Raw genomic sequence first — 57,671 nt, 5'->3', positions numbered from 1 at the left:
CTGATTCATTGGTGGAACGTTGGGCCTTACCACACCATCAAATGTTTAATACCTATGGACCGACCGAAACCACGGTTACTGCCAGTCTGGAACTGTTGCAGCGTGGCAAACCGGTCACCATCGGCAAGCCCTTACCCAACTATGGTATGTTGGTAATTAATGCGGAAAGAGAATTATTGGCACAAGGTGAAACAGGGGAACTGTGTATCTTTGGCCCCAGTGTAGCTCCAGGCTATCTTGGACGCCCTGATCTGACTGCAGATAAATTTATTGAGAATCCTTGGGCAAATAATGAGGATGAAATCAGCTTGTACCGCACAGGCGACTTGGCCAAAATTGATGAATTTGGTCAGGTGCATTGTTTAGGTCGTGCCGATGATCAGGTTAAAATCCGAGGCTTCCGAGTTGAACTCGGTGAAATTGAAGCAGCGCTATGCGATCTGGATGGAATTGGTACGGCGGCAGTCATCCTAAGGGCGGAAGATGGTATTGATCAGCTGATTGCCTTCATTGCACCTGAGTTGGAGGCAAAACAAAGCATAGAGGTTAAACAGCTTCGACATCATTTGAGCCAACGCTTACCGCCATATATGGTGCCTAATCGTTTTGAAATTATTGAGGAAGTACCACGACTATTATCTGGAAAAATTGATCGTAAAGCATTGAAGGCTCGCCCATTAACCAGTGTGATTGACCGAAGTGAATCTGACCAGCCACAGAATGAAGCTGAACAGATTTTATTTGAGATTCTAGGTCGTTTATTTCCGAATATCCCAATGAAGTTAGACTCAGATTTCTTTGATGATCTCGGAGGCCATTCCTTACTCGCTGCGGTATTGATCTCAAATTTACGTGAACACCCTCAATATAGCCATCTGACCATTCAAAGCTTATATCAGGCCAGAAAAGTAGGCGCGATTGCAGCTTTAATGTTAGAACAACCTGAACCCTCCTTATTTGATCGGCAGATTGGACAAGATAATCCACGTAATCAGGCTTATAAATGGCTGTGTGGGATTGCACAGGCGGTGAGGGACTGTTCTAAATTTTGTGTAAGTACTTAATTTTCATTTATCCTTCAGAGGATAATTACAAAAGGTACTTCACATGGATGAAGCAACAATCAAAAGTATGGCTGCCGAATTGGCTAAAGGTCTAAAAACACCAGAAGACTTAAACCAAATGACAGCAGTCTTTAAAAAATTCATGATTGAAACTGCACTCAATACTGAACTTTCAGACCATCTCGGTTATGAAAAGCATCAGTCCAGGAAAGGCTCAAATAGCCGTAATGGGTTTAGTTCTAAAACCATTACAACTCAAGATGGACAACTGGCTTTAGATATTCCCCGTGATCGAGAAGGTTCATTTGAGCCACAAATTATCAAAAAGCACCAAACACGCATCACCAGTATGGATGACCAAATCCTCTCACTGTATGCAAAAGGAATGACTAATAGGGAAATTGTAGCCTTCTTCAAAGAAATGTACGATGCCGATGTCTCAGCATCTCTCATCAGCAAAGTTACCGATGCTGTGATTGAGCAAGTGACTGAGTGGCAAAATAGAGCCTTAGATAGCCTTTATCCTGTTGTCTATCTTGACTGTATTGTTGTCAAAGTCCGTCAGCACTCCAATGTGATTAACAAGTCCGTATACCTTGCTTTAGGCATCAATATGGATGGACAAAAAGAATTACTGGGTATGTGGATTGCTCAGACAGAAGGTGCCAAATTCTGGCTGTCAGTCATGACAGAGCTAAAAAATCGAGGAGTACAGGACATTCTTGTTGCTTGTGTAGATGGATTAAAAGGCTTTCCTGACGCGATAGCCTCCGTTTACCCTCATACTGATATTCAACTGTGTATCGTGCATGTTGTACGCAATAGCCTGAGATTTGTAAGCTGGAAAGACTACAAGGCTGTTACCTCGGGTCTGAAAGCGATTTATCAGGCAAGTACAGAGGAAAATGCTTTAAAGTCCCTAGACATCTTCTGTGATCAATGGAATCACCAGTATCCCAAAATTGGAGAATCCTGGCGGGCCAATTGGGAAAATATCCGAACGATCTTTAGCTATCCAGCCGAAATACGTCATGCAATTTATACAACAAATGCGATTGAGTCGTTGAATAGCGTAATACGCCATTCAACGAAGAAGAGGAAAATCTTTTCATCTGATGACTCAGTAAAGAAGGTCATTTACTTAGCAACATCAAATGCTGCGAAGAAATGGACGATGCCAATTCAAAATTGGCGTTTAGCAATGAATTGGTTTACGATTCAGTTCGATGATCGATTAAAAGATCATTTATAAAAAATGGAACTTACACAAAATAATTTACAGGCTCGGCGGTGACGATCCCTGTATTGATCTCGATCAATATTCTGCAATGGTTGGCACCATTCTTTACTTATCACTATTTCACAGGCGGCACACGAGATAGTATTCCTTATGCGATCGCGTTGTCTTTGCTGGTGTATATCAGTGTGATTATTGCCAGTTTTGCAGTTTCAATTACAGTAAAACGGTTACTGATGTTAGGGGTTGGCGCAGGTCGTTATCCATTATGGGGAATGACCTATTTCCGTTGGTGGTTAGCTGATCGGATCAGCAGTATTTCACCTGTATATCTTTTATCTGGTTCAACCTTACTGAATTTATATCTCAAAGCACTTGGGGCAAAAATTGGGCATGATGTCACGATTAGTTCCGTGCATATCCGTATGCCATCGTTGTTAAAGATTGAAGATGGGGTCAGTATTGGTTCCAATGTAAATCTGGAAAATGCCAAGGTGGAACACGGACACCTCGTATTGGGTTCAATCCAACTCAAACAAGACAGCTATGTGGGATCTTATGCAGTATTGGAAGAAAATACCGTGCTAGAACCGCAAGCGCATGTCAATGCTTTAACCTCAATTGAATATGGCATGACGGTACCCGCAGGTGAAATTTGGGACGGAACACCAGCGAAAAAAATAGGCCATATTGATGAGTTGGAATCATTGGCAGCACGTCCAAAATTATCCTTAGTGCGTAAATTTGCTGAATATGGCTACTATAGTGTCAGTGCTTTAATCATTGCCTGTTTGTTCTTTATTCCGATTTTCCCAAGTTTCTTGTTAGTGGATTGGTTAGATGTCAATGTCTTTAATATCGACCCAAATAATCACGTTCAAACCGCACTGTATTATTTCGTCCTTGCCATTCCTGCCAGTGCCATGATGATGGTCATTACCGCATTAATTTCATCGGCTATACGTAAGATTGTATTACCACGTTTAGAGACAGGCACTTATGCCATACATGGTGGTGTTTACTATCGTAAATGGTTCGCAGCTCAGATTTTAGAAACCAGTTTACAGACTTTACATGGCTTGTTTGCAACCTTATATGCTCCGACATGGTTCCGTATGTTGGGCGCGAAGGTGGGTAAAAATACAGAAATTTCGACTGCCACAGGTGTAATTCCTGAAATGCTGACTCTAGGTGAAGAAAGTTTTATTGCAGATGCGGTGATGTTGGGTGATGAAGAGATTAAAGGCGGCTGGATGTCGTTGAAATCTACACAAATTGGCAATCGTAGCTTTGTTGGGAATAGTGCCTATATCGCGGATGGTACGGTATTACCGGATAATGTTTTGATTGGTGTGCAATCAAAAACGCCAGATAACCGAGAAATGTATTCAGGTCAGACATGGTTCGGTTCGCCACCTTTATTGTTGCCAGCGCGTGAAGCAGCAGCGCAATATCCAGATCATCTTACCTTTAAACCAAGTATCAAACGCCGTTTCATGCGAGGCTTGATTGAGGGTTTACGTATTGTATTACCGACAGCACTCGCCATTGGTGTAGGTTATATGATTGTTTTAGAAGTGATTGATGTCATTAATGACTATAGTATTGCGATAGGGTTATTGGCTTTAACTATGGCTGGACTGTTATATGGTGTCGGTTGTTTTGTCATCGTGACCGTATTGAAATGGGCTTTAATTGGACGTTATCAACCACTTTCAGCACCGATGTGGACCATGTTCGTTTGGCTCAGTGAAGGCATTACCAGTTTATACGAATCTGTTGCGATTCCGAACTTTTTGAATTACTTGAGAGGGACTCCGATGTTGCCATTCTTTTTACGCCTATTAGGAGTGAAAATTGGTAAAGATGTCTATCTGGATACGGCTGATATTACTGAATTTGACTGTGTGAAGATTGGAGACCGTGCAGAATTTAACAGCTTCTCTGGACCACAAACGCATTTATTTGAAGACCGCATCATGAAAATTGGTCAAGTCAATATCGGCAGTGATGTGGTAGTGAATTCGCGTAGTATCATTTTATACAATGCCAATGTGGCTGACCATGCGGTATTGGGTCCACTGACATTGGTAATGAAAGGAGAGAATATTCCTGCAAAATCAGCATGGATTGGCTCACCTGCAGTACCTTGGAAACATAGCTAATCATTTATAAGTGATCACTAAAAGGGATAAGAAAATAGTTTTTCTTATCCCTTTTCTATATGTGTAACGAAGAGGATTAGCGAAAGATTTAATGTGTTGTTGAAGCAGGTTTGGATTTAAACAACACTAAACAAACAAGGATAAAAGCCAATAATACAAAAGAAGCACCGAATCGGCTTAAATCCAATCCGCCGTGATCAAGGGGTTTATCTAAGAAGTCACCTAAGACCGCACCGAGAGGTCTGGTTAAAACAAAAGCTGACCAGAATAAAAATGTTCTAGAGATCTTGGTCCAATAATACAAGACAATCAAGATAAGCAGTAATGAACCAAAGATCAGGGCAGCCCCTGTATAACCTAGTCCTTGGGTATCTGCTGTCCAGTCACCAAGCGCTGTTCCTAGGGTTTGAGAGAACATAATGGTGACCCAGTAAAAGGCTTCGGTCTTTGCAGACTGCACACTGTTCACCGCAATATTGCCACAGCTCCAATACCAGATCGCAAGTGAGCTAAGCAGTAGGGTGAGTAAAATAATACTCCCTCCGAGATAGCCTATGCCTAGAGAGCGATCGACATAATCAGCAATGGTGGTTCCCAGTGTTGTGGTTGAGATAATGGTTGCCCAATATAAAAAGGGTTTGTACTCTTTGGCTTTCATTTGCAGTGAAACAAAGCCAATAAAAATAATAGAAAAAATACATGTACTTAAGATATAGCCCAGATTGAGCGACATTGATAAAGCATCACCAGCCGTTTCACCGAGTGTTGTTGCTGCAATTTTTATAATCCAGAACAGCAATGTCACTTCAGGCACTTTGCTTAATACTTCGGGTAGCCTATTTTTGTTATCCATAATTCATTCCAATTGAAGGGTAGATCAAATTTAGGATTTTTTTATTAATAGCGACTTAAAACTAAATTGTAATTTTGTTTGGTTTTTAAGCGTATTTAATTTTATTTTAAGCTGATATTTTTATATTCACATCGTCAAATAATCATGGAACGATTGACGATGTCAATTGAAACGATCGATATCAGCTTATTTAATTGGATTAACTCAGCTGCAACTCAAAATCCTATTTTAGATAAAGCTGCATTATTCGCATCTCATAATTTAATTGCAGTATTATTTGTATTTTTAATTGCTTCATTGTTTTTTAAGGATAAAAAATACCGAGTACAGTTTATCAAGATGCTTATCACCATCGTTGTTTCATTACTCGTGACTCAGATCATTCATTCGGTCTACTACCATCCACGTCCTTTTGACATGGGAATTGGACACATCCTGACAGGACATGGTTCATCTTCTTCATTTCCAAGCCAGCATACCTTGACAGTAGCAACGATTGCATTTGCATATCTACTGTCTGGTTATCGAAAAATTGGAAGTGCAGCATTGCTATTGGCTTTAATTGTAGGTTGGTCCAGAATTTATATTGGTGTCCATTTCCCTTTCGATGTACTTGGATCATTTGTGATTGCTTTTATGCTGGTATTAGGAATGAATATAATATTTAAGGAGTTTATTTTTAAAGTTAAAAAAACAGTTCCCATATCTGTTGTGGATTAAGATTTTTTTAATTTTAGTGTGAATTATATTTTATTGAAATATTCTAATTTGATATTAAAATAAAGCCTATCCATTTATAAAGATAGGCTTTATTTAATTTAATTGTACTTTAGATCTGTTTTTAAGACTCATCTGATCGGGCGGTTAATTGTCCTTCTGCAGTGAGTTGTTCAGCCATTTCTTTGGTTTTTCTTAAGCCTGGCATACGGTATTCGGTATGACCATAATCTTGAATAGATTTCCAACGACCACCCCAAGTTAAACCAACGGATTCAGCAACTTGCCCATAGAGTTGATAACCACGCATTGCCCAAGGGTCACGTTCTGAGATAACGACTTTACCGTTGCGTTTAAAAGCAACATCGGCAGCTAAACCAAATTGGTGATAGCTTTGATAACCTTTGGCACGGGTTGTATTTGGATTCCCTGCAAGCATATTTTGGCGGCTTGGGCTGCGGTAACCTTCAAGTAACACCAACTCATAACCGTGCTGTTCTTTCATGATTTTGAATACCATCAGTAGGCGTTGCTTATAGCGAGGATTAATTTTGTCCCATTTACGATCTACCATGGATACATCAAAACTACCATGTGAATGTGTAAGTGGAATCTCAATTTGAGATGCATTAATACTCGGATCTGTTGGATGCTGGGCTTGATAGGCCTGTTCAAGCCGAGTTGCTTCGACAATAGCATCTTCAATCAAGTTGGCATCGACTTCTGGTGGTGGACTCAGCATTTCACCATTAAGTAGCGTATAAATTTGCGGATCAGTTTCTTTTAAATATTCAGCTTCAATTCGTGTGGAATTGATTGGGCGAGTAAACGCAAAAATCAGGATGCTGGCGAATAAAAAGAAACCTGCAATTAAAATCCACCATTGTTGTAAGTGCCAATGCGATTGTAATTTTTCTGGCGAGGCCGCTTGATGCATATTCTCTGCAAACTGCATCGCATTGGCAATTTTCTTTTTGCCACTTGGAAGTAATGATTGCAACAACTGCTTGCATTTATAACGCAGCTCATATGACATGAGCAGGGTTAATCCGATCGCGACAGCGACAAAGCAGAAGAAGATGATAAAAATCATTGTTTACTTGAGTTCATTCACAGCAAAAGGTTTTTGTGTCACTTTAATTTGTACAGTTGCTTCGGGTGCTTCCGCTTCAACTTCTGCTGCTTTCGCTGGTACAGCCTTGGTCGCAGGAGGAGCAGGTTTAGCGACTATTTTATTCGTTGCCGGAGCAACGGTTTCATTTTTGCTATGTGGCCCTTTTACTGATGTTACTGTTGTTGGTTTTGTATTTGGTTCATTGGCAAATGGAGAAACATGCTGTCCATTCGGAGCGGGTGCAGCAGGCGGCGGTGTGCGTTGGAAAAATTTGTTTAAATCATTGCTTCCGGGTTGAGCAAAATTATTGTCTTCCACCGATTCGGTTGTTTCATGATGATTTGGAGTAGTCACTTCTACTTCATGACTTTGTGCTGTTGCTTTTGTGGCAGTTTGAACCGGCTCATTTTCTTCAACCGTTTGTGGCGCACTCGGTGCTGGGCTGTTGGCGTCGCTTGCAAAGATGAAAAAAAACAGTGCAGCAAAGATGATTCCTGAAACAAATCCAATCAGTAAATAAATGACAGGCGATAAGGTTTTTTTCTTATTGGTCTGTAATATGCGTAAAGAAGTTGTTCTTTCCTGAGTCATACGTTATCAACTAAGGCAAATGGATGGTGATATGTGCTTCTTCGGCAGGTGCTGAAATCACATTCTGATAAGGAGCTAAAGCACTCTGATTCTGTTTGGATAGCATGAACTTTAAGCCTGCAAAAGTGAGTGCAGCAAACATGAGCAAGAAGATTAGAATCCAGAAAAAGGGTAACTCGTGATGAATAATGTGTTTAATTTGATCTGGAATTGCTGCAAATGGAGAAAAAGCTGCTTTTTTCCCTTTGAGATAATCAATTTCATCTCCAACACGAGCCACGAGGTGATTTAGACTTTCTACAGATTCCAGACGGTATTTGCCCTGAAAACCGAGTAAGAGACAGTAGTGGAAAACCTCAAGTGATGCTAGGCGGTCTTTGCCACGACTGCGCAGTTGTTCCAAGATTTCAAAAAAACGATAACCCGCCAGTTGAGAGCCAAACAGGCTCAATTGCAATGGGCTGATAAGCCATGAATTCTGTAAGTTAAAATAGGCAGCATCCTGTTGCGTCGCAATGGTTTCATCAATCAAGGCACAAAATGCATATTTGGCGTCGTGAATATCATCAGCAGAAAATTGTAAGCGTTTGGCTTGTTGCTCAAATCGGTTCAATAAATCGACAATTTTTTCACGAAAATCAGTTGGATTTGCAGGTATATAGCGATTGCGAAGTAAAAAAACCAGATAGAACCCATCATGTAATAGATCAATCAAGTTAGTCGCTTGCACTTTATTTTGTGGTTGGTCAGACGTAGGGAAGCCTGAACCAATTTTTCCATCATCAAATAAAGAGGGGATGCCTGTTGGTTGAGTCATTGTGATTCTCTTAACTATTCATTACGGCAATGAGTTCAATACTGATATCTTGGAATCCAGCTGGTACATAGACACAGATAGATTCTGACTCAAGCATACGTTGATACAATTCGTGATGTGGTTCGATTTCAAAATAGCTGACACCAGAACGTACTGGAATTGCAGTTGGCACCTGCATTAAATGATGGAGTGGAACCGCTGGAAGAGCGGCAATAACACGTTGTTCTACATCAATTGTACTACCCACTTTAAAGCGCAATGGAACGATCTGGATCAATTCATGGGTTTGCATCATGCTGCTTGAAACCGCAATATAGAGACGAGTGTCACGGGTAATTTTGTCAGACTCAAGACTACCAACCCAATACGATGGTCGTGTTTCTTTTAAAGCAATGCTGAAATAACGGCTCGAAATAATGGTGTCTAATAAATCTCTTAGAATCAGATCAAGCTGTTGGAAACTGTCTTGTAATTGGTGATGCTTATACTGTGGCAAATGATCCACATCATACGCAGTCGAAAAGGTCAGTAAAGATCCAGTTAAACGCAATAATTCTGAAAATAAACGCTCAGGATGGATCAATGGATATTGCAACAGGTGATTCAAGCCTGCATAAGCCGTATTTAAAGCATTGATTAACCAGAACGAAACGATATCACCCGAACGGAATTCAATGAGTTTCTGTTCATTTTCACGATTGTTGCTTTGAATGGTTTTAATTTTTGCCTTAATAACGTTGAGCGTACGCTTTAAATTATTAATTAAAGATTCAGAAGCCGCGATATGTAAAATAGGTGGAATAAATTTATTATCCAGCTCAAAATGACCTGAGCTTTGACGCTTAATTTTAGCGACAGGGATATATAAGAAACCATCTAAATTTTGGCTCGGCTGAATATGTTGCTCTAATAACTTAAATTCTGCACGACGACGCAACAGATTCAGTTCAGCAGGGCTGGCATCGGTAAACAGATCATGGGTTTCTGTCAAATAGTTATGATAACGACTAGAAACTGAACGTGTTTCATCAGCAATGTTTTTCTTATTGGCCTGCAAAATTGGTAGTGCCAGATAAACCGTCATTTCACCTTGTAGATTAAGGTCATCTAATAACAATGGTTCTGGCAATAAGTCTTGTGCAGGCGCATGATAAATTTCACCATCTTGCCAAATGATTTCGACTTCTTGCAAAGCTAGAATATGAGTAGAAAGTTGAACTTCATCGAACTTTAATTTCTGCACACCGTAGGCATGTGGAATCATTGCTCGAATCGTATGATTCAAGCGTTGCTCATGGTAGGTGTCTTGAATCTGGAAATGCTGAGGACGTAAAAATAAGCCTTCACCCCAAAGAATCTTTTCTGCTTTAAACATATTTATTTACCAACAATTATTCGTATTCATTCTTTGGCTGAACACCAAGGGTGTCCTGTAGCATTTGTAAAGGATGTTCATCCTTAATCACTTGGGTTAGCCATTCATGCAACGGCATTTGACTCCACTTGATGGTTTTCTGCAGCATATAGCTGACAGGACTATGCGGCTCATTCTTTTGAAAATAAGTGGCAATTTCTTGCAATACCCGCATCGCCTGTTCACGGTTTTCAACATGCGATTGAACTTGCGGCTGAAAAGACAGCTGATTTTGAGGTGCAGCAGATTGAGTCGTCACGTGTTGTACCATCGGTGTTGTCGATGTTTCGATTTCTGTAATGACCGTCTGAGTACTTTGCTCAAACAGGTCGCTTTTATAAATCTTTTTCAGTGTGATATGAATGGTATCTAAACTTGAGTCGATTGCCGCAAAACTCGGCGAGTCTAAACCAAGCAGACCATCTAAAACCTGCTTCAATGTTGCCCATTGTTGTAGGATCTCATTAAAACTTTTATAGTTTTGACGCTGAAAATTTTTATCTGTATTTGATAAGGCTTGTTCGAATTGCTCTAATTCTGTCGAACCACTTGAACCCTCATAATCATCGCTTTGTTTACGACGGATATTCTCGTGATAAAGAAAGTTGTCGTAGTCGAGCAAATGGTAATAAGGCGCATGATTGATCAAAGAAACTTTTTTGATCAATAGCGGCAGTTGGTTAATCAAGCCCTGTAATAAGCCAATACGTTGATCTAGATCCTCATCTTCAACTTCAGGGTGTAGGGTTAACCAATATTGTTCTAATAAGCGATGGCTAAGCTCGAGACTTTTGGAAATCCCTTCAAAACCATAAAGGTTTGCCCAAGCTTCTGAGAGCCAAGTGAGTAAACGGATATCTTTACTTTTCGATTGGAGTAAATCTATAGATGTCATTGAGACAAAGTCCCAATCGGCCTGTTTAGGTTCAGTGACCCAATCACCCTGATCAAGCAGTACATCATCTTGGGTCTTTGCTTTTTTAATCGCATGGAACTCATTTGAAAATGAGTAATCTTCACCGCAAGGTGACTGCTCATTAATTGGCGTTAGTAAAGATAAAATATCCATATGCATCACAAATTTGGCTCAATCTTAAAATTTACACTTCAGCTTTGGTTTTTTTACTCGAACGTTTCTTGGTTGCTTTTTCAGCAGGATCTAACTGATAGGTAATTTCATCATCTTTGCTATCAATCACGATCAGTTTTGGTAACTTATGTTCAGCTAAAGCCACTAAAATTTCAGTTGCCAATGCAGGAAGGACGGTTGAGTTGAGGATGTTATCTACATTTCGCGCACCACTATCCACTTCAGTACAACGGCTTAACAGCAACTCGATTAAATCATCAGAATACTGAACCTTGGTTGCATACTGCTTTTCAATACGATCAACAATTTTTCCAAGCTTGTGTTTAATAATCCGAACCAATAACTCATCATGCAGTGGGAAGTAAGGCACAATGCGCATACGACCAATAAAGGCTGGTTTAAACTGCTTATATAAACTTGGTTTTAGATGTTCGATTAAGTCTTCGGCATGTGGCCATTCTTCTACAGGTTGATTTAAGCATGCCTGCATAATTGCACTTGAGCCTGTATTTGAGGTCAGAATGATTGTGGTGTTTTTAAAGTCAATCACACGACCTTCGCCATCTTCAAGCATTCCCTTGTCGAAGACTTGATAGAATAATTCTTGAACATCACTATGTGCTTTTTCAATCTCATCTAATAGCACGACACTATAAGGATTGCGACGAACGGCTTCGGTGAGAACACCGCCTTGACCATAGCCGACATAGCCAGGAGGGGCACCCTTTAACGATGAGACCGTATGCGCTTCCTGATATTCAGACATATTGATGGTGATGAGGTGATTTTCGCCGCCACTCTTGGTCTCATAACATTCGTCAACCTAAATCTGCGACTTCTAGTAGCGTAGGTGGCCATACTGCTGAACGTGTTGAGCACTCAGACATGATCTTCGTTAAAGATTTGGATGCAACTAGTCCTAAACTTTGGGAAGCTTGTTCTGCAGGTTATACATTTGATGAAGTACAGATCGATTACTACCGTGCAAATGGTGATAAGCGCATCAAATACTTACAAATCAAATTGAAACACGTTCTTGTTTCTAGCGTAACGCCGACTGTAAATGAAGAAGGTGTTCCAACAGAAACATTTGGTTTGAAATACGCTGCTGTTGAGTGGACTTATAACCAACAAGACATTAACGGTACTGCGAAAGGTGCTGTTACTAAGAAATGGTCACTTTCTAATAACACAGCTTCATACGCTGCGTAATCAGTATCGTGATTTTCTGATAGAGGTTAATAGGTGCCTATTAGCCTCTATTTTTCCAAGATGCTGTTCTTATAAAAATGAATTTAGATCATCTATATCCTTACGGATTCAGATCAACATTATTTGATCGTTTAGTACCAGAGCAAGAAGATTATTTAAGAGGGATGTCGATTCAGCAGTTACGAGAGTCTGTTGCTCGTGATTTGGAAGACTTGTTGAATAGTCGGATCGCACAATTTGATCGAGATATGGATGAATTTCCGCTGGCAAAAAAATCAATTTTGCAGTTTGGAATTATCGATTTCGTAGGCTTGTCGACGGCCAATCCATTGGATCGAGATAAAATTTGTCAATCGATTGAGCAGTCCATTGCAGCACATGAGCCAAGATTGCGGCAGATCAAAGTTGAGATGCTATTAGATGGGCATAATATGGGATCGCTATGTTTAAGTATTCAGGCTTACTTAAATATCCACCCCTTATATGAACCTGTTTTTTTCGATGCTTTACTCAAACCAACAACACAACAATATGTTATTTCTGCCAGAACTTAGTGTGAGCGAACAGTGATAGAGCAACTTTTACCGTATTATGAAAAACAACTACAAGAATTCGGTCAACAATCTCGAGAGTTCGCGCAGAAATATCCGAAGATTGCGCAACGTCTATCGCTTAACCAAGAACAAATTGATGACCCGCATATTGAACGCTTAATTCAGGCCTTTTCCCTGATTGCTGCACGGATTGATAAAAAATTAGCCGATAGCTATGAGCTGTTTACTCATTCTTTATTTGAAGTGATGTTCCCGCAATATTTGCGTCATTTCCCAGCCTGTACTGTGGTCAGTTTTGAAGATACCAATAAACTTAAACAATTAACTGCAGCACATTTGATTCCACAAAAAACAGCGTTGAAGTCACGCAGTTTTAAAGGCGTGCAATGCGAGTTTAACACCAGTAATGAGGTTCGATTATTACCGATCGCATTGACGCATTTGGAGTTTCAAACTTCGCCTAGCACGCATATGCATTTGAATCAAAATGCGACCTTGAGTTTGAAATTTGAAATCTTTAATGATGCCCAACAATGGATTTTGGATGAAAAATTACCGATCTATTTAGATGCTATTTCAAATTTTCCACTGCAAGTTTTGGATAGTATTTTCCGTAAAGATACGGGTTTTGCAATTCGGGTAGGGCAGCGCGTCATTGAGGTAAGTAATCCTTTTGAGGTGATGGGCTTTAGTGAACAAGAAAGTTTATTGCCGATTGATCAGCATACCCATCATGCCTATCGTTTATTGATGGAATATTTTTGTTTCCCTGAGAAGTTTAATTACTTAAATTTGGATTTGAGTGTCCTCAAAGGATTATTGCAGCAGCACAACAGCTTTGAAATTTTGATCCATCTCAAACTTAATTTGAATGATCAAGCCGTGGTCCGTAATTATTCCGAGCTCAATATAGCCAACTTTAAATTATTTACCACACCGGCAATTAATCTGTTTGAAAAGCAGGCCGAACCGCAAAAGATTTCACATACCCAATTACAATATCCATTGGTCACGGATGCGCATCATCCTGAGTTGTATCAAGTCTATTCTATCCTTGAAATGAATATGGTGCGTGAAAAGACCAATCAAGAGCAAACGCATCTTCCTGTATTGCCTTTTTTTGCAATGAGTCATTATCACAATGATAAGGTTCAATTTTTCTATTCTTTAAATTATCTGCCTTCGCAGACCAAAATCATGCAAATGGGTTATTCGATTGTTTCCAAGCATTTGAAACCTTATGAAATCAAATCCGATTTTATTAGTACGCGTTTGCTGTGCTCCAATGGTGATTTGCCGCATGAAGCATTAAGTCAGAGCAATAATATTCTGAATTTAAATGACAGTAGTTTGGCAAGACGAGCCTTGATTTTAAAGCGTCCGACATCGCCTTATCATTTTGATAAAAACAGTAATGAGCAATGGCGCATTATTTCGCATCTTTCGTTGAATACCTTGGCATTGATGAAAGGGGATGCACTGAGTCATGTGAAGGAGCTTTTAGCTTTATATAACTTACCGCATTCCAAAGAAAATATTTTGTTGATTGATGCATTGAAACAGCTCAACTTCTCAACCACCAATAAATTGATGAATGCAAAACCTTTCCCGATGTTTATTCGTGGGGTTAAGGCTGAGCTCTCGGTGAATAAGAGCGTTTTCCGTGGACATAGTCTCTATATTTTCAGCCAGTTATTAAGCCATATTTTTAATTTAAAGGTTCAAATCAATAGTTTTGTTGATGTGGTCGTCAAAGACAGTCTTAACCAGCAGGAGATATACCAATGCGTGCAGAACGTTGGTGGCAAGACTCTTCTGTAGTCGACCAAGTTTTTAAAAAGTCAGGTTCATTTGAATTTATTCAATCTACACGCTTGTTACGCCATCATCCACAGGCATTACAAGCACAGGGGTGGTCTGAAGATTTTAAATTTGGCACCTCATTTAGTTTAAGTTTCCCTGCAACTGAAATTGAAGAACTCAGTTATCAAGATCAGCGTGTCTATTTAACCAATCTGGTAGTAGGACTCACAGGAACACAAGGGGCGCTGCCTTATACTTATACCAATAAATTAAAACAAAGTAGCCGACAGCAGCGGCTCGAGATTAAAGAATTTTTAGGTCTGTTCAATCATAAGCTGACAGCCAAATATGTTGATGCCAGCTTAGCGTATAACTTGGCAGTGCGTTATGAGATTGAACAAGACAATCATTATCTAGACATACTGCATGCCTTAAATGGCTATATTCGTTCTCAGCATCAACAACAAGATCTAGATGAGTATTTTGCAGAATTTTCTGGTTTGATGCAGGGGCAAAACAACACTGCGCATGCGCTAAAAACAGTGTTGTCATGTGTGTTTAATCAACAGGTTCAGATCCAAGAATTTGTCAAAGAAACCTTTCATCTGGCTGATGTGCAGAAGACCCGCTTAGGCGGCAGCAATCCAAGCCTACTGGGTGTGAATACCTTTTGTGGCGATACGGTTCAGCAAATTGATGGCAAAATCGAGATTCAAATTGGGCCATTATCTCGAGAACAGTATTTAGCTTTCCTGCCTGAGCAGCCTTTGAATAAAAAATTAAAACATCTGATCCAGACATGGTGCAGCCCAACACTGTTTATTGATGTACGTTTGATTTTGGATAAACGTGAAATTAATCCAATCTGTTTAAATTCTGGGCATCAGGTAGGTCTGGGCCAAGGGGCATTTTTAATGCCATCCGAACAATTACAACATAACACGGAAACACGTTATGCACTTTTAGGAGCCGCATAATGGTGAAGAAAATTTTAGCCACACTCATCAGTTGCTTTATCTTGGTCGGTTTAGTGGTGGTTTATTATTGGCGTGATATTCAATATCAGCCAGAATCTGCTGATTTAATTAATTATTTCCTGATCTTGCCCGTCGTGATGACCTTGGTGTTACTGTCACCTTGGCTGATCTATAAGGCTTATCAACATCATAAAGAAAAAAAGCAACACGCTTTGCAGGCTGAACAAAATGCAGAGCAGAGCTCAACCGAGTCACAGCCGATTGTGCTGGAGAGTAAGTGGTTAACACTGAATCTGTATGCGGCAGGCGCATATAGTGCACTGGGTGAAAATGATTCGATTCTGGATGGAATCAAGCAGTTTACCAGTCCCCAGTTAGATCAGGATCTGGTGAATTTTCATGGCATCCCTATTCTTTCTTATCGCATTGCAGACTTAGATCAACAGGTCCAAAGCGAGGATGATGAGGAATTGCAGTTCTTGTCGGTTCGACAGCAACGCATCATGGCTTTGATCCACCATCAAATTGAACAACACACTGAACTTTTGGCTTCGATTTCAGACCACTTAAAGCGGTCTAGTTTGTTTTATGAAAGCCAAAACCTGCATGAATACCGGATGCACCCTGCATGGATTGATCCAAGTTTTTCGGGTGATGAGGCGCATGAGTCCATTCAGGTAGAGCAGGTCTATCGTTTGGATAAATTAAATCTGCACATTTTATTGTCTGAAGATGTGGTGCATACCTGGAATGACTTGAGTAGCAATGAAAGTATTCAGGCCATTTTTTACGATCTTGGCATCATTCCACAAAAGTTCCATATTGAATATCACTACCTCAGTGCGGCATCGACTGAGCAACATCTGCTGGAGTTGCTTGATCGGATTCAAAACCAAGCCCATGAAATTTCATTGATCATTGCGGCAGATTCAGAAATTGATCAAGAAATTATTGATGAAAAATCTTGGGGAGCACGTGCTTATATCCCTGCGGAATTTGTGAGCAGTAGTTGTCTGGCGAATCCTGAGGTGGAGCTAGAACAGTTACAACCCGAGAAGACCTTTAAGCTGGTCAGTAATCAAAATAATATCGATCAAATTTTCAAAGAGCTGGGGATTGATGATTTACCTCAGTATCAAGCTGAAGAACCTTTTGTATTGGTGGTTGAGGATGGTGCTGATGTCAAGGTGTCCAAAAAATTGGAACAGTTTTTTAAGCAAAGTCCAGTCGAGGCACACCATTACTTGTACTGCAAACCGATTTTTGGACACACCCAAAACGTGGCAAAACTGTTTGGATTAATGTTGGGGGCGCATTTTTCTGAGTCACAGGTTGCCTTTGTTTATGGACAAAATTTACAAGCATTTATCCAAGCTGTTCCTGAGATCACACCAGATCAGGAAAGTGTAGCAATTGCTGATTAATTAACTTTATTAAGAATTCGAGAACTCAATGTATATCATTTTAGGTTATCTGTGGCAGTACATCACGAATCCTAAAGCTATTATTGCTTTATCCTTATTCGTGGCACTGATTTCTTCATACTCGTCTATTCCTCGGCATATCTTTTGGGCATTGGCAGCGACCTATGCATTGGGTTTAATCGTCTATGGTATCTATTGGCTGATTCAAAGAAAACGCCACGCTGAACAAGGTGAAGAACTGGCCAATGCGATTGAGCAAGATAGCCAAGCTGAATATGGTCAACATAAAGACAAGGCCGAGCTACAGTTAATTCAGCAGCAGATGAAAGAATCAATTCAATTGATTCGTAAATCTAAATTGGGTGATAAAAAGGGCAATGCCGCATTGTACGAATTGCCTTGGTATATGGTGATTGGTAATCCAGCTGCGGGTAAAAGTTCTGCGATCTATAATTCTGGTTTGAAGTTTCCCTTTGAAGAAACCCATCAGAAAATGGTTTCAGCGGGTTTAAGTGGAACACGGAACTGTGACTGGTTTTTTTCTACAGAAGGGATTTTGCTGGATACCGCAGGGCGTTATTCAGTTTATTCCGAAGATCATTCTGAATGGTTGGGCTTTTTAAATATTTTAAAGAAAAATCGTTCTAAAGCGCCTGTTAATGGTTTGGTCCTGATTGTCAGTATTGCTGAATTGATCAGTCAGAGTCCTGAGAACTCAATAAAATTAGCCAAAAATCTGCGCGCTCGAATTCAAGACTTAACGGAAAAACTTGAGGTCGTGGTTCCTGTTTATCTGGTCTTTTCTAAAATGGACTTGATTGCAGGCTTTACGGAGTTCTTTGATTGCTATGAGTCACAAGAATATAATCAGGCGTGGGGTGCAACATTACCTTATGAGCAGAACTCGTCTCAGAATGCAGTGGAATTATTCGAAAAACATTACAGCATTCTTTATGACGGTTTAAAGAGTGTAAGTACCACGCATTTAAGTCGTCGCCATTCGCAGAATATTTCGCCAAGTGTCATGACCTTCCCATTGGAATTTAAAACACTCAAACCTGCGCTAAAAAGTTTTGTTGGTACATTATTTGAAGATAACCCATACCAGTTCCAACCGATTTTCCGTGGTTTCTATTTTACCAGTGCCTTACAAGAAGGTGTGATTGAAAGCCCAATGACGGAGAACATTGCGCAAGAGTTTCAACTGCAGCAAGTTCAGGGCAATAGCCAAGACAGCGTAAATGCTTCGCTTGCACCCAACCATGGTTATTTCTTACAAGGTCTATTCTCTAATGTGATTTTACGAGATAAAGATCTGGTGAAACAGCACATCAATCCTGCCAAAAAACGTCAGCGTTATATTGGCTTTATTGCAGCATTGGTTGGGGTTTCTTTGGTCTTGGGCGTTTGGGTCTGGTCATATCGCAATAACCAGCAACTGATTGCGGATGTACAGGCTGACTTAGATAAAGTGGTGCATCTGGAAAAAACTTCTGGGCAGCAATTATCCACTCAACTCGAAGCCTTATTGATTCTGCAAGAACGCTTGCAACAGCTCGATGAGTTTGATGAGCATCGTCCGCTTAAGTTCAGCTTTGGCCTTTACCAAGGGAATCAATTACGCGAGAGCTTAAAAGCTGAGTATTTAAAAGGGATCAAGCAAATTGTTCTGACCCCGACACAGCAAAATATTGCGCAATATTTACAGCGTGTTAAAAACAACGAGGCGACTTTAAAAGCCAATCACGTCAATGTCGAAATCAAGCAAGTTGCGAAAACACAGCAGTATTTAGAGCCTTCGGATAGCAATCCACAAGATGCTTATAACGCATTAAAAGCCTATTTGATGATGAGTAACCATGAATATATGGATACCAGTCATTTAAGTGATCAAGTGTCTCGTTTCTGGCGTTCTTGGCTGGATGCCAATCGTGGACAAATGCCGCGTGGTGAGATGATTCAGGATGCAGAGAAGATTCTCTCTTATGCCATGACTTTGGCCAATCAAGACGGCTTCCCTGTACTTGAAACCGATGCCCAAGTGGTCGATCAAACCCGTCAGGTTTTATTGTCAGTGATTCGTGGTATGCCAGCACGTGACCGTGTCTATAACGAGATTAAAATGCGCGCAGCGGTACGCTTCCCGGCAGTCACGGTTGGGCAAATTGTAGGTGAACAAAACCGTGCCATTGTTTTAGGTAGTTATGCATTACCGGGTGTGTTTACGCAAAAGGCATGGGATGAGTATGTTGAAAAGGCAATTGATGAAGCTGCGAATAAGCCAACAGACAGCAAAGATTGGGTATTGAATAGTCGTCAATCGGATGATTTAACCTTCTCTGGTAGCCCAGAACAAATCCGCAAACAATTGGTCGCGCTGTATAAGCAAGAATATGTGACGGAATGGAAAAAATTCCTGAACGGTATTTATTATGCCAAAAACGATCAATTCGCTCAGCAAGTGAAGAGTATTGATGTTTTAGGCGAACCACAAAATTCACCAATTCGTACTTTATTACAACGTATTGCAATCGAAACCAACTGGGACAATCCAATTGTACAAGCTGAACTGGCTGTTCCTGAAAAAGGCTTTGTCGCTTGGTTTAAACGTAAAGTTCTAAACAATTCAGATGATAAAGCAGCGGCTCAAGCGATGGACCGTGCCCAAGGTGCAATTTCGCAAGAATATCAAATGTTCTATCAATTGGTACGCAAGCGCGATGATTTACAAGATAAGTCCTTATTCGATGAGTACATGAATAATCTTGCCCAAGTGCGTAGTAAATTCAATGATCTGAAAACAGCAGGTGAGATCGGTCCAAGTGCCATGGCTTTGGTGAAACAGACCATCAATGATCAAACTTCAGTCTTTAATACCACACAGAAATATGTGGATGAAAAGATGATGGTGGGTCTGAAAGACACCGATCAACAGGTATTACAAAAATTGTTGATGACGCCACTGACACAATCTTTTGCTAGCTTGATTGTACCGACTCAGGATGAGTTGAATAAATTATGGGGTATTCAAGCGTATCAGCCATTTAAAACCAATTTGAGCCAGAAATATCCATTTAATTCGGGTGTGACTTTACAGGCCACCAGTAGTGAAATTGGTCAAATCTTTGGTGAGACCGGTAGCATTGCACGCTTTGTAAAAGAAGCTTTAGATCCATTTGTGATCCGCCGTGGTTATGTCTTGACCTCGAAAACATGGAAAGACTTAGGCATTAGCCTAAATCCACAATTTGTGGTGGCATTTCAACAATATGTGGCACCGATCAATGGCATGGCGACAGGTAGCCTCGATCAACCTGCGGCTGCACCTGTATCCAATCAGTCCAACTTCCAGTTCTATCCATTACCGAACCCGCAATACCTATCGTATACCATTGATATTGATGGTCAGCGCATGGTGTTTGAAAACGGCATTCAGCAATGGGTGAACTTCGTATGGCCGAATCAAGGTGCAATTCCAGGCGCACGCATCACAGCAGTCGATTTGGAAGGTAAAACCCATACGATTTTTGAAGAGCCAGGTGAATATGGGATTAACCGTTTGATCGATGCGGCGCAGCGTAAAGAGCAAAATGGTAGTTTTGAAATGACATGGACCAGCAAAACTGAACCATCTTTAGTGTTGAAAGTGAATTTCCGACTCATTAGTGGTAATAGCTCAGGCAGTATTGGCTCTAGCCGTGGTTATGCAGGCTTGCAACTGGTGGATAAAGTAGTGACAGAGAAAGCGGTACGTGTGGTCTCTGCGCAAGCGACACCTGCGGGAGCTGCTCCGAAGCCACAAGCGCCAGTGCCTGCACCGTCAGGAGTAACGCCGTAATGTTAGGGGTGATCAGGGAACAGCAGGAGGTGCTTGGATGCAACAAGTAAAAACGACAGCTTTGTACTACGGAAAGACGCCCGCTCGTGGTGACTTTCTGAAATCCAAAGGGCAATACGCATTAATCCAGGTACTTGATCAGTGGATTACAGAAGCACTTGAACATGCCATGCGTAGCCCTGAGTTCAAGCAGCGTTATGAGTCTTTGCCTTCATTGGATTTTTTTATTGCCAATCCTGCTGAGCCAATGTTTTTGGCTGCCAATTTAATTGCCAGCCAAGACAGCTCTGGGCGCGCATTTCCGATGGTACTGAGTCAATTGCTTGAAGTTGAGCAGCCTTATCAAAATTTATTATTGGCGCCGTTTTACTATAAGTCAGTTTTGGTCGATTTATTTCAGCGCAATCGGGTATTACGTAGTATTCGTGATACCAATATTATGCTGGAAAAGCTCAACAACCTACCGAATGTGGTTCAGATTTTCACTGCCGAAGAATGCAATGGTTTTTATGAAAATCATACCATGCATTCCTTTGCCCAATTGATGAAAATCAATGTCTATGAACTGGCACAGAGCATGATTGGATTGGGACTTTTGCTGCAACCAATCTTAAAAAATGGTACCAGTCGTTTAAATAAGGTGCTGATCCTACCGATCAATAACGCGATGTACTGCTATGAAATCGCAGCATTTTGGGTTGGGATGATTGGACGCTTCTTAGGCATCAATAATACTGAAATCCTGATTGGCATTTTGCATCGTGAGGAACCAATTTTATTCATTGGTTTTCAAGGCGCGGATATCATGGCGCTCAGCGATATTTTTACTCAAAACATGCAGAGCGAGCATTGGGTATCCTTAATCCAAGCACAATGGATTGATGCCTATCTGGAGCAGAATGCAGGCCTTGCCACACTCGAACAATCACTTTGTCAGCGTCAGTTGAGCCTTAACCAAGGTTTGAAGCTGTTCAGACAAACTTTTTTAGATGAATGAATATGAGAAATAATCCGAAATCTATCTGTGCAAGTTTACTGTTTGGCTTATGTGTTATAGGCCAAAGCCATCTGCTCCACGCTGCGCCGATTGTGGTAGAGGGCGTGGTGCCCAATGAGGAGAGCAAGCAGGCAATTTTGGTCAAAATGCAGTCTGTATATGGTGCAGATCAAGTCGTGGACAAAATTCAGGTGCGCCCAGTTTCAGCGCCGAGCGGCTGGAGTGATTCAGTGACCCGTGTCATCACTCCTGATCTGAAGAAGATTTCACAAGGGCAACTAAGAGTGAAAGGAACTCAGGTCGATTTAACTGGTAAAATGACCGACCCAAATCAGATTCAACCGACCACCAATAATTTTCAGGCTTTGGTCCAACAACCTTATCGATTCAATGCCCAACTTTCAGTGAATCAGGCTGAGCAAAAAATCATTGATGATGCTTTGAAGAACCGAATCATTGAATTTGAATCAGGGAGTGCCATTCTGACTGCAGCAGGACAACAGATTCTGGATGAAATGGCTGTGGCGTTAAATAAGGTTGGTGGCAAAAAAGTCAAAATCATTGGGCATACCGACAGCTCTGGTGATGCCAATAAGAATACGGTATTAAGTCAGCAACGTGCTGCAGCGGTACAAAGTTATCTGGTGGGTAAAAGTATTGCTGCGGATCGTTTAAGTACCGAAGGTAAAGGTTCTAGCCAACCTGTTGCAGATAATGCAACTGCAGACGGTCGTAAGAAAAACCGCCGCATTGAATTTGAAGTACTTTAATCATTCATAAATCCAAATGTGAGGGATGTGATTATGGCAACACCGTATATTGTTGTTGGTTGCCCAACCACAGGTGGTGGGCAGGTCATCAGTGGAAATAGCAGCTTTCTCATAGAAGGTATTCCGATTGCTTGTGTTGGGGATAAAGCTACTTGTCCAAAACATAAAACTGTGGCGACGATAGTCGCTGGTGATCCGAATATGCAAGTCATGGGTAAAGCCGCTGCTAGAGTGAATGACCCACTTTCTTGCGGCTGTAAATTATTGCCGAAACAGAATTTAGCCGTCAGAGGTTAAGGCATGATTTAAGCTTCGAATCTCGTAAAAGCTTAAAATCATTTGGCACATCTTTTGCTAAAACAGAAATAGGATAGTGATCTAGGCTATCTTTAGAAATAGACAAAGGCGTCTATTCAGCATCATTAAGTTGGCGTTTGAATAGGTGCCTTTTTATTTTGGAAAGCAAAATATGGCTAATCACTATATTTTTCAGTAAATAACGATTGAGTGAATGTTTGATTGATTGCTTATGTCGGAATTTATATGGAGATGCACTAAATTGGTGAAACACTGATTTTTTGCACCAAATGATGTTCATGGTACCTATGATTAGATCATTGAGGTTCTAAATACGCAGATGATGGATTAAGGATAACAACACTGGCGAATTGTTATTTTTAGTGTATCTTTATTAAGCGATATATTTTTAAAAACATATCGAAAATCGAGGACAAAACAATGCCAACAATGATGAAAAAAACCTATCTCTGTGCTGTCGCTTTCGGGGCGAGTTTATTGATGCAGACCCATGCAGTAGCCGCGGACGCAATTACAGTGTACGCAGCGGCAAGTTTAACCAATGCAGTGAATGAACTCGATGCAATCTATGAGCAAAAGAATAAGACTGAGGTCAAAACTTCGTATGCAGGGTCTTCAACCTTAGCCAAGCAAATTGAAGCTGGCGCACCTGCGGATGTGTTTATGTCAGCTGATGTGCAATGGATGGACTATTTACAGAATAAACAGCTGGTTGCGCCAACTGATCGGATTAATTTATTGGGCAACCGCTTGGTTGTGATTACCCCCAAAGATCATCCGATTAAATTAAAAATGGATAAAAGTTTTGATCCAAGTAAAGTCATCCAAGGCAAGCTATGTACAGGGGATACCAAGAGTGTACCAGTCGGGAAATATGCTAAGCAGGCGTTGACTTCATTAGGTTGGTGGGACAAAGTTCAACCACGATTAGTTGAAACGGAAGATGTCCGTGCCGCTTTAAACTTCGTGGCCCGTGGTGAATGTCAGGTCGGTATTGTGTATGCGACGGATGCTGCCATCAGTAAAGATGTGGTTGTGGCGGGCATCTTCCCCGAAAATACGCATCCACCGATTATTTATCCAGTGGGTTTAACTAAGAAAAATGCGGAATCGGTTAAATTCTATAAATTTCTACAAAGCGGACAGGCAAAAACAATATTTAAAAAATATGGGTTTAGCGTGTTGCAGTAACTAAATGATGATCTTAAGCCCTGAAGAAATTGAAGTCCTCAAGCTGTCCTGCAAAGTGGCAGCAGCATGTCTGGTGTTTAGCTTAATTCCTGCAACTTTAGTGGCTTGGGTATTGGCCCGCAAAGAGTTTTGGGGAAAGTCACTATTTGAGACCTTGGTGTTCTTACCTTTGGTTTTGCCACCTGTCGTGCCTGGCTACTTATTGCTGCAATTGTTTGGTAATCGGGGACTGTTGGGGCAATATCTTGCACCGTTGGGTTTAGAATTTGCTTTTAACTGGAAAGGCGCGGTATTGGCATCCGCGGTGATGGGCTTTCCTTTATTGGTACAATCGATTCGGCTGGCGATTGAACTGGTTGATCAACGCTTGGAGCTGGCAGCGAAAACCTTGGGTGCATCTTCCTTTGGGGCGTTTATGCAGGTGACATTACCGCTCGCCAGTAGTGGTATTTTGGTCGGTGCTATTTTATGTTTTTGCCGAAGTTTAGGTGAGTTTGGTGCAACGATTACCTTTGTTGGCAATATTGCTGGCGAAACCCGCACTTTACCGTTGGCAATGTATAGTTTGATGCAGCAACCCGATACCGAAGCCGCAGTATGGCGATTGATTATCCTGTCTTTATCGGTGGCATTCTTTGCCTTATGGTTTGCACAGTGGTTCAATCGTTATCAGAAAAATAAGCGTGGATATTCAACATGATTGATTGTCATATACAGCTACAGCAAGGGCAATTTTGTCTGGATCAACGCTTTCAGTCTGATCAGATGGTAATTGGGTTATTTGGGGCTTCAGGTTCGGGGAAAACCACCATATTACACAGCATTGCAGGCTTAATCCGACCTCAATCGGGCTGGATTAAAATTCAGAATCAGACTTGGTTCGATCAAGGTCAGAATATTCATCTCAGTACGCAACAACGCCGTGTCGGTTTAGTCTTTCAGGATGCGCAATTGTTCCCACATAAAAACGTCAAACAGAATTTACTGTTTGGTTTTAAGCATATTACGCCACAACAACGTCAGTTCGAAGTGGACTATATTGTAGAGTTGCTGAAATTGGCGCATTTGCTGGAACGTATGCCGATTAAGCTCTCTGGGGGAGAAAAACAGCGAGTGGCTTTGGGACGAGCCTTACTGTACTCGCCACAATTGCTGCTTTTAGATGAGCCACTGTCTGCACTGGATACCGCGCATAAAGCCGAGATCATTCCATTTTTTCAACGCGTTAAACAGGAAATCAAGATCCCAATGTTGTATGTGAGTCATGATCATTCCGAGCTTGAACAATTGAGTGACACCATTTGGTATTTATAGATAGCGTTGTAATAAGGTGAAAAACTTTTCGACTTCTTCCTCATCGACATGATCAGCACCTTTTAATACATGTTCTTTTAGGTGTTGTTCGATCAATTGGTTCATTAAACCATTTACCGCACCTTTGACTGCTGCTACCTGCTGTAGAACTTCTATGCAAGAACTGTCAGGATTTGTGATTGATTTCTCGACTGCTGCGAACTGCCCTTGAATCCGCTTAAGACGATTTAAAATTTTCTTATCTTGATGGAGGTGAGACATACTTTTTTTCCTAAAAAAATATATACTAGGGGGGGTATATTGGAAGACTAAAATAAATGCAGCATAGTAACCTAGAACGACGTCATTCTCACCAGTTTGATCAAGGAAATCCCTTGGCTCAAAAAAGAATTTTAATTGCCACCATTCTGACCGCAGTGATGATGGTCTTGGAAATTCTGGGCGGCTGGTTTTTTAATTCCATGGCTTTACTTGCCGATGGCTGGCACATGAGTTCGCATATGCTGGCCTTGGGACTGGCTTATTTTGCCTATCGTATGGCGCGACATTATGCACAGGATCAACGCTTTAGCTTCGGTACATGGAAAATTGAAATCTTGGCTGGGTATAGCAGTGCGATTTTACTGATGGTGGTGGCACTGTTGATGGGGATTCAGTCACTTGAGCGTTTATTTAATCCTGTCACCATTCATTTTAATGAGGCGATTCCCATTGCGATTGTGGGGCTGATCGTCAATCTAATTTGTGCATGGTTACTACATGATGGGGGACATGAGCATCATCACCATCATTCACATCATCACTCTCATGGTGACGCAGATCATCACGGCCATGATCATCATCATGATTTGAATCAAAAAGCAGCTTTTTTACATGTGGTTGCTGATGCTGTCACTTCGGTGCTCGCGATTATTGCCTTATTTGCGGCCAAATATTTTGGCTGGAATTTCCTAGATGCTTTGCTTGGGATCGTCGGCGCATTACTGGTTGCAAAATGGTCTTGGGGGCTGATGCAGGAAACGGGAAAAACTCTATTGGATGCTGAAATGGGGCATCCTGTGGTTGAAGAAATACGTGAGGTGATTGCCCAGTTTGCACAGGTTGAAATTACTGATCTACATGTATGGAAGGTCGGGAAAGGCAAGTTCTCTTGTATTTTAGGATTGGAAACCACCATGACGGATCTCAATCCTGATCAGGTTAAAGCGGAATTGGCGATTCATGAGGAAATTGTGCATGCCTCAGTCGAAATTCATCATATTTAAGCTAGAACGTCATCGAGTAGCGTTTTGAGCTACTCGATATATTTAATTATGCACCAATATATAAAATGAGACCGCAAAAGGCCGATGCAAAAATCACATATAACACATTGAGCTGAAATTTGAATAAAGCAATCAATGCTGCAATGGTAATAAAGGCCGCTTCATAATTAAAAGCATGATCAAAACCATTTGGCCAGAGCACATGATAGCTAAAGAATAAGGCCAGATTTAAAATTACCCCGACCACAGCAGCGGTAATCGCAGTAAGTGGTGCGGTAAATTTCAGTTCATTATGCGTAGATTCGATAATTGGTGCACCTGCCAGAATAAACACAAAGGAAAATAAGAAGGTAAACCAAGTCACGATCACCGCACCCATTGCGCCTGCTAAAAATAGTTGATCAGCACCCAATACAGCATGGTTATAAGCACCCAAAAAACCAACAAATGCCACCACCATAATCAATGGACCAGGAGTACTTTCACCGAGTGCCAGACCATCAATCATTTGGGTTGGACTTAGCCATGCATAATGATTGACTGCACCTTGGTACACGTAGGGCAGAACTGCATAAGCACCGCCGAAGGTCAGTAAGGCTGCTTTGCTAAAGAACCACGCCATTTGAGTATAAGCATGTTGCCATCCTAATCCTAGAGTCAAAAGCAGCATCGGCACAAACCATAGGAACGCAGCAATGATCAGGATTTTTAAAAGATTGCCCCAACGAAAAACTGCATGGGCAGGTGTCGGTGTATCATCATCAATCAGGGCGGCCCCATAACTTTTATGACTATTCTGATGGGAAGCCTGAGCCGTAAATAAATCTGGTTTTTGCTTACTCAGCACATAGCCTGAAATGGCAGCTGCTAACACGATCAGGGGAAAAGGGACGTTAAACACGAAAATGGCAATAAATGCGGCAGCAGCAATGCCCCATAAAAACGGATGCTTTAATGAGCGACTGCCAATACGATAAGTCGCATGAAAGACAATTGCCGTGACCGCAGGTTTAATCCCATAAAACAAGCCTGCAATGATGGGGATATCACCAAACTGCACATAAATCCATGACAGGGTAATCAGGATAAATAACGAGGGGAGAACAAACAGAATGCCTGCTACAAGCCCACCCGTAGTTCGATGCATCAGCCAACCAATATATGTGGCGAGCTGTTGTGCCTCAGGACCAGGGAGTAGCATGCAGTAGTTCAGTGCATGTAAGAATCTTTTTTCAGAGATCCAACGTTTATTTTCCACCAACTCTTGATGCATCACTGCAATTTGTCCAGCGGGTCCGCCAAAGCTAATAAATCCCAATTTAAGCCAGAACAAAAAAGCTTGCCAGAAAGGAATTGCTGGCGTTGGATTTGTATAATCCGCTGATTGCATGATGTATTCCAAAGAGTTTTCTTTTTATTTCTAGATGATAAATAAAATTGAGCATTGAGTTTATAAATTTTAGTGAGTTAATAATTCAGAATGATGAAATTATTAAATTTAGATGGGTTAATCATTATTTTTTATTGGAGCGTTCTGATGAACTAAAATTGGTTCTGCGGCTAATTTTTCCGCCAGATATTGAATGAACACACTCAATTTAGGTGGCACATGACGGGTAGGTGGATAGAGCAACCATGCGCCACCACTGTAATGGGTTTTAAAATGCCAATCAGGTAAAACCTGAACCAAATTCCCTTGTTCTAAGGCATGGCGTGCTACGAAGTAAGGCAAACTGGCTATGCCTAAGTGTTGTAAAGCGGCACTGAGGCGCACGCCAGTATGATTCGCTGCATAACGACCACGGACTGGCACCGTAATCGATTTCTGTTCTTGCTGGAACTTCCATTTCGAGTCATTCGGTTGTTCACCCAAATAAATACATTGGTGCTGCTTTAAATCATGTGGATGTTGCGGTATGCCATGTTGCTGTAAATATTCGGGTGTGGCACAGATTAAATGATCAATATCAATCAGTTTCCGTCCCATCAAGCCACCCGGTGGTTGTTCAGTAATACGAATCGCCAGATCGACACCATCATCAATCAAGTCAATGTAACGGTCTTCCAATAGCAGTTGAATATCAATCTTTGGATACAGTGCCAAGAATTCGGGTAAATGTGGATGCAGCATAAAATGCCCAACGGCTTTGGGCACACTGATCCGAATAATGCCCTGTGGTTCAATATGAAACTGTCCCGAGCTTTCCATTACCGCCTGTGCGGCATTGACCATGTCGACACAGCGTTCATACACCTGTTGACCACTTTCACTTAAGCGCAGTTTACGTGTGGTGCGATGCAATAAGCGTGTACCTAAAGCCCGTTCTAAACGGGCAATGGCGCGGCTCACGGCAGATGGGGTTGAGCCGAGCTGCCGTGCCGTTTCAGAAAAGCTTTCCGTTTCGACAACTTTGACAAAGGTTGCCATTTCATTTAACAGAACCAGACTTTGATTTGTGCTCATGAAGCAAAAGTTATTTGGATTTTGATTGGATTATCGCGCTTTAAAAATCGCAATACAATCTTTTTCCTGTAGTCATGATGGAGATAAATCAAATGTGGCAGTTGTATGGACATGAGTTTCTGGCCTTGGCATTGATCCATTTTATGGCAGTTGTTTTACCGGGTCCTGATTTTATTATTACAGTACGACAAAGTGTTCGATATGGCTATTTAATTGGCTGTATCACTGCAATCGGCATTGGCGTTGGAATTTCAGTGCATGTGTTTTATACCTTGGTGGGTGTTGGCGTGCTGATTCAGCAAAGTGTCTGGTTAATGTCGGTATTGCGCATAGCTGGGGCGGCTTATTTGATTTATTTGGGCTGGCAATGTTTACGTAGTCAACCGAATAATAATCTAGACATTTTGGCTGGTGAGGTGATGGGTAAACCAAGTTTAATCCAAGCCTTTAATATGGGATTTCTAACCAATGCCTTGAATCCCAAAGCGACCGTTTTCTTTCTGGCAATTTTTACCACCATTGTTAGCCCGACCACACCGTTAAAGGTTCAAATTGGTTATGGCGTCTGGATGTGTCTGGTCAATGCAGTGTGGTTTATCTTGGTCAGCATTATGTTTGCTCAGCCTGTTGTACGGAAACGCTTTTTAGAGTTTGGGGTGTATTTTGAACGGGTAATGGGGGTTATTCTCGGTGTAGTTGCAATACGATTGATTTGGAGTGTTGCCTTTGCCTGAACATAAAAAAGACTGCACTGAGACAGTCTTTTTTATTGGAGAGGGGTTAGGCACTGCGTTTGCTTCTGGTCAGTTGATGTAATACCGACACCAGCAAATCAATTTCTTCCGTGGTGTTGTAAAATGCCAAAGAAGGGCGCACAGTTTGTTCTACACCAAAACGACGCAAGATCGGTTGAGCACAATGATGCCCTGAACGCACTGCAATGCCATGTTGATTCAGTGCTTTACCTACTTGCTCAGTCGAATAACCTTCAAGTGTAAAAGACATCACGCTGGCTTTGTTTCTTGCCGTACCAATTGGTCTTAAACCTGAAACCGTACTCAATGCATGCTGGCCATATTCCAGTAAGTCATGTTCATAGCGGGCAATATTATGAATACCAAGGCGTTCCACATATTCCAGTGCTGCACCTAAACCCACGGCATCGGCAATATTGCCTGTGCCTGCTTCAAATTTATTTGGAGCAGGTTGGTAAACCACTTGTTCAAAGCTCACATCCTGAATCATATTACCGCCGCCTTCCCACACAGGCATCGTCTCTAGGATTTCAGGCTTGGCATAGACAGCTCCAATACCTGTTGGCCCAAAAACTTTATGCCCTGAGAATACAAAGAAATCGGCATCAATCGCTTGAACATCGGTTGGCATATGTGAAACCGATTGGGCACCATCGACCAAGACTCGTACACCTTTGGCATGCGCGATTTTGATCACCTCAGCCACAGGTGTCACTGTACCTAAGGCGTTGGATACTTGAGTAATTGAGATCAGTTTAGTCCGTTCATTGATCAATTTTGGCAATTCTTCCAAAATGATTTGACCGGTATCATCCACAGGAAGGACGCGGAGTTTGGCACCGACTTTTTTGGTGAGTTGAAACCATGGTACGATATTGGCGTGATGTTCAAGATGCGAAACAATAATTTCATCACCTTCACCAATATTCTGCTCACCCCAGGTCTTGGCAATCAGGTTAATGCCTTCAGTGGTGCCGCGAACAAAAATGATTTCTTTTGATGATTTTGCCCCAATAAAACGTGCCACCACATTGCGTGCATGTTCATAAGCATCAGTTGCGCGTGCTGCCAGTTCATGTGCGGCACGATGAATATTGGAATTTTCGTGCTGATAAAAATAGGCTATACGATCAATCACGCTTTGTGGTTTCTGTGTGGTCGCTGCATTATCAAACCAGACCAGAGGACGACCATTGACGCGTTCTTGCAGAATGGGAAAATCACGACGGATCGCTTGAATATCCAAAGGTTGCGCTGCATGGGCAACAAACTGTGGTTGTGAAGCTTGGTAATTGCCATAACTCGCATTGCTTTGTGGCAAATCCAAAAAATAGAAACCTGTAGAAGCGGTACTTTTAGGTTGAGCTAAACTTGGTTGGTCTTGCTGCAACAAGCTTTTTAGCGCATCGCCGTGTGGTAATTGAAATGATTGTGCAGTCGCAAAACTGGCAGCATCAAATTCAGAACTTGATGTACCGGGTGCTGCAAAATCATTTAAAAAATAAAATGGCGAAGCCTCACTTGCAGATGGACGAGAAGGTTCAACCAAAGGCACATTCGGTGCGCTATGAATGGCTTGTGGAAAATTTGGTTCAATCGGCGGGCGAGGTAAATTCGCCCCACCGACTACGGGTGCAGAGGCAATAGCACGACGTTCAGGATAATCGGGATAGTTTGGAATATGCTCAGGATATTCAGGATTCAAACTTTTTTCATAAGCAATATTGGGCGCACGTCCACTTAACGCTGCTAAAGGTTCGGCAGGCTGGGGTTGATGTGGTGGTGTACCGACATTGGGCAAGTCCAAATTCAAACCAGAAGGGTGACCACTGCCTGAGCTTGGCAGCGCAGCAAAAAATTCAGAGGCAAGCCTTGAAAGTGTTGCTTCATCTGGGAAGTTGGACGGTGGGCTAACACCGACCACTTCTGAACCCGTTGTACCACCTTGCCCAGTACCTGTAGAAGATAGCTTACTTGTAGTTAACTGGGTAGTCATGATATTTGTCCACCTCCACATCTTCGAGCACAGCCAACGCATCCTCAGTCAACACCGCCAATGAGCAGTACAGTGAGATTAGATAAGACGCAATCGCATTGCGGTTGATGCCCATGAAGCGTACAGAAAGCCCAGGAGATTGCTCACCTGCCAAGCCCGGTTGGAATAAGCCCACCACACCTTGGCGTTTTTCACCCACACGCAGTAACAAGATTTTGGTTTTACCATCTTCCACCGGAATTTTATTCGATGGAATCAGTGGGACACCACGCCATGTGATGAACTGCGAACCGAATAAACTGACGGTTGGTGGTGGCACGCCACGACGGGTACATTCACGGCCAAATGCGGCAATCGCATCTGGATGTGCCAAGAAGAAACCGGGTTCTTTCCAGACTTTACGCAGTAAATCATCAAAGTCATCTGGTGTTGGGGGACCATTTAAAGTTGAGATACGCTGTTCATCTGCGACACTGGCCAATAAACCATATTCAGGGTTGTTGATCAGCTCGCTTTCTTGGCGTTCTTTAATGGTTTCAATGGTTAAGCGTAATTGTTCTTTAATTTGATCATGTGGGCTGCTGTAAAGATCGGCAACGCGAGTATGAATATCCAAGACGGTAGACACACCATTTAAGAAATATTCACGCGGTTGCGCATCATAATCAACAAAGGTTTGCGGCAAAGTCGCTTCATCACGTTGTGTACAGGCCACTTGGATATCATCGGTGTTGCTGACACGGTTAACGCGATAAATACCTGCTTCAACAGGAATCCATTGCAATAAATGTGTGAGCCAACGTGGGGTAATGGTCGAAAGTTGTGGAACGGTCTTGGTGGCATTGGCAAGCTGTCTAGCTGCATGATCTCCAAGCGCAAGTTGGACTTTATCTGTGGTTTTTGCCATGAATAAGTTTTCCTGTTGTCTTTGGCTTTGTTAATAAAAATTGGTTTTATTGCAATAATATTTAATGATTTATTTCGTTAGACTAGAGGCTATTTAGTTTTTTTAAAAATATTATTATGAGATAAATAATCGTGAATTATCTGCTTATTACTCATAAGAATATAATTATGAAAAATAAATATAAGTATTGAATATACGTTATTTATTCTTACGCCTTTTTATTTACTTGGTTAAATACCTCATTAAATTAAACTTTACTATTGTGTAATGACTCACTTGGTGACTGTAAAATCTGACTGCCTGCTGCAACACTATGGGTAAGCCACACATTGCCGCCAATAATTGACCCTTTACCGATGGTGATACAGCCTAAAATTGTTGCACCTGCATAAATCACCACATGGTCTTCCACGATCGGATGACGGGCATAATCTTTTTTCAGTGCACCATCTTCATTCAGTTCGAACCGTTTTGCACCGAGTGTCACTGCTTGATAGATACGCACATATTCACCAATCACTGAGGTTTCTCCAATCACCACACCTGTGCCGTGATCGATAAAGAAGCCTTTCCCAATTTGCGCACCCGGATGAATATCAATACCCGTTGCAGAATGAGCCAATTCAGAAATAATCCGTGAGAGCAGCGGTACACTGTGATAGAGCTGATGTGCTACCCGATGATGAATAATCGCTAAAATACCTGGATAGCAGAGGAGGACTTCATCGACGCTATGCGCTGCGGGATCACCTTCATATGCTGCACAGACATCGGCATCCAATAAGCGGCGAATGTCAGGCAAGGTATTGGCAAAATCCTGTACGATGGTTTGAGCCAAAGCGACTTGCTGTTCATACAGCAGACGTTCATTGCTTGAAACAGGGATCGGTTTGACTCGACTTTTGGCTTCGTAATTTAAAGCCAACTTGACCTGTGCAAACAGTTCATTCAAGACACGGTCAAGGGTATAGGCAATATAGTAATCCTCAGTTTCTTGGCGTAGATTGCTCGGCCCAAGTCGCATTGGAAATAAGATCCCACACAGATCATCTAAAATTGACTTCAGCGCATCCTTAGATGGCAATTCACGTCCACCAAATTCTTTGATGCGATGTTGACGCTCTCTCCATTCATGTCGTGCTTGTTGTAGGCCTTCGACGACAGGCTGTATTTTCCATTGACTCACGCGAGTTCCTTGCAAAACGAGATCTTAAATAAATCGTAAAATAATTGCTTAAAAAAGCAGCATTAGTCTTGTAACCAAGGTAACTGATGTGTACGCCAGCCATTGCTTTGATTACGTTGTTGTTGCTCGTTTAAATCACCTTCAAAGCCTTCTTGCACGTTATAAACTTGGGCAAAACCTGCACTAAATGCTGCTGCAGCTGCTAAAGCAGAGCGTTTACCACTACGGCAGAGCAGCAAAATGGTTTTGTCTTTGCCAACTTTGCTATCCAGTTCTTTTAGAAAGCGTGGGTTTCGGTTAAAAGATGTGCCCGTTGCCCATGCGACGTGGATACTTTCAGGGACATAGCCGACAAATTTGCGTTCTTCATTGGTACGTACATCGACCAATACCGCTAGGCCTTGTTCAACCAAATACCAAGCTTCAGGTGGGGGAACGCTGCCAGTGAAATCGAGTTCATTTTCTTCAGCATAATGTTGCGCACGCGCTAAGATATCTTGTGGATTTTTTGATAAACCGTGAATCGTAGATGTCGATTCTGCTAGATCAGTAGAATCAAATTGAGCATTCATTTTTATAACCTTTCATACATCAGCGGGATGATGTTTTTATCTTAGGACTGTTTTTATATTCAGGAAAATAAGCAAAATTTATTTATATATCTATTTTTGATAAATAATAGGTTTTTATTAACTTATTCGGAATATAGTTTGGAGCTATATTTTAAAATGAAAATGCTTATTTAATTTAAAGATGAAATTATCAGGATTAAATATTTTACTTTTCAATTAAACAGAGGGATAAATATTTAAAAGGCTTAGTTGGGAAATTAAATGAAACAACACTAAAAATAAACCAGTTGAATATAAAAACAGCAAAAATTGCCTAAGTCTTATTCTTATCTCATAAAGGAATAAGCAACTCACTTTTTCTTATTTTTAATCATAAAGCATGCCGCATACCATAAGCCTATATTGTTGAAAGATCATCTAATTATGGGCATCAAGAACTCAAAGCCGCTAATTGTTACAGCGATCGTCCTTGTGGCGATTGTTGCTTTTATTGTCTATCAAAATCAAAAAGATGCTGCACCTGTTCAGTCTAAAAACAACAAGGCTGTGGTAATTGCCTATCAGACTGGTGTGGATCCAACCAAGGTTGCACAAGCCAATGGTGATTATGAACGTGATAGTAATCAAGCAATTCAATGGCGCAAATTTGATGCAGGTTCAGATGTGGTTAATGCATTGGCTTCGGGTGATGTGGTGATCGGCAATATCGGTTCTAGTCCTCTAGCTGCTGCTGCAAGCCGTGATTTACCGATTGAAGTCTTTCTGGTGACGGCTAAATTAGGCGGTTCAGAGGCATTGGTGGTGAGTAACAAATCAGGCATTCAAAAACCTCAAGATTTGATTGGCAAAACCATTGCCGTACCATTCGTCTCAACCACGCATTACAGCTTATTGTCAGCGCTCAAGCATTGGAATATTGCGGATAATCAAGTCAAGATTATTAACTTACGTCCACCAGAAATCACAGCAGCTTGGGAGCGTGGTGATATCGATGCAACTTATGTTTGGGAACCTGCATTAAGTAAAGTCAAAGCCAGTGGTCATGTATTAACAGACTCGAAACAAGTCGGCGAGTGGGGTGCACCAACCTATGATTTATGGGTGGTTCGTAAAGATTTCGCTGAAAAAAATCCAGAGTTCTTAAAAGCATTCGTAAAAACCAGCTTGAAACAAGTTGAAGCGTATCAGCAGGATCCAAAAGCATTTGAACAAAATGCGGACAATATCCAGAAAATTGCTCAGCTGACAGGCTCTGATGTGAAAGATATTCCTTTACTGTTGTCAGGCAATATTTATCTGAATGGTCAGCAACAACAAGCAACTTTAGCGGGTGAGTTTGCCAACAATATTTTCGATACAGCAACCTTCCTCAAAAGCCAAGGCAAGGTAGATCAAGTAAAACCTGATTATCAAGGTAATGTCACCACCCAATTCTTACAGCCATAGGAGATCTAAATGAGCGTATTAGCTGCCGAGCATCTTCATTTAACCTTTCCAAAACAGACCGTGCCTGTATTACAAGATATCAATCTGAAGATTGAAGAAGGCACTTTGACTGTGATTTTGGGTGAGTCTGGTTGTGGTAAAACAACATTACTGAATATTTTGGCGGGTTTTCAAAAGCCAAGTTCCGGGCAGATTACACTGGATCATGAAGTTGTCACTGCACCAGATGCACGTCGTGCGGTGGTGTTTCAGGATCATGCGCTATTACCTTGGTTAAATGTCTCTGAAAATATCGGTTTTGCTTTGCAGCTCAAAGGTTTAAAAGAGCAAGAAATTCAACAGCAAGTCGATGCAATTCTTAAAATTGTCGGCTTGAGTCATGTGGCTAAAGCCAATATTTGGGAGTTGTCAGGTGGCATGAAACAACGGGTTGGGATTGCTCGTGCTTTGATCAGCCATGCTGCATTCATTTTACTGGATGAGCCTTTTGCTGCGCTTGATGCTTTTACTCGTGAAACCATGCAGCAGTTGGTGCTGGACTTATGGATTGAACAAAATAAATCCTTCTTCCTGATCACACATGACATTGAAGAAGCACTATTGCTGAGTAATCAATTGGTGTTGATGACGGCTCGTCCAGGTAAGATTGTCGAAACTTTAAAACTGGATTTTGCAGAGCGTTATAAGCAAGGCGAATCGATTCGTGCGATTAAATCGGATCCAAAATTTATTCAATTACGTGAGCAATTGTTTGAACGCCTACGTGTGCAGAAACAAGCAGGGCATGAGGTGGCTGTATGACGGGGCAAGCAAAAAATACAGCCTATGAGGTGAGCAAGGCCGAGGAACTGCAATCGACGAATCAAGCACAGTCAGGTTCGGTTTTTAGTGCAATTGGCGCCTTTTTTACTCGCCATCGCAGTTTAGCGCTCAGTCTTTCCAGTGTCTTGAGCGTACTGGTGATTTGGTATTTGATCACTGCATTAAAAATTGTCCCAAGCCTGTTTTTGCCGAGTCCACAAGCAGTATGGCAGAAGTTCCTTGAAGTCAGTCAGCAAGGTTTTATGAAAGCCACCTTATGGCAGCATCTGGCCGCGAGTATTTCTCGTGTCCTATTGGCCTTGGTTGCTGCGATTGCGATTGGTGTGCCTTTAGGTTTATGGATGGGACTGAATAAATGGGTGCGCGCAGTGCTTGATCCATTGGTTGAGTTATTGCGTCCGATTCCACCTTTGGCTTATTTGCCACTATTGGTGATCTGGTTTGGGATTGGTGAAACCACCAAAGTACTTTTGATTTTCTTTTCGATCCTTGCACCTGTGATTATCAGTAGTACCCATGGTGTGCTGAGCCATCAGCTCAATCGTGAACGTGCTGCTTTATCTTTAGGAGCAAGCCAATCACAAGTGTTTTGGCATGTGATTCTGCCGACGGCCTTACCGCATATTTTAACGGGTGTTCGTATTGGTTTAGGTGTGGGCTGGTCGACTCTAGTGGCTTCGGAATTAGTCGCAGCAGATCGCGGTATCGGTTTTATGGTGCAGTCTGCGGCACAGTTCCTGATCACCGATACAGTAGTTCTGGGCATTATTGTGATTGCGATTGTCGCCGTTAGTTTTGAATTGTTTTTGCGTTGGTTACAGAAGCAATTATCTCCTTGGTATGGCCAACAGTTATAAGTGTGAGTAGTAGAAGATGACCTTAAATATTGAAGTTATTAAACCAACAATCGGTGCAATTATTCACGATGTTGACTTAAACACGGCTGATGAAAATACGACGCAACAAATTCAACAGGCTTTGCTGGATCATCATGTGATTTTCTTCCGCAACCAGCAGCTTGCACCTCAGGCACAAGCTGAGCTTGCGCGTGGTTTTGGTTCTTTGCACATCCATCCGATCTATCCATCTATTGATAATGTGCCTGAAATCATTGTACTGGATAGCTGGAAACAAGACTTACGTGACAATGAACTATGGCACACCGATGTGACTTTCAGTCAGAAACCGCCATTGGGTTGTGTATTGCAAGCCATCAAGATTCCACCTGTCGGTGGTGATACACTTTGGTCAAGCGGGGCAGCTGCATTTGCTGCCTTGGATCAAGGTTTACAGCAAAAGTTAAAAGGCTTAACCGCAACGCATGATATTCGTCAGTCTTTCCCGATTGAGCGTTTCGCGCATAATGATGTTGAGCGTAAAAAACTGGAAGAAACCTTTAAGCGTAATCCACCTGTTGTTCATCCTGTGGTGAGAACGCATCCGGTAACGGGTCAGCCGATTTTGTTCGTGAGTGAAGGGTTTACTACGCGTATTAATGAACTGGATGAAACTGAAAGCGCTGAATTGCTACAGTATTTATTTGCGCATGCCACCAATGAGCAGTTCCATTTGCGTTGGCAGTGGCAGGCAGGTGATGTAGCAATTTGGGATAATCGTTGTACACAGCATAAGGCTTTATTTGATTATGGTGAGGCGCATCGGATTATGCATCGTGCCACGATTAATGGTGATGTACCGTTTTATCAAGCAGCGAGTTAAAATTTAGTTTTAATTTTTTGCTTCGGTGGAATCTTATAGAGATCTCATCTTATTCTTGGATAAGCCTTCAGCTGGAGTTACTTTTGTTTCGGCAAAAGTAACCAAAACCATTGTCATCCACAAAACCTGTCTTCTTCCGGTATCTCTTTAAATTAATCGCAGAAATAGCATCTGATTAATCTCACGCAGGTTGTGGATGACCTGTAGCACCAGTAATTCCTGAGATATGTTCATTTTATATGAGTAGGCATTACGAACTAATCATTTAAGTAAGGTGAGTCTCTTGTTTATAAATAGAAGGCGCTTGCCCTGTCCAGCGTTTAAAGGCACGTCGGAATTCACGTAATTCGCTAAAACCCAATTGCAGGCTAATCTCACTCATGGATAGGTTCTGTTCGAGGAGTTGCTTGGCTTTACGTTCTAAGACATTTTGCCGAATTTGTTGAAAACTCAGACCTTCCAATAATAATTGCCGTCTTAAATGGCGTTCGCTGATACCTAAATGTTCAGCAGCTTGCTGCATCTCAAAACGTTCAGGTAAATGCTGTTCAATCAAATGATCGAGTAGATGCACATAACCCACTTGGTTGAGCTGGTCTATTTCTTTTAGGGCTTGTTCACAGATGTGTAGTGCAGTTGCATAGTTGGCTGGACTATAATTTTTTAAGCTGCGCTGCAACAGGCTATTGCTAAAACGCATGATATTTTTATCACAGTTAAATTGAATTGGGCAGCCAAAGAGTTCGTTATATTGTTGTTGATATTCGTGTGGTAAATAGCTGAGCTCAAGACTGATCACATCATCATGATCGCCCAACATGGCGTTTAAACAGGTGATGATGCTGCTAAATAATTCATCATAAAAAAAGGCTTTCAGTTCATTGCAGGGATAGGGTTCAGTGACTTCCAATTCACAAAGATCAGCGTGGATGGAAAAGTCGATATTCAAGACACTGCCAGAAATCCGATGGTAGCGCAGTGCAATGTCTAGAGCATCTGCAACTGTTTTACACGATTGCATGGCAAAACCCAAAATCCCCATCGAAATCAGACCTTCGCTACTGCCAAGCTTTAAGCCTAAGTTCGGTTGTTGATAGGTGGCCATGGCTTGACCAACCACATCACAGAGTTGGCTAAAACGAACCACAGCTTGGGTTTGCTGTATTTGTGCAATGTCTAAACCTGAATTCTGAAACCATGCAGCATAATCCCACTGTTGCTGCTCTGCATAATGGATCAGGCTCGCCAGAATGGTGGGTGGAATAAATTGCTGTTGATCATTTTTAGCGCTGCTACGTATAGGCATAAGTCCGTTTTGCCCCCCAAAGAAAAGTGTCTTTAACCCTGTTGGGTATCGCATAATTTTGATTAACTTTCAACATGCTTTAACACAGTTAGAAAAAGAATTGAAAGGAAATCGTGATGTATCAGGTGGGTTGGGACAAGCAGCAAATCAAAATTACACCGAAAGGCTATGCCATGTTTGGTTATGGGCAATGGTCACATCGGGCCTATGAACAGCGCACAGCTTTATTTGCACGTAGCGTGAGTATTGTCGATCAACAACATAACCGATTACTCATCTGTTGTTTGGACGTAGGTTGTATTACCCATGCCATACGCAGCCAAACAGTAGTGCAACTCACACAAATTCTAGATTCACAATTTGATGAAAATCAATTGGTCCTCATGGCAACCCATACTCACTCAGGACCTGGCGGTTGTGGCTATGAAGCTTTATACAATATGCCGACCCCTGGTTTTGTACCTGAACATTTAAAGGCAATAGTAGAGGCGATTGTACAGAGTATTCAAAATGCGATTGCATCTGAACAGGACACCGAGATTTTTATCAGTACACAGCATTTTCCAGAACAGACGCCTGTCGCATGGAATCGTTCAATCAACGCCTATAATCGGAATCCAGAGGTTTTGCCGCGTACCGAAGCTGAAACGCATTTAGCCTTGAACCGAGAAATGCAGTTGATCGGTTTCTATCGTGAGCAAAAACTACAGTCCTTTATTTCCTTATTTGGGGTACATGCAACCTGTTTGGGAAATTCTTTAAACGCTTATGATGGTGATAATAAAGGCTACGCAGCCACATTCTCTGAGCAGGTTTTAACTGAGCAAGGGGTTCAAAATCCAGTCACGATTTTTGCTCAAGCAACCGCAGGGGACGTATCACCGCATTTTCATGGCAAAGATCAGCTCAAGATTCGCAATAAGATTAAAGGCGAGCAGGAATATCAATACGCACAACAAAATGGGCGTTATCAAAGTGAACTGGCTTTCACGGCTTTACAGTCAAATATTCCTAAAAATTTACATAAAGTCGAAGGCAAGATCGATGCTGTTTTGTCCTATGTCGATCTGAGTAATATTGAGATTCCAGATGAGTTTGCAGCGGGTCAAAAGCATGCAAAGACCAGTCAGCCTTGTCATGGCACCGCATTTTTTGCAGGCACACCTGTCGATGGTTTAGGTGCACCCAAACCCTTAATTATGGGGATGCAATTTTTAGCGGATCAACTTCGCAAACAAAAAACCAAGCATCCCAAAGCTGCTGATTTTGCACACTATCAACAGTTATATGCCTCTCAAGGGCCGAAACAGATATTACTGGAAGCGGGTGCCAAAAAGATTTTAGGACAGCCGATTGGTTTTCCACCGAGTATTCTTGATCCGTTGATTGCAGAAATGAACCGACAAGTGAAAGCGGGGGCGATTCAGCACAGTCCTTTAGTTCCAAGCGTTGTTCCGTTACAGATTGTGCGATTAGGTCAATTGGCTTTGATTTGCTGTCCAGGAGAATTTACCACCATCGCAGGGCGACGAGTGGTCGGCACTGTTAAACAGACACTTGCCGCGCAGGCTTCGATTGAAAGTGTTTGGTTTGCATCCTACTGCAATGATTATATGGGTTATGTCACGACCTATGAAGAATATCAAGCGCAAGCCTATGAAGGTGGGCATACCTTATTCGGGCAATGGACATTGGCAGCCTGCCAGAGCAAGTTCAAAGATCTAACAGAACAATTGTTATTAGAAAAAAATAAACGTCATTACGATGAAATGACACGACCACAACCGATTCCAGCACAGGAACTCGCAAAACGCAGCAACCATGGCAATGTAAAAACTGCCGTTAGCCAAGGAGAGGCAGTATGAGTGATTTAACACAAGGCATTTGGTCGAACTGGTCTGGCTTTCAAAAAGCCAAGCCGCAGCAGATTTTACAACCAGCCAACGTGCAAGAACTACAGTCCATTGTTAAAGCGCAACAAAAAATAAGGGTAGTCGGTGCAGGACATTCATTTACGCCCTTAGTCTGTACTGATGCAACCTTGTTGTCTTTGGATCATATTGCAGGCATTGCATCGACAGATCTTGAACGATGTCAGAGCAGTATTTATGCGGGTACACGTTTATATGATTTAGATCAGCATCTGCAACAGCAATCCATCAATCAGGCTTTGATGAATCAGGGCGATATTGATCAGCAAAGTCTTGCAGGGGCTGTCTCTACAGGCACACATGGGACAGGAGCAGATTTACATTGTATTTCAGCCTATGTTGAAGCTTTTGAGTTATTGACGGCTTCAGGTGAAATTCTAAAATGTAGTCGTACAGAGCATCCTGAAATCTTTACCGCAGGACGGGTTTCTCTGGGCAGTTTGGGAATCTTGACTAAGATCACCATGCAGAATCGCCCGCGCTATAAACTCAAAGAACATATAGAACTTTGTCCAGTAGAAGACATGATGCAGCATATTCACCAATGGAAGCATCAGCATCGACATATCGAGTGCTTTGTATTTTCTCATGAAAAGCAGTTGATGCTGAAAACCTTGGATGAGACCGATGAAGCGATTTTGCCACGGAAGGAAAACTTTCCATCGGATGATACCTTGCTGACTTTATGTTCAGAACTGACCAAAAACTTTCCTTCGCTGAATCCTTATTTACAGAAACTATTAGGCATCTTTGTCAAACCGACCACCTATATCGATTGGTCGAGCAAGATATTTCCAACACCGCGTAATACCAAGTTCAATGAAATGGAGTATCAGATTCCTGTTGATCGTGGAATTGAGTGTTTGGATGAAATATTGCATGCCTTAAGAAAGTATAAAGTGGCCACCTTTTTTCCGCTCGAATTCCGCTTTGTGAAGGGTGATGATATTTGGCTTAGTCCGTTTTATCAGCAGGACTCGATTTCGATCTCGGTGCATCAATATCATAAGCAAGACCCGAAGTTGATTTTTGATGTGGTTGAGCCGATTTTGCAGAAATATCGAGGGCGTCCGCATTGGGGGAAAATGCATCATATGACCAGCACACAGCTTCGGGCTTTATATCCAAAGTGGGATGATTTTATGGCGTTGCGTCAGCAGCTTGACCCAAAAGCCAAGTTTTTAAATCCCTATCTGGAAAAGCTGTTTTTAGGTTAGTTTTAACTTGGGTTCGACTTAAATGTTTATTTAATTTATTGAGAAAGGTATAGCCATGTTGGATCATTATTTTAAACAACTCAATCTCGACCTAAAAAAGCAGGGGATTGCGACTCCGCAACTGATCATCGATGAAGCAGCGGTAAAACAAAATATCCAGCATGTTCAGATTCGTCTTGCTCATGCCAAACATTTAAAAGCACGCTTGGTGGTCAAGTCATTAGCAAGCCTAGACCTACTTAAGTTGTTATCTGAACAACTTAATACGCAACGCTTTATGGTATTTCATCAACCACATATTGTTTCGATCCTAGAAAATTTTGCTGAAGCGGATATTCTGTTGGGTAAACCAATGCCTGCTCAAGCAGTGCGTCATTTTTTTGATCAGTATGCAGAATGGTCGAATGCCAAAATTCAGTGGCTGATTGATACTAAGCAACGCTTACAGCAATATCTCGAGATTGCCCAGCTCTATTCTCTTTGCTTGGATGTGAATATTGAAATTGATGTCGGCTTACATCGTGGTGGGGTACAGTCGACACAGCAACTAACCGAAATCTTAAAGTTGATTCAACAGTATCCGCAGTATTTAAAACTTTCTGGTTTGATGGGCTATGATGCGCATGTCACTAAAATTCCAGCCATCATTAAAAAACCTGAATTGGCTTATCACAGTTCACAGCAGACCTATGCCCATTATCAACAATTGATTCAAAAGCAGTTTCCATCGCTGTGGAGTGATGCGCTGTGTTTTAATGGCGGTGGTAGCCCAACCTTTAGCTTTCATACCACTGAAAGTGTCTGCAATGATTTGTCCTTTGGTTCAATGCTCTTAAAACCAAGTGATTTTGACAGTGATTTTTTAAGGGCATTACAACCTGCGTTATGGATTGCTGCGCCTGTATTAAAAATACTGCCATTTACTCAGCTTCCTTCTATGTCTTTATTAGATAAATTGCCACATAAATGTAAGGCCCTGTTTATTTATGGTGGCTATTGGCTGGCTGATTATGTCTATCCTGATCAAGCACATACCCATGCATTGTACGGGCGTAGCAGTAATCAGGAATTGGTCAATGTACCGAAGGATTGTGATATTCAGGTCGATGATTTTGTATTTTTAAGGCCAACGCAGAGTGAAGCAATTATTCCTCAGTTTTCCAAGTTGAAGCTATATCGCAAACATGCTTTTGAGACATGGCAAACGTTTAGTGAATAACGGTATTTAGGATTACCAATATTTGATCTAAAAGTATGCCGTGTATGGTGAGCTTTAAAATAAATCACTCAAATGGCAGCTTTTGGCTTCAGTCAGATTTTCAATGGAATCGACCAATAGAATATTAATATCTTTTTCGCTTTTATACGCTGCGATCACTTCTGCATAAATCGGCTGTTTTAGTTTTGTGGCTTTGGAGAGAAAACCTGATACGGCCTTTTGCTTAGACCAGTCCGCATCTTTCAACACATATTCATTCTGCGCAATATCGCAGCGCGTTAAAATGGCTTTGTTATCCTGAATGGTTAGGGTGCCAATAAAAATATCCATGCTTTCTTTGGGATCAGGTGAATTGGCAAAAGTGGTAAACGGAAAAACGAAGCTAGATATAAATATTGAAAAGACAAGAGCGATTTTTTTCATTGGATTTTTCCTAGAGATGGCATTCATTATTAAAATAATGCTTTGATATTCTAAGCTAATCCGCTGATTGAATGCCAGAAAATAGCCAAGTAGGAGCAACACCAGAAGCAGATCTGTTCCTACTTAGCATGATGAGTTTTTTGTGACTAAAAACGATAGCCTATTTTTAAGCCATAAGCGATCGCGCTGTTATCTTTAAAATCGGCTTGTTCAGCAATAGGTTTGATCCCCGGCACAGGAATGTAATAGGTGCCGTCTTCGGCAACCACATCACCTAACCAGAAGTATTTAACTCCTGCCGCAATAAAGTAGTTCGGGGCCGGATTAAACTGAGCGCCTAGACCAATCCCCCAAGACCCTTTGGTAGGATTTAATGTAGATGCAGGATCGCCTGTACCTGAATCCCAACTGACTTCCGTCGATGCACTCCATTTTTCAGTAAACTGATGTCCAAGTCCGACATTGACTGTCCATTGATCCTTTTGGTAGCTGTCTAAATCAAAACCACCTGTATATGCACCATCACTGATTACGCCAGTGAGATATTCCGTCACTGCACCAAATTGAGTAGGGCGGATATGAAAATCTTTCCAGTTGACCCAACGTAGATTGGTATAGAGCAGGGTATCTTTATACACACCTGTTTGAAAATCAACATTCACCGATTGTGGTGTCGAAATTTTGGTTTTACTTGGCGTAGTCACTTCTAAAGGCTGACCGAACATGGTCTCAGTCACTTGCATATCGTGGTCGATCTTGGAGCGATAGGTCAGCGCAGCTTTTAAGGCAATCTCTGGGATTTGATAACTCAGGCCTGCCAGCCAACCGACTGCATGATCCTGTTTAAATTTGGCATCATAGCCATTAAAGGCTTCACTGTATGAATTACCACGCAGCGCGACATCACCTTTGACTGATTGATAGACAGCGCCGCCATAGAGTTGAACATTGCTAAAAGGACTGACACCCAAAATCATGCTAATGCTTTCAGTATCAACATTGACCGATGTACCTTGCTGGGTAAATTCATTGTCCGAGAAGGTGTTATTCGATTGCATCGGATAGCGAATATCGGCACCAAAAGGCTGATCATAGAGTAGACCAAAGCTGATTCGATCAGTCAGTTGAAGTTTGAGCGCGGCACTATAATATTGAAAGCTATTGCCCATATTGCCTGAGTTAAGATTCTGTGGATCATTGACCAGTCCAGGATGATTACGGATTTTCCCCGAAATGTCAGCATCAACGGCTGTGGCATTGACTTCAACATAGTTACCATTTTCCAGAAAAGGAAGAATGGATTGTCCTGATTGGTCCAGTGCTGCTGCGTGATTCAATGTACTGATACATATCCCACAGAGGCCAATCACCATTGGATTGAGTTTCATATTGATCATCCTTGTAAAACCGTGTCTTATTCTTAAACGTGCTGTTTTTATTGACGGTCATTTTTTCTGGCGATAGTCAGCTGATTCAACTCACTATTTTGACTTGAAAATAAATGCCCAACTGCTAGTGAAGCATCTTTTTAAATCGCAGAACAGGGTTGTAAATGATCAATATGGGGGGCGAATCGGTCAGATCGAGGTATTCTAGAAAATAAAAAAACCTTGTATCGAGACACAAGGTTTTTTCAATTAAAGCAAACTGTTATTGCTTCACAATCAGCACTGGAATATGTGATTCTGTTAAAACGGCACGCGCCACACTACCTAGCAATAAACGTTTGACGCCTGTGCGGCCATGTGAACCCATCACAATCAGGTCTGCACCAACTTCATCGGCAACAAAGATAATGCCTTCACTGGCTACGCCATGATGAATTTTGGTTGTCACCTGAATACCATCACGTACAAAAGATTGGGCAATATCTTGAAGCTGTGTTTTGGCATGTGCTTCGGCCTGCATAAAATGATCAGTAATCGCAGGGGCAACTTGATAAAAATCCACGCCAACAAATGGATCAACTGCAACCACACTTAAAATGGTGACTTTTGCCCCTGATAATTTTGCTAGAGAAAGCGCATGTTCGACTGCAGCATAAGAGATTGGAGAGTCATCAACAGGGACTAAAATATTTTGATAAGACATGTTTACTCCTTATAGTTTATCGTTGTAAAAAAATATAAAGCATAATAAGTTGATAACATATTGAGATGGGTCTAGCAAATCAGCAGCAGCACAAAATATATGATAAAGCTGAAAATAATGTAGAAAAACAGCACATTCCCTAGCAAAATAGAGGCATAAGAAAATCACTGTATTTTTGTAATTCAGCTTAAGATTAACTTTAGATCGAAGCACAAAATTTAAGCTGCATTTAAATGAATAAGGAATATTTGTGTTACTGAGTTTAGAGGCGTTTAAACAAAAAAAATTTGATCAAATGGCGGCTAAAATTATGGCCGATCCAGAGCATTACCTAATTTTTGATTCAGTTTCAGACTTTTATAAAGCGGCTTGGTTAGATGAATTTCCGCAAGGGACGACGTGGTCAGCCACAGGTTTGGATGATGGTGCTGAGCAGTTTTATGCGGTGATTGAATATGGGGATCATTATCTGTATATCAGTCGTATGGAACGGGTCACGGTCAAATTAGGCATACGGCATCATTACAATAGAAATAACTAATCCGAGCAGTCATCCATTTTTGTCTGATCAGATTTAGAGATGCAAATGAGAATGCTATACTTTTGCGCAATGATGAAATCCTAATAAACGAAATGGACATTTAAAAATGGCACATCAATTTACGGTTAATGAAACAATTCATGGTGTTTCAATTGAGGACTTTTCAAGACTGGTCGCGGATACTTCATTGCATGAAGCAGTGTGTAAGCGTATTCCGGGTGAAAATTTGGAAATTATCGAATCGAATATTCAGGGTGATATTTATACACTACGCCGTGAATATAATCTGGATGTCAATATTCCAGAGGTGGCGAAAAAATTATTAAAAAATGCTTTCCGTTTAAAACGTGCTGATATTACCCATTTGAAAAACTTAACCTCAACAGTTGAACTGGGCGCAAACCTGCCTTTGGAAGCGAAGGGTGAACGTAGTGTCACTGGTGACAGCGAAAAAGTGAATATCTCTTTAACGTGGACAGTGAAAGTTAAAGTGCCATTGATTGGCGGTATGTTAGAGAAACATGCGGAAGGTGAAATTCGTAAATTCAGCACGCTTGAAATCGAGATCGTAGCCGATGAATTAAAGAAACATCTTTAATTTTTGTAGAAAAGAAAGCTCTCCATTTGGGGAGTTTTTTGTTTTTAGAAGCGCAGAAAATAGGGGAGGATTGAAAGGATGATACCAATCACACTGATTATCGCCGTACTATCGATAAAATAGGTAAAGAGCATCAAGACTAAACCACAGACCAAAGGCACGGTCATTTTCTGCTTTTTTCCATACATGAAATAGCCTAAGCCAATTGAGCTAAAGATGACACCTAGAAACAGTTGAGTTGCATTCATGTGCTTTGCCATGCGTTATTTTTTTCGCGAATATATTATGACAAGATTCTTAAATGAAAATTATGGTAACGCGATAAAATATCCAATACGATAATATTCACTAATTGGTCAAAACAATGATAAGGGCGTGGGATGAGTGTAATTCTACCTGTAGCACAACGTGGTGAAGAAGTTTTAAAAATTAAAGCGGCAGCTGTCGCAAACGGGGAATTTAATAGTGAGTGGTTATTGCAATTGGCATCTGCCATGCATGCGACCATGTTGGAGCGCAATGGGGTTGGGATTGCAGCACCACAAGTTTATATTTCTAAACGCTTAATTATTGTGGCATCTCGTCCGAATCCACGTTATCCCGATGCACCTGAAATGGATGCCGTGGTCATGGTCAATCCAGAGATTTTGGCATTTTCTCAAGAGTCTTGCTTAGGTGAGGAAGGCTGTTTAAGTGTGCCAGATGAGCGTGGACAGGTCGAACGGGCGCAAGCGATAAAAGTACGTTACTACACCTTACAAGGTGAAGTGATTGAAACCGCTTTTGAGGGTTTCCCTGCACGAATTGTTCAGCATGAGGTGGATCATCTGGATGGAATATTATTTGTTGAACGTTTGAGTTAGTTGTGCATGTAAGCTCATAAAATCATTACAAAAGCTATAATTTTAATAGGATCAGTCCTCTGTACTATAAGCGCTTATCTAAATTAAAACTTGAAACATTTAAAGGCTAGATGACCATGAAAACTCCACTTCCTGATTATTTGGCGCATGTGATTGATGCCTGTGATATCGATAACAGTGGACATCTCGCTGATTATATTCCTGAGTTAGCCAACGCCAATCCCAACCGATTAGCGCTGGCCTTGTCAACTGTTGATGGTGAAATTTATTCCGTTGGGGATGATGAAATTGAATTCACCATTCAGTCGATGTCTAAACCGTTTACTTATGCCTATGTGCTGCAACAGCTTGGTATTGATGCGGTATTAGAAAAAGTCGGTGTTGAACCATCGGGCGAGGCGTTTAATGAAATTTCACTGGGTAAAGATCGCCGTCCTAAAAATCCGATGATTAATTCGGGTGCCATCACTACGCATTCATTGATTCCTGTCAAAGAAGACTTATCAGGCGTAGAAATTTTACGTCGATTTATGAGCGAGTTGGCAGGACGTGAACTGCAATTTGATGATGCTGTATATGAATCCGAGGTGAAAACGGCTTATCGCAATCTCTCAATTGGTTATATGTTACGTACGGTTGGGATTTTGGAAACTGATCCTGTTGATATTGTGAATGGCTATATTCGCCAGTGCGCGATCTTGGTGACGGTTAAAGATTTGGTGCGGATGGGCAGTGTTTTTGCCAATGGTGGGGTTGATCCTAAAACTGGAAAACGCTTATTGAATCGTGCTGTGGTACGTCAAGTTCTGAGCGTGATGATGAGCTGCGGTATGTACGATGCCGCGGGGGATTGGCTCACAACGGTTGGTATTCCTGCCAAAAGTGGTGTCGCTGGCGGAATCTTGGGCGTGTTACCCGGTCAGGTCAGCATAGCGGCTTTTTCTCCTCGACTCGATGAACATGGCAATAGTGTACGCGGCATAGATATCTTGGAGCGACTCTCTCGTGATATGGGCTTGCATTTGATGGAAGGCACACCTTCCGCACAAACCATTGTGCAGAGTCATTATCGCACTGGAAAAGATGCTTCTTTGAGTGTCTATGTACTTCGCGGTGTATTGAAATTTACTGAAGCGGAAATGTTGTTACGGACCTTGCAATGTGAGCCTGTCAATAAAAGTTCTATTGTGATTGATTTAACTCAGATTTCCTTGATTCATGATGTCGGGAAACGGATGTTTCTGGAAGGCATTGATCGTTTGATCGATGATGGGCACACTTTGCTTTTAGTTGACCCTGAGCAGCGTTTGGATCATGCGCGAACGCATAAAGATCGAGTCTTGCATGTTTATCAGAATCTTGAAGATTTGATTGAGAAACATAAAGAGCTGTAGGTGTAGAGAGCCTATATTGAAATGATATAGGTTCTAAATAGCATTTATAGATTGTGCTCAATATAGTCGGATGAATTTTATTTTATGGGGGGGAATTTAATTTAAATTGTATTTATAATGAGCCGATTAGTTTTTGAAGAATATCTAAAATGAAAAATAAAATATTGGGTTTTGTATTGACGTTTATGGCTTCACAGTCATTGTTTGCAGCCCCATTTGTTCAACCTGTTATTCAGGGTAAAACTTACAATAATTGGGAAGTACCAATACGCTCATTAGCTAAGCCGAAAAGCGTCATTAAAGGAAAACCAGATGAGTGTAATGGTGGCTATTTTCCTGATGAATATGATTATGGCAGTTTTAAACTTTTAGACACGGGTGTCATTAAAGAGGTTTATTTAAGTCAGAACAATGCGCTAGTGTTTCATGGACAAAAAATTCGTGGTGGGATAGATCAAAAGACTTTTATGCAACAATTTAAAAAATATGAATTGTGGATGGACGCTGAAAACAAGAATGTTGTTTATAGTGGGCTTGCCGAAAGTGGAAATGATTCAATAACGTTTGTCTTTAAAAATGGAAAACTTTTAAAATATAAATTGTTCTTTGATGATTGTTAGTTTTGACAAGAGTAAGTATAAAAATAAACCAGTCGCTGAAATATAGCAGTTTAGCCAATTTAAAATGTATTTTAGGGGCTGGAAAAGCAAGTTAGAGAGAGTTAAATTTTTTTTAAAATAAATTGATAAATATGGCCCCAAAAGATCATAAAAAGCCCTCCGCAACTCAACAATAAGAAGACAGCTATAGCTACATAGGAGACGTTGCTTTTAGCTTCATATAATTTCATGAGCTGGTGGTCTGCCAATGTATGTTGAAATTGCTTTTTATTTACAGCGTCGACCCAAGTCATATCTTTGATCATAAACCTATCGTTTATTTTTATAATATCTGCCGTTTTGATTTGATAGTTGAAAACTTGGTCTTGATCATGGCTGCAGATAGTTTCCAAATAATTTGAACAGTCAAAAAGATAAATTCTTTTTTGATTTTCAGTGATAAATATCGTATCTAACTTATTAAACTTTTTAATGCTGAATTCATAATTCATGCTTTTATCTGTTTCCAGATGCTGATAAGGCATTACTTTAATTATCTTCTTTGGTGTGAGAAGTTCATAAACACTTAAAGCTAATATAAGAAGAAGGAATGCTGTAAAGATTAAAGCAATGATTGTTGCTAAATTCCTTTTCTTTTTTTCATTTAATCTAAAACCTATAGTCATTTGAAATTTGATGCTGGTCAATTCTATTTATATTAAATTTTACTACAACTTTTTGAAATCTAGAAATTAAGCATTGATAGGATTAATTTCAAAAAATAGTTTTATTCGCGAGCAAGATCTATGTAGAAACGGATGTCTTTGGTAAACAATCTTTGCTTTTGGATCATATAAAAATCCCCTCAATTGAGGGGATTCTTTTGATCACTTACGCAATCGAATCATCTAAATTCGGCGCTAACCAACGCTTCGCTTCATCCAATGTCCAACCTTTACGCTTTGCATAATCCTCAAGCTGATCTTGAGAAATCTTGCCTACGTTGAAGTATTCACTTTCAGGATGAGAATAATAGAAACCACTCACAGAAGAAGGTGGCATCATCGCAAAGTGTTCAGTCAATTTGGTACCGATTTTCGCTTCTGAACCTAACCAATCAAATAACACAGCCTTTTCAGAATGCTCTGGGCAAGCAGGATAACCTGGTGCAGGACGAATACCGACATACTTCTCTTTGATTAATTCTTCATTACCCAAAGTTTCATCGGCTTTATAACCCCAGAATTCTTTACGGATACGCTCATGCAAATGCTCAGCAAAAGCTTCGGCAAAACGATCGGCCAAAGACTGAACCAAGATTGCTGAGTAATCATCGCCTTTAGCTTTATATTCATTTGCCAATTCTTCAGCACCAAAGATCGATACAGTGAAACCACCGAGATAATCGGTATTGTCTTTAGAAGTGCTAATAAAGTCCGCTAAAGATAAATTCGGTTTGCCTGTGACTTTGTCAGATTGCTGACGAATATGCTCAAAGGTATGCGTAACCTTTTGACCAGATTCATCAAACACACTCACGGTATCCGCACCGGTACGCTGTGCAGGGTATAAACCAAAAACAGCACGTGCATCAAAACGATTATTCTCGATAATGTCTTTTAGCATCGCTTGTGCTTGGTTATATAAATCAGTGGCTGCTTCACCGACCACTTCATCTGTTAGGATTTTCGGGAATTTACCCGCCAAGCTCCAAGAGATAAAGAATGGTGTCCAGTCAAAGTACTCAACCAAGGTCGCCAATGGATAATTGGTAATGACTTGCGTACCTAAACTATTTGGAATCGGTGGCACATAGTTATCATCCACCTTGAAACCATTTTCAATTGATTCGGCATAGCTGAGCTTGGCTGCTTTCGGTTGCTTATTGGCTAAACGCTCACGAATCTTGGCATATTCAGCACGATGTTCTGCAATAAAGTTGCCACGCATTTCTTTCGAGAGTAGGGTGGTTGCAACACCAACCGCACGGGAAGCATCAGCCACATAGATCACTGCATCATTTTGATACTGAGGATCAATCTTCACCGCAGTATGGGCTTTCGATGTGGTTGCACCACCAATTAACAGCGGAATGTCAAAGCCTTTACGTTGCATTTCTTTCGCAACAAACACCATTTCATCCAAAGATGGAGTGATCAAACCTGACAAACCGATGATGTCGCATTTCTCATCAATCGCAGTTTGCAGGATTTTTTCTGCTGGTACCATCACGCCAAGGTCAACGATGTCATAACCATTACAACCCAAGACCACGCCCACGATATTTTTACCAATATCGTGTACGTCACCTTTTACGGTCGCCATCAATACTTTACCTTTAGACTGGCTACCGGTTTTTTCAGCTTCGATGTATGGATTTAGCCAAGCTACAGCTTGTTTCATCACACGTGCAGATTTCACCACTTGTGGCAGGAACATTTTACCTGAACCAAATAGGTCACCGACCACGTTCATGCCATCCATCAATGCACCTTCAATTACATCGAGTGGACGCTTGGCTTTTAAACGTGCTTCTTCGGTATCTTCATCAATATAGGTAGTGATACCTTTAACTAAGGCATATTCGAGACGTTTTTCTACCGACTCGTTGCGCCATTCAAGGTTTTCAGCTTCACGTTGCGCGCCACTATGACCACGGAACTTCTCTGCCACTTCAAGCAGTTTTTCTGTGGCGTTTTGACCTGATTCACCTTGGTTTTGGTTCAGAACAACATCTTCAACCGCATCTTTTAGTTCTTTTGGAATATCGTCGTAAATCGCCATTTGACCAGCGTTCACGATCCCCATAGTCATGCCTTGTTTGATGGCATGGTAAAGGAATACTGAGTGAATCGCTTCACGGACAGGCTCATTACCACGGAAGGAGAAGGATACGTTAGAGACACCGCCTGAAATCATGGCATGTGGCAAGTTCTGTTTGATCCAGCCCGTAGCTTCAATAAAGTCGACGCCATAGTTGTTGTGTTCTTCGATCCCTGTTGCCACGGCAAATACGTTCGGGTCAAAAATAATATCTTCAGCAGGGAAGCCCACTTCATTGACTAAAACATCATAAGAACGTTTACAGATTTCACGTTTACGTGCAGCAGTATCGGCCTGACCTGTTTCATCAAAGGCCATCACAATAATCGCAGCACCGTACTGACGGCATAGGCGAGCTTTTTCAACAAACTCGTCATAACCCTCTTTCAATGAAATTGAGTTAACAACAGGTTTACCTTGTACACACTTTAAACCTGCTTCAATGATTTCCCATTTTGACGAGTCAATCATGATTGGCACACGAGAGATATCTGGCTCAGATGTCACTAGATTCAGGAAATGCACCATCGCATTTTGCGAATCCAGCATGCCTTCATCCATGTTGATATCGATGATCTGTGCACCCGCTTCAACCTGTTGCTGAGCTACTTCCAAAGCTTCGGCAAACTTTTCTTCACGGATAAGACGCAGGAATTTTTTTGAACCCGTGACGTTGGTACGTTCACCGACGTTAACGAATAGAGAGTTTTCATCAATGTTAAATGGTTCTAAACCACTTAAACGACAAGCAGGAACAGTTTCAGGTACTTGGCGTGGCTGAATATCTTTAACGGCATTATAAATGGCACGGATATGGTCAGGTGTGGTACCACAGCAACCACCGGTAATATTGATTAAACCACTTTCAGCAAATTCTTTAATGAAAGCTGCAGTTTGTTCAGGGGTTTCATCATATTCACCAAAGGCATTTGGTAAACCTGCGTTTGGATGGGCAGAAACATAGGTATCTGCAACATCCGCAATGGTTTTCACGTGTGGACGCATCGCGTCTGCACCCAAGGCACAGTTAAAACCGATTGAGAGTAAATCACCGTGACGCACCGAGTTCCAGAACGCTTCTGCAGTTTGGCCCGTTAAAGTACGACCAGACGCATCGGTAATGGTACCTGAAATCATCAATGGCAGCTCATGACCAATTTGCTTGAATACTTCTTTGACTGCGAAGATCGCAGCTTTACAGTTCAAAGTATCAAATACGGTTTCGATCAGGAGAATGTCTGCACCACCTTCAATCAAGGCGTGGGCAGCTTCAATATAATTTTCTTTTAATTCATCAAATGTAATATTACGGAATGCAGGGTCGTTCACATTCGGTGAAATCGAACAGGTACGTGAGGTAGGGCCAAGTACGCCTGCAACAAAACGCGGTTTCTCTGGGGTTGAATATTTTTCACATGCTGCTTTGGCTAAGCGCGCCGCTTCACGGTTAATCTCTGGAACAAGGTCTTCCATGTGATAATCCGACATTGAAACACGGGTGCCGTTAAAGCTGTTGGTTTCAATAATATCTGCGCCTGCATCCAAATAAGCTTCATGGATGCCTTGAATAATCTGTGGTTGGGTTAAAACCAATAAGTCATTATTGCCTTTAAGGTCTGATGCCCAATCTGCAAAACGTTCACCACGATAATCTTCTTCTTCTAGTTTATGGCGTTGAATCATGGTTCCCATTGCACCATCAATAATCAGGATGCGTTGGGTAAGAAGTGATTGTAGGGTGGTAAGCGTGGACATTCAGAAACCCCAGTTGATGATCAAGATAAAAAGCAGGGGCATTGTAACAGAAGCTAGGTCAAAGCGCGTATTTTCAGCAAGCTTGAACAGTGATTCATCGGGTCACTTAGAAAATGTCATAAAATGTTCATGAAGTTGTCACAATTGAATTGAATAATGCTTAAAAAGAAAACATCCAGTTCGAAATGTGACAGTCTAATGTCATATTTCGTAGCGTTTGTTGCAAAATCAGACAAACAGTTCTATCGCTGTTTTTAGTTTTATAATGCATTGTTTTTTATTGATTAAAGTAAATGTCGGAGCGGGTTTATCGCAAGAAAATACAAAAAAATGTGATGAAAACATGAAATTTTGGCTTTATGTGACAGTCCTTTGTCATATAATTGTCATAATTTAATTAAACAATACAGGGGATTTTATTATCCTCTAACCGTCTACATGAATTCTAATCTTCCTCCTGTTTCGGATTCACCGCTTGCCAGCTCTCAGGCAAAATCGACGAATGTACATGTACCAACACCGAAATTCTTTATGCCGGTGTTTTTGACAATTATTGTTGCAACACTGATTTATATCGGTTTTCAGCTCAGTGCTGATTTGGCACATGTACCGCCTTTAAGTTTATATTCAGTTATTCTTTTATCGACGGCACTTTTCATTGCTTTAGGCTTTGAATTTGTAAATGGTTTTCACGATACGGCGAATGCTGTAGCGACGGTTATTTATACCAATGCATTACCTGCTCCAGCAGCAGTGATGTGGGCTGGCTTCTGTAACTTCCTTGGGGTTATGGTGGCGAGTGGTGCGGTTGCATACGGTATTATTGCATTACTCCCTGTAGAAATGATCATGAATGTCGGCAGCGGCGCTGGCTTTGCGATGGTTTTTGCATTATTAATCGCGGCAATCCTATGGAATTTAGGAACGTGGTTTTTGGGGATTCCTGCATCAAGTTCACATACCTTAATCGGTTCGATTTTGGGTGTGGGCATCATGAACCATATTTTAAATGCGTCTGCTGGTGCGACCAGTAGTGGTATTGATATGGATCAGGTGATTAAAGTTGGTAAGGCATTATTATTCTCTCCATTAATTGGTTTTGCATTTGCAGCAATTCTATTCTTGTTGGTGAAGAAAGTATTTAAACGCCAAATGGAGCTGTTTCAGCCACCAGAAGGTAACAAGCCACCACCACCAGTGATTCGCGCAATTCTCATTTTTACTTGTACAGGTGTGAGTTTTGCACACGGTTCAAACGATGGTCAAAAAGGCATGGGTTTAATCATGTTGATCTTGATCGGGTTAGTTCCATTGGCTTATTCATTGAACAAAAATTTAGACGCGCAGCATTTACAGTCTTTTGAACAGCTTTCTTCAAAAACAGCAACTGTTTTAAACGTTAATCAAAACGAGCTGACAGATGAGAAAGCGCGTGAAGTATTAACTAAATATATCCAAACCAAAGAACAAACTGCTGAAGTTGTGCCTGCGCTAGCAAGTATGACAGAACACTTGGGTACACGTGTTGCTGGCTATGGCGATCTTAAGGCAATTCCTGAGGCTGCTGTTAGCGAAATCCGCAATGACATGTATTTAAGCACCACAACGTTTAAGCGTTTAGATAAAGCTGAAGCTTTGCCAGAAATGGATAAAGACCAAGCTAAAGTTGTGAAAGAATACCGTAGTAGCCTGGATTCATTCCTTCAATACATTCCAAACTGGGTGAAAGTTGCAGTTGCACTGGCGCTTGGTCTAGGTACCATGGTGGGCTGGAAGCGTATTGTTGTGACTGTTGGTGAGCGTATTGGTAAGAACCATATGACTTATGGTCAGGGCATGTCTGCTGAGCTTGTGGCGATGAGTACCATTGCTGCGGCAGATGGCTTGGGTATGCCAGTATCAACCACACACGTGTTAAACAGTGCGGTTGCAGGTACCATGGTTGCCAATAAATCAGGTTTAAACTTCGCAACAGTTAGAACGATTCTTTCTGCGTGGATCTTTACTTTGCCTGCAACGATTGCCTTATCTGGCGGTTTATACTGGTTGTTCTTGCAGTTCGTTTCATAATTTTGAATTCTTAAGTTTAAGATAGAATTTAAAGGCTTTGCTTCGGCAAAGCTTTTTTATGTCTATTACTTTCGTTTTCTTCAAGATTGTCTGATTTTAGGTGTGAGTTGTCTTTTTAAAGTGGGTCAGCATACTCCTGTTAATTTATGATGCCCTGAATGGCTGAATGGCTGAATGGCTGAATGGCTGAATGGCTGAATGGCTGAATGGCTGAATGGCTGAATGGCTGAATGGCTGAATGGCTGAATG

The 57,671-nt window shown here is 41.4% G+C and carries 48 protein-coding genes and 4 pseudogenes (1 of these 52 cut by a window edge); 31 read left to right on the top strand and 21 right to left on the bottom strand.

The window, feature by feature from the left end; all coding sequences use genetic code 11:
• From F902_RS16340 to F902_RS16330, 3 genes and pseudogenes are all read left to right on the top strand, one after another.
• Positions 1-1,031 (top strand): annotated as a pseudogene (locus tag F902_RS16340) (non-ribosomal peptide synthetase) (its annotated part extends 859 nt beyond the left edge of the window); the annotation flags it as partial.
• 76 nt (positions 1,032-1,107) lie between these two features.
• On the top strand, positions 1,108-2,316 hold the full coding sequence (locus tag F902_RS16335) for an IS256-like element ISAba26 family transposase (RefSeq protein WP_005202188.1): 1,209 nt from the start codon (positions 1,108-1,110) through the stop codon (positions 2,314-2,316).
• 38 nt (positions 2,317-2,354) lie between these two features.
• A pseudogene (locus tag F902_RS16330) lies at positions 2,355-4,466 on the top strand (Pls/PosA family non-ribosomal peptide synthetase); the annotation flags it as partial.
• An 88-nt stretch (positions 4,467-4,554) separates the two neighbouring features.
• Here F902_RS16330 and F902_RS16325 read toward each other — a convergent pair.
• Positions 4,555-5,319: a COG4705 family protein gene (locus F902_RS16325; RefSeq protein ID WP_005205124.1), complete on the bottom strand. Its 765-nt coding sequence runs from the start codon at positions 5,317-5,319 to the stop codon at positions 4,555-4,557.
• Between the two features lie 159 nt (positions 5,320-5,478).
• Here F902_RS16325 and F902_RS16320 point away from each other — a divergent pair, with 159 nt between their 5' ends.
• Positions 5,479-6,039: an undecaprenyl-diphosphatase gene (locus tag F902_RS16320; RefSeq protein WP_005205123.1), complete on the top strand. Its 561-nt coding sequence runs from the start codon at positions 5,479-5,481 to the stop codon at positions 6,037-6,039.
• 121 nt (positions 6,040-6,160) lie between these two features.
• Here F902_RS16320 and F902_RS16315 read toward each other — a convergent pair whose 3' ends face one another.
• The 6 genes and pseudogenes from F902_RS16315 to F902_RS16290 form a co-directional block, all read right to left on the bottom strand.
• Positions 6,161-7,129, bottom strand: coding sequence for a M15 family metallopeptidase (locus F902_RS16315; RefSeq protein WP_005205122.1), 969 nt, complete (start codon positions 7,127-7,129; stop codon positions 6,161-6,163).
• A 3-nt stretch (positions 7,130-7,132) separates the two neighbouring features.
• On the bottom strand, positions 7,133-7,741 hold the full coding sequence (locus F902_RS16310; RefSeq protein ID WP_005205121.1) for a hypothetical protein: 609 nt from the start codon (positions 7,739-7,741) through the stop codon (positions 7,133-7,135).
• Between the two features lie 10 nt (positions 7,742-7,751).
• Complete coding sequence (gene icmH, locus F902_RS16305; protein WP_005205120.1) at positions 7,752-8,558, bottom strand: type IVB secretion system protein IcmH/DotU; 807 nt, start codon at positions 8,556-8,558, stop codon at positions 7,752-7,754.
• Positions 8,559-8,568: 10 nt separating this feature from the next.
• Positions 8,569-9,933, bottom strand: a complete 1,365-nt coding sequence (tssK, locus tag F902_RS16300; protein ID WP_005205118.1) for a type VI secretion system baseplate subunit TssK — start codon at positions 9,931-9,933, stop codon at positions 8,569-8,571.
• 16 nt (positions 9,934-9,949) lie between these two features.
• Complete coding sequence (gene tssA / locus F902_RS16295) at positions 9,950-11,047, bottom strand: type VI secretion system protein TssA (protein ID WP_005205116.1); 1,098 nt, start codon at positions 11,045-11,047, stop codon at positions 9,950-9,952.
• Between the two features lie 25 nt (positions 11,048-11,072).
• Positions 11,073-11,858: pseudogene (locus F902_RS16290) on the bottom strand (AAA family ATPase); the annotation flags it as partial.
• On the opposite strand from F902_RS16290, the pseudogene F902_RS16285 reads away from it, so the two are divergent.
• From F902_RS16285 to F902_RS16230, 12 genes and pseudogenes are all read left to right on the top strand, one after another.
• Positions 11,858-12,274: pseudogene (locus tag F902_RS16285) on the top strand (Hcp family type VI secretion system effector); the annotation flags it as partial. The pseudogenes F902_RS16290 and F902_RS16285 sit on opposite strands and share 1 nt — an antisense overlap.
• Before the next feature lie 77 nt (positions 12,275-12,351).
• A complete protein-coding gene (gene tssE, locus F902_RS16280; protein ID WP_004654759.1) occupies positions 12,352-12,828 on the top strand; it encodes a type VI secretion system baseplate subunit TssE in 477 nt (158 codons plus the stop codon).
• Between the two features lie 12 nt (positions 12,829-12,840).
• The gene (tssF, locus tag F902_RS16275; protein ID WP_005205107.1) at positions 12,841-14,649 is read left to right on the top strand and encodes a type VI secretion system baseplate subunit TssF; all 1,809 of its coding nucleotides are present in this window, start codon (positions 12,841-12,843) and stop codon (positions 14,647-14,649) included.
• Positions 14,613-15,608, top strand: a complete 996-nt coding sequence (gene tssG / locus F902_RS16270; protein ID WP_005205106.1) for a type VI secretion system baseplate subunit TssG — start codon at positions 14,613-14,615, stop codon at positions 15,606-15,608. The genes tssF and tssG overlap by 37 nt, the downstream gene beginning before the upstream one ends.
• On the top strand, positions 15,608-17,032 hold the full coding sequence (locus F902_RS16265) for a hypothetical protein (protein ID WP_005205105.1): 1,425 nt from the start codon (positions 15,608-15,610) through the stop codon (positions 17,030-17,032). Before tssG ends, F902_RS16265 begins: the two co-directional genes overlap by 1 nt.
• Positions 17,033-17,060: 28 nt before the next feature.
• Positions 17,061-20,870 (top strand): type VI secretion system membrane subunit TssM, encoded by a 3,810-nt coding sequence (tssM, locus tag F902_RS16260; protein ID WP_005205104.1) that lies wholly within the window; start codon positions 17,061-17,063, stop codon positions 20,868-20,870.
• Between the two features lie 37 nt (positions 20,871-20,907).
• Entirely contained in the window at positions 20,908-21,867 is a 960-nt protein-coding gene (tagF, locus tag F902_RS16255) for a type VI secretion system-associated protein TagF (RefSeq protein ID WP_005205103.1), read from the top strand.
• The gene (locus F902_RS16250; protein WP_005205101.1) at positions 21,864-22,637 is read left to right on the top strand and encodes an OmpA family protein; all 774 of its coding nucleotides are present in this window, start codon (positions 21,864-21,866) and stop codon (positions 22,635-22,637) included. Before tagF ends, F902_RS16250 begins: the two co-directional genes overlap by 4 nt.
• Positions 22,638-22,670: 33 nt before the next feature.
• Positions 22,671-22,934, top strand: coding sequence for a PAAR domain-containing protein (locus F902_RS16245; RefSeq protein WP_004654745.1), 264 nt, complete (start codon positions 22,671-22,673; stop codon positions 22,932-22,934).
• A gap of 441 nt (positions 22,935-23,375) precedes the next feature.
• Complete coding sequence (gene modA, locus F902_RS16240) at positions 23,376-24,146, top strand: molybdate ABC transporter substrate-binding protein (protein WP_005205099.1); 771 nt, start codon at positions 23,376-23,378, stop codon at positions 24,144-24,146.
• Between the two features lie 4 nt (positions 24,147-24,150).
• The gene (gene modB, locus F902_RS16235; protein WP_004654738.1) at positions 24,151-24,846 is read left to right on the top strand and encodes a molybdate ABC transporter permease subunit; all 696 of its coding nucleotides are present in this window, start codon (positions 24,151-24,153) and stop codon (positions 24,844-24,846) included.
• Entirely contained in the window at positions 24,843-25,460 is a 618-nt protein-coding gene (locus tag F902_RS16230) for an ATP-binding cassette domain-containing protein (protein WP_005205097.1), read from the top strand. The genes modB and F902_RS16230 overlap by 4 nt, the downstream gene beginning before the upstream one ends.
• Here the strand turns inward: F902_RS16230 and F902_RS16225 are convergent.
• A complete protein-coding gene (locus tag F902_RS16225) occupies positions 25,455-25,721 on the bottom strand; it encodes a metal/formaldehyde-sensitive transcriptional repressor (protein ID WP_004805533.1) in 267 nt (88 codons plus the stop codon). The two genes, F902_RS16230 and F902_RS16225, sit on opposite strands and share 6 nt — an antisense overlap.
• Before the next feature lie 56 nt (positions 25,722-25,777).
• Between F902_RS16225 and dmeF the strand changes: the two genes are divergently transcribed.
• The gene (dmeF, locus tag F902_RS16220) at positions 25,778-26,725 is read left to right on the top strand and encodes a CDF family Co(II)/Ni(II) efflux transporter DmeF (protein ID WP_005205095.1); all 948 of its coding nucleotides are present in this window, start codon (positions 25,778-25,780) and stop codon (positions 26,723-26,725) included.
• Between the two features lie 46 nt (positions 26,726-26,771).
• Here dmeF and chrA read toward each other — a convergent pair whose 3' ends face one another.
• Together chrA and F902_RS16210 are read right to left on the bottom strand one after the other, a co-directional pair.
• A complete protein-coding gene (chrA, locus tag F902_RS16215; RefSeq protein ID WP_005205093.1) occupies positions 26,772-28,115 on the bottom strand; it encodes a chromate efflux transporter in 1,344 nt (447 codons plus the stop codon).
• Between the two features lie 117 nt (positions 28,116-28,232).
• Entirely contained in the window at positions 28,233-29,189 is a 957-nt protein-coding gene (locus F902_RS16210) for a LysR family transcriptional regulator (protein ID WP_005205091.1), read from the bottom strand.
• Positions 29,190-29,281: 92 nt separating this feature from the next.
• On the opposite strand from F902_RS16210, the gene F902_RS16205 reads away from it, so the two are divergent.
• The gene (locus tag F902_RS16205) at positions 29,282-29,923 is read left to right on the top strand and encodes a LysE family translocator (protein WP_005205089.1); all 642 of its coding nucleotides are present in this window, start codon (positions 29,282-29,284) and stop codon (positions 29,921-29,923) included.
• A 46-nt stretch (positions 29,924-29,969) separates the two neighbouring features.
• Here the strand turns inward: F902_RS16205 and F902_RS16200 are convergent, their stop codons facing one another.
• From F902_RS16200 to F902_RS16185, 4 genes are all read right to left on the bottom strand, one after another.
• Positions 29,970-31,940, bottom strand: coding sequence for a family 2A encapsulin nanocompartment cargo protein cysteine desulfurase (locus tag F902_RS16200; protein ID WP_005205088.1), 1,971 nt, complete (start codon positions 31,938-31,940; stop codon positions 29,970-29,972).
• A complete protein-coding gene (locus F902_RS16195) occupies positions 31,915-32,847 on the bottom strand; it encodes a family 2A encapsulin nanocompartment shell protein (RefSeq protein ID WP_004654714.1) in 933 nt (310 codons plus the stop codon). Before F902_RS16195 ends, F902_RS16200 begins: the two co-directional genes overlap by 26 nt.
• A 247-nt stretch (positions 32,848-33,094) precedes the next feature.
• Positions 33,095-34,033: a serine O-acetyltransferase EpsC gene (gene epsC, locus F902_RS16190; protein WP_005205086.1), complete on the bottom strand. Its 939-nt coding sequence runs from the start codon at positions 34,031-34,033 to the stop codon at positions 33,095-33,097.
• A gap of 62 nt (positions 34,034-34,095) precedes the next feature.
• A complete protein-coding gene (locus F902_RS16185) occupies positions 34,096-34,605 on the bottom strand; it encodes a rhodanese-like domain-containing protein (protein WP_005205084.1) in 510 nt (169 codons plus the stop codon).
• 405 nt (positions 34,606-35,010) lie between these two features.
• Between F902_RS16185 and tauA the strand changes: the two genes are divergently transcribed.
• From tauA to tauD, 4 genes are read left to right on the top strand one after another with little or no spacing between them, the layout of a single operon-like run.
• Complete coding sequence (gene tauA / locus F902_RS16180) at positions 35,011-36,051, top strand: taurine ABC transporter substrate-binding protein (RefSeq protein WP_171061063.1); 1,041 nt, start codon at positions 35,011-35,013, stop codon at positions 36,049-36,051.
• Positions 36,052-36,060: 9 nt separating this feature from the next.
• The gene (locus F902_RS16175) at positions 36,061-36,852 is read left to right on the top strand and encodes a taurine ABC transporter ATP-binding protein (RefSeq protein WP_005205081.1); all 792 of its coding nucleotides are present in this window, start codon (positions 36,061-36,063) and stop codon (positions 36,850-36,852) included.
• On the top strand, positions 36,849-37,730 hold the full coding sequence (gene tauC / locus F902_RS16170) for a taurine ABC transporter permease TauC (RefSeq protein WP_005205080.1): 882 nt from the start codon (positions 36,849-36,851) through the stop codon (positions 37,728-37,730). The genes F902_RS16175 and tauC overlap by 4 nt, the downstream gene beginning before the upstream one ends.
• 16 nt (positions 37,731-37,746) lie before the next feature.
• Positions 37,747-38,592: a taurine dioxygenase gene (gene tauD, locus F902_RS16165; RefSeq protein ID WP_005205078.1), complete on the top strand. Its 846-nt coding sequence runs from the start codon at positions 37,747-37,749 to the stop codon at positions 38,590-38,592.
• Positions 38,593-38,857: 265 nt separating this feature from the next.
• Here the strand turns inward: tauD and F902_RS16160 are convergent, their stop codons facing one another.
• Positions 38,858-39,952 carry an AraC family transcriptional regulator gene (locus tag F902_RS16160; protein ID WP_005205077.1) on the bottom strand — a complete coding sequence of 365 codons (1,095 nt, stop codon included), beginning with the start codon at positions 39,950-39,952 and terminating at the stop codon, positions 38,858-38,860.
• 62 nt (positions 39,953-40,014) lie between these two features.
• Between F902_RS16160 and F902_RS16155 the strand changes: the two genes are divergently transcribed.
• The 3 genes from F902_RS16155 to F902_RS16145 are packed head-to-tail and all read left to right on the top strand — an operon-like array spanning position 40,015 to position 44,265.
• Positions 40,015-41,763, top strand: coding sequence for a neutral/alkaline non-lysosomal ceramidase N-terminal domain-containing protein (locus tag F902_RS16155; RefSeq protein WP_005205076.1), 1,749 nt, complete (start codon positions 40,015-40,017; stop codon positions 41,761-41,763).
• Positions 41,760-43,046: a D-arabinono-1,4-lactone oxidase gene (locus F902_RS16150; protein ID WP_005205075.1), complete on the top strand. Its 1,287-nt coding sequence runs from the start codon at positions 41,760-41,762 to the stop codon at positions 43,044-43,046. Before F902_RS16155 ends, F902_RS16150 begins: the two co-directional genes overlap by 4 nt.
• A 55-nt stretch (positions 43,047-43,101) precedes the next feature.
• On the top strand, positions 43,102-44,265 hold the full coding sequence (locus F902_RS16145; RefSeq protein ID WP_005205074.1) for an alanine racemase: 1,164 nt from the start codon (positions 43,102-43,104) through the stop codon (positions 44,263-44,265).
• A 54-nt stretch (positions 44,266-44,319) separates the two neighbouring features.
• Here F902_RS16145 and F902_RS16140 read toward each other — a convergent pair whose 3' ends face one another.
• The 3 genes from F902_RS16140 to F902_RS16130 form a co-directional block, all read right to left on the bottom strand.
• Positions 44,320-44,688, bottom strand: a complete 369-nt coding sequence (locus F902_RS16140) for a hypothetical protein (protein ID WP_005205073.1) — start codon at positions 44,686-44,688, stop codon at positions 44,320-44,322.
• Between the two features lie 146 nt (positions 44,689-44,834).
• Complete coding sequence (locus F902_RS16135) at positions 44,835-46,076, bottom strand: OmpP1/FadL family transporter (protein WP_005205072.1); 1,242 nt, start codon at positions 46,074-46,076, stop codon at positions 44,835-44,837.
• 262 nt (positions 46,077-46,338) lie between these two features.
• Entirely contained in the window at positions 46,339-46,779 is a 441-nt protein-coding gene (locus F902_RS16130; protein WP_004805552.1) for a universal stress protein, read from the bottom strand.
• Positions 46,780-47,029: 250 nt separating this feature from the next.
• Here F902_RS16130 and F902_RS16125 point away from each other — a divergent pair, with 250 nt between their 5' ends.
• Complete coding sequence (locus F902_RS16125; RefSeq protein ID WP_005205071.1) at positions 47,030-47,320, top strand: hypothetical protein; 291 nt, start codon at positions 47,030-47,032, stop codon at positions 47,318-47,320.
• A gap of 106 nt (positions 47,321-47,426) precedes the next feature.
• A complete protein-coding gene (locus F902_RS16120) occupies positions 47,427-47,918 on the top strand; it encodes a DUF2505 family protein (protein ID WP_004654699.1) in 492 nt (163 codons plus the stop codon).
• 44 nt (positions 47,919-47,962) lie between these two features.
• Here the strand turns inward: F902_RS16120 and F902_RS16115 are convergent, their stop codons facing one another.
• Positions 47,963-48,166: a hypothetical protein gene (locus tag F902_RS16115; protein WP_017401986.1), complete on the bottom strand. Its 204-nt coding sequence runs from the start codon at positions 48,164-48,166 to the stop codon at positions 47,963-47,965.
• A 132-nt stretch (positions 48,167-48,298) separates the two neighbouring features.
• Between F902_RS16115 and def the strand changes: the two genes are divergently transcribed.
• The 3 genes from def (at position 48,299) to F902_RS16100 (ending at position 50,795) form a co-directional block, all read left to right on the top strand.
• Complete coding sequence (def, locus tag F902_RS16110) at positions 48,299-48,781, top strand: peptide deformylase (RefSeq protein WP_004805557.1); 483 nt, start codon at positions 48,299-48,301, stop codon at positions 48,779-48,781.
• 116 nt (positions 48,782-48,897) lie between these two features.
• Entirely contained in the window at positions 48,898-50,175 is a 1,278-nt protein-coding gene (locus F902_RS16105; RefSeq protein WP_005205067.1) for a glutaminase, read from the top strand.
• Positions 50,176-50,324: 149 nt separating this feature from the next.
• Complete coding sequence (locus F902_RS16100; RefSeq protein WP_005205065.1) at positions 50,325-50,795, top strand: hypothetical protein; 471 nt, start codon at positions 50,325-50,327, stop codon at positions 50,793-50,795.
• 101 nt (positions 50,796-50,896) lie between these two features.
• Here the strand turns inward: F902_RS16100 and F902_RS16095 are convergent, their stop codons facing one another.
• Positions 50,897-51,460: a hypothetical protein gene (locus tag F902_RS16095; protein WP_005205063.1), complete on the bottom strand. Its 564-nt coding sequence runs from the start codon at positions 51,458-51,460 to the stop codon at positions 50,897-50,899.
• 205 nt (positions 51,461-51,665) lie between these two features.
• Positions 51,666-55,352: a methionine synthase gene (gene metH / locus F902_RS16090; RefSeq protein ID WP_005205061.1), complete on the bottom strand. Its 3,687-nt coding sequence runs from the start codon at positions 55,350-55,352 to the stop codon at positions 51,666-51,668.
• A 438-nt stretch (positions 55,353-55,790) separates the two neighbouring features.
• On the opposite strand from metH, the gene F902_RS16085 reads away from it, so the two are divergent.
• Positions 55,791-57,422: an inorganic phosphate transporter gene (locus F902_RS16085; RefSeq protein ID WP_005205058.1), complete on the top strand. Its 1,632-nt coding sequence runs from the start codon at positions 55,791-55,793 to the stop codon at positions 57,420-57,422.
• Positions 57,423-57,671: the final 249 nt, after the last annotated feature.

It is taken from the genome of Acinetobacter higginsii, from assembly GCF_000369525.1.
GTDB classification, from domain to species: Bacteria; Pseudomonadota; Gammaproteobacteria; order Pseudomonadales; family Moraxellaceae; genus Acinetobacter; species Acinetobacter higginsii.
This window is presented reverse-complemented; position numbering and strand designations above follow the sequence as displayed.

Bases quoted from the DNA above. Each gene is read 5' to 3' on its own strand.
- F902_RS16105 (WP_005205067.1), top strand. From the start codon at position 48,898: ATGAAAACTCCACTTCCTGATTATTTGGCGCATGTGATTGATGCCTGT.
- F902_RS16145 (WP_005205074.1), top strand. From the start codon at position 43,102: ATGTTGGATCATTATTTTAAACAACTCAATCTCGACCTAAAAAAGCAG.
- F902_RS16175 (WP_005205081.1), top strand. From the start codon at position 36,061: ATGAGCGTATTAGCTGCCGAGCATCTTCATTTAACCTTTCCAAAACAG.
- F902_RS16115 (WP_017401986.1), bottom strand. From the start codon at position 48,166: ATGAATGCAACTCAACTGTTTCTAGGTGTCATCTTTAGCTCAATTGGC.
- chrA (WP_005205093.1), bottom strand. From the start codon at position 28,115: ATGCAATCAGCGGATTATACAAATCCAACGCCAGCAATTCCTTTCTGG.
- F902_RS16205 (WP_005205089.1), top strand. From the start codon at position 29,282: ATGTGGCAGTTGTATGGACATGAGTTTCTGGCCTTGGCATTGATCCAT.
- F902_RS16140 (WP_005205073.1), bottom strand. From the start codon at position 44,688: ATGAAAAAAATCGCTCTTGTCTTTTCAATATTTATATCTAGCTTCGTT.
- F902_RS16120 (WP_004654699.1), top strand. From the start codon at position 47,427: ATGGCACATCAATTTACGGTTAATGAAACAATTCATGGTGTTTCAATT.
- F902_RS16130 (WP_004805552.1), bottom strand. From the start codon at position 46,779: ATGTCTTATCAAAATATTTTAGTCCCTGTTGATGACTCTCCAATCTCT.
- F902_RS16225 (WP_004805533.1), bottom strand. From the start codon at position 25,721: ATGTCTCACCTCCATCAAGATAAGAAAATTTTAAATCGTCTTAAGCGG.
- F902_RS16160 (WP_005205077.1), bottom strand. From the start codon at position 39,952: ATGCGATACCCAACAGGGTTAAAGACACTTTTCTTTGGGGGGCAAAAC.
- F902_RS16325 (WP_005205124.1), bottom strand. From the start codon at position 5,319: ATGGATAACAAAAATAGGCTACCCGAAGTATTAAGCAAAGTGCCTGAA.
- tssM (WP_005205104.1), top strand. From the start codon at position 17,061: ATGTATATCATTTTAGGTTATCTGTGGCAGTACATCACGAATCCTAAA.
- F902_RS16200 (WP_005205088.1), bottom strand. From the start codon at position 31,940: ATGACTACCCAGTTAACTACAAGTAAGCTATCTTCTACAGGTACTGGG.
- F902_RS16335 (WP_005202188.1), top strand. From the start codon at position 1,108: ATGGATGAAGCAACAATCAAAAGTATGGCTGCCGAATTGGCTAAAGGT.
- tssE (WP_004654759.1), top strand. From the start codon at position 12,352: ATGAATTTAGATCATCTATATCCTTACGGATTCAGATCAACATTATTT.
- tssK (WP_005205118.1), bottom strand. From the start codon at position 9,933: ATGTTTAAAGCAGAAAAGATTCTTTGGGGTGAAGGCTTATTTTTACGT.
- F902_RS16195 (WP_004654714.1), bottom strand. From the start codon at position 32,847: ATGGCAAAAACCACAGATAAAGTCCAACTTGCGCTTGGAGATCATGCA.
- modB (WP_004654738.1), top strand. From the start codon at position 24,151: ATGATGATCTTAAGCCCTGAAGAAATTGAAGTCCTCAAGCTGTCCTGC.
- F902_RS16320 (WP_005205123.1), top strand. From the start codon at position 5,479: ATGTCAATTGAAACGATCGATATCAGCTTATTTAATTGGATTAACTCA.
- F902_RS16135 (WP_005205072.1), bottom strand. From the start codon at position 46,076: ATGAAACTCAATCCAATGGTGATTGGCCTCTGTGGGATATGTATCAGT.
- F902_RS16095 (WP_005205063.1), bottom strand. From the start codon at position 51,460: ATGACTATAGGTTTTAGATTAAATGAAAAAAAGAAAAGGAATTTAGCA.
- F902_RS16100 (WP_005205065.1), top strand. From the start codon at position 50,325: ATGAAAAATAAAATATTGGGTTTTGTATTGACGTTTATGGCTTCACAG.
- F902_RS16245 (WP_004654745.1), top strand. From the start codon at position 22,671: ATGGCAACACCGTATATTGTTGTTGGTTGCCCAACCACAGGTGGTGGG.
- F902_RS16155 (WP_005205076.1), top strand. From the start codon at position 40,015: ATGTATCAGGTGGGTTGGGACAAGCAGCAAATCAAAATTACACCGAAA.
- F902_RS16250 (WP_005205101.1), top strand. From the start codon at position 21,864: ATGAATATGAGAAATAATCCGAAATCTATCTGTGCAAGTTTACTGTTT.
- F902_RS16265 (WP_005205105.1), top strand. From the start codon at position 15,608: ATGGTGAAGAAAATTTTAGCCACACTCATCAGTTGCTTTATCTTGGTC.
- F902_RS16210 (WP_005205091.1), bottom strand. From the start codon at position 29,189: ATGAGCACAAATCAAAGTCTGGTTCTGTTAAATGAAATGGCAACCTTT.
- tauD (WP_005205078.1), top strand. From the start codon at position 37,747: ATGACCTTAAATATTGAAGTTATTAAACCAACAATCGGTGCAATTATT.
- tauC (WP_005205080.1), top strand. From the start codon at position 36,849: ATGACGGGGCAAGCAAAAAATACAGCCTATGAGGTGAGCAAGGCCGAG.
- modA (WP_005205099.1), top strand. From the start codon at position 23,376: ATGCCAACAATGATGAAAAAAACCTATCTCTGTGCTGTCGCTTTCGGG.
- F902_RS16230 (WP_005205097.1), top strand. From the start codon at position 24,843: ATGATTGATTGTCATATACAGCTACAGCAAGGGCAATTTTGTCTGGAT.
- dmeF (WP_005205095.1), top strand. From the start codon at position 25,778: ATGCAGCATAGTAACCTAGAACGACGTCATTCTCACCAGTTTGATCAA.
- def (WP_004805557.1), top strand. From the start codon at position 48,299: ATGAGTGTAATTCTACCTGTAGCACAACGTGGTGAAGAAGTTTTAAAA.
- F902_RS16150 (WP_005205075.1), top strand. From the start codon at position 41,760: ATGAGTGATTTAACACAAGGCATTTGGTCGAACTGGTCTGGCTTTCAA.
- F902_RS16315 (WP_005205122.1), bottom strand. From the start codon at position 7,129: ATGATTTTTATCATCTTCTTCTGCTTTGTCGCTGTCGCGATCGGATTA.
- tssG (WP_005205106.1), top strand. From the start codon at position 14,613: ATGCGTGCAGAACGTTGGTGGCAAGACTCTTCTGTAGTCGACCAAGTT.
- F902_RS16185 (WP_005205084.1), bottom strand. From the start codon at position 34,605: ATGAATGCTCAATTTGATTCTACTGATCTAGCAGAATCGACATCTACG.
- F902_RS16310 (WP_005205121.1), bottom strand. From the start codon at position 7,741: ATGACTCAGGAAAGAACAACTTCTTTACGCATATTACAGACCAATAAG.
- F902_RS16085 (WP_005205058.1), top strand. From the start codon at position 55,791: ATGAATTCTAATCTTCCTCCTGTTTCGGATTCACCGCTTGCCAGCTCT.
- icmH (WP_005205120.1), bottom strand. From the start codon at position 8,558: ATGACTCAACCAACAGGCATCCCCTCTTTATTTGATGATGGAAAAATT.
- tagF (WP_005205103.1), top strand. From the start codon at position 20,908: ATGCAACAAGTAAAAACGACAGCTTTGTACTACGGAAAGACGCCCGCT.
- tssA (WP_005205116.1), bottom strand. From the start codon at position 11,047: ATGCATATGGATATTTTATCTTTACTAACGCCAATTAATGAGCAGTCA.
- metH (WP_005205061.1), bottom strand. From the start codon at position 55,352: ATGTCCACGCTTACCACCCTACAATCACTTCTTACCCAACGCATCCTG.